This is a genomic window from Bradyrhizobium sp. Ce-3 (assembly GCF_022835695.1).
Classification (GTDB): Bacteria; Pseudomonadota; Alphaproteobacteria; order Rhizobiales; family Xanthobacteraceae; genus Bradyrhizobium.
On sequence record NZ_BQUV01000005.1, the window covers coordinates 504879 to 558731 of the forward strand.

Genomic DNA, 53853 nt, shown 5'->3' on the forward strand with positions numbered 1-53853 from the left:
GACCAGAAGCGTATTCTGCATCGGTGGTTCTCCCCTGTGAGGTGATCCGATGCGACAGGTTCTCCCAAACCTTCACGCCGGACCGTCGGTAACCATTGGGTTCTCCCAAACCCGCCAGTCACGCCGTCCTCTCAGCGAAAGCCGTGCCAACTTGAAATATTAAGTTATTTGAATGGCTTAGGTGTTTGGCCGGGGTCTGCAGGGGGCGGCAGAAAGGTCTTGTTGACCATGTTTGCCCGGCAGTTTTTTCCTAGTGGAAGGTAAATCCTAAGCTTCCGTTAACCATTATGACCCCAGTGTTGCCGGCAGTGGGGCGCGTGCGCGCCGGCGGCCTTTGTATCGCGTCTTCAAGCCAAAGCTGGGGCAAATCGCGTTCGCATCCTTCGGGTTGAAGCGAGCGGACGATGGCGGACGAGGAAAAGACGGACAGCGGCGAGGGCGCGGCCGCACCGAAGAAGGGCAAGCTCAAGCTGATCATTGCCGTCGTCGGCTTCCTCGTCGTGCTCGGGGCGGGCGCCGGCGGCTGGTTCTTCTTCATGCGCGGCCACGGCGAGGAGCAGCATGCCGAGGCGCCGCCGCCGAAGCCGCCGAGCTTCGTCGACATCCCCGACATGCTGGTCAATCTGGTCGGCGCGCCCGGCGAGCGCGTGCAATACCTCAAGCTGAAGCTGGTGCTCGAGGTCAAGGAAGAGAAGCAGGCCGAGGCCATCAAGCCGTCGCTGCCGCGCGTCACCGACCTGTTCCAGACCTATATGCGCGAGCTGCGCCCGAGCGATCTCAACGGCTCGGCCGGCCTGTTCCGCCTCAAGGAGGAGCTGACCAAGCGCGTCAATCTCGCGCTGGCGCCGAACCAGGTCAACGCGGTTCTGTTCAAGGAAGTCGTGATCCAGTGACGGGGTGGATGTAAAGCCATGGCCGGCAACGACCAGATGGACCAGGACGCCATTGCGGCCCAATGGGAAGCCTCGCTCGATTCCGAGGATCCCGCGGCGGCAGCGGAGGAAGCCGCCAAGAACGAGCTCACCGAGAACATGGCGTTGCAATGGGCCGCCATGGTCGAGGACGGCAGCCGCGATTTCGGCGGCAAGAACACTAATGGCGAGCGCGTGCTGTCGCAGGAGGAGATCGACAATCTCCTCGGCTTCACGGTCGGCGACGTCAGCCTCGACGACCATTCCGGCATCCGCGCCATCATCGATTCCGCGATGGTGTCCTACGAGCGTCTGCCGATGCTCGAAATCGTGTTCGACCGCCTGGTGCGGTTGATGACGACATCGTTGCGCAACTTCACTTCCGACAACGTCGAAGTCTCGCTCGACCGCATCACCTCGGTGCGCTTCGGCGACTACATGAACTCGATCCCGCTGCCGGCGGTGCTCTCGGTGTTCAAGGCGGAGGAGTGGGAGAATTTCGGCCTCGCCATGGTCGACTCCAACCTGATCTACTCGATGATCGACGTGCTGCTCGGCGGCCGCCGCGGCCAGACCCAGCTCAAGATCGAGGGCCGGCCCTACACCACGATCGAGACCAATCTGGTGAAGCGGCTGGTCGAGGTGGTGCTGTCGGATGCCGAGCAGGCGTTCCGTCCGCTGTCGCCGGTGACCTTCTCGATCGACCGGCTCGAGACCAATCCGCGCTTTGCCGCGATCAGCCGCCCGGCCAATGCCGCGATCCTGGTGCGCCTGCGCATCGATATGGAGGACCGCGGCGGCAACGTCGAATTGCTGCTGCCCTACGCCACCATCGAACCGATCCGCAACGTGCTGTTGCAGATGTTCATGGGCGAGAAGTTCGGCCGCGACCCGATCTGGGAAGGCCATTTCGCCACCGAAGTGGCGCAGGCCGAGATCTCGGTCGATGCCGTGCTGTACGAGGCCGATATCCCGCTCAAGGAGCTGATGAAGCTCAAGGTCGGCGACACGCTGCCGCTGGATATCCGCTCCGACGCGCTGGTCTCGGTCCGTTGCGGCAACGTCACTTTGACGGAGGGGCGCATGGGCCGCGTCGGCGACCGGGTCGCGATCCGCGTCACCAAGAATTTGCGTAAACCCCAAACCACCTTCGCGATGTTCGAGAAGGCGGATGAGCGGACCAAGATGATGGAGGCACCATGAGTCATGTGCTAGGACTGGTAATCGAGAGTCTGGTGGCCGTGCTGCTGATGCTGACCATCGGCTATTGCTGGCTGCTCAACAAGCGGCTGCAGCGGCTGAAGGCGGACGAGCATTCGCTGAAGGCGACGATCGCGGAATTGATCACCGCGACAGAGATCGCCGAACGGGCGATCGGCGGGTTGAAGCATGCGGTACGTGACGTCAACGAGAACCTCGGCAACCAGCTCGACGCGGCGACGCAGATGTCGGCGCAGTTGAAGAACCAGCTGGCGGAAGGCGACCACGTGGTCCGCCGCCTGTCCAAGATCGCGCTGGCCGCGCGGCCGCCGGAGCCCGCGCAGCTGCCGGCACAGGCGACTGCGCCCGCCGCGCCAGCGGCGCCCAGGGTTTCGGCCGCGCGCGCGGTTGCCGCGGCGGCGGAAGCCTTCACCGAGCGCAGGAGGGCCGGCGGCCTCGCTGCATGAAGTTGCTTCGTGACATCAGAGTGATGCCTGCGGTGCTGGTCGCGATCTTCGGCCTGATGGTGCTGAAGGTCGCCGGCCTCGTGCTCGATGGCGGTTACGTGTTTGCCGAGGACGCGCCGCCGGCCGGCCCGGCCGGCCCATCCTGGGCGCAGCAGAACTTCAACTTCCCCGGCGCTCCCAAAGCGGTTGCCGACAGCAAGATCAAGGTCGATCCCACCGACATCACGGGATCGGTCGAGGCCAAGGACGCGAAGAAGGACGCCAAGAAGGACGAGGCGCCGAAGCCGGCCGCACCGGCCGCCGAGCCGTCCAAGCCCGACGGCGTGGTCGTCAACCTGGATGCGCCCGCGCCGGTGTCGGCGTCGGAGCGCGCGATCCTGGAACGGTTGCAGTCGCGCCGCCAGGAGCTCGAGACGCGCGCGCGCGAGGTCGAGATCCGCGAGAGCCTGCTGAAGGCCGCCGAGAAGCGCATCGAGGCCAAGGTCGAGGAAGCCAAGGCCAATGACGCCAAGGCGAATGCCGATGCGGCGGCAAAGGTGGAGGCCGACGCCGCGCGCTTCAAGGGCATCGTCACGATGTACGAGAACATGAAGCCGAAGGACGCCGCCAAAGTGTTCGATCGGCTGGAAATGAACGTGCTCTACCAGATCGCCTCGCAGATCCAGCCGCGCAAGATGTCCGACATCCTCGGCTTGATGCAGCCCGAGGCCGCCGAACGCCTCACCGTCGAGCTCGCCCGCCGCGCCGGCGGCGACAAGTCGGCCTCAACCGACGATCTTCCCAAGATCGAAGGCAAGATGCTCGCGCCGAAGACGAATTGACGGGGTAACGCCTGCCTATGCTGCCAACGCTTTCTTCGCTGCCTGAGCGAGAAAGCCAGAGCGGGTGAAGCCTTCTTGCTCAGCGCGTCGATCGATTTCGCTGAGGATGTCGGACGGAAGAGTGATGTTCACCCGAACGCTTCTCACGTCTTCCGCCGGCGCTGGAATAAGAACGGCAACACCGCTCCGATTCTCTGGATTTGCCATGATCTCCTCGAGAGAGGAGGGTTCAGGTACGGCTTCGCCGTCCGCGACCATCCCTTCCAAATGGAGGGCCAGGGCTTCAGCGGCCATCGCACGGGCATCGTCGAGATCGGTGCCTGCAGTGATTACGCCGGGCAGATCAGGAAACGAAACTCCGTAATCGCTGTCGGGATCCTTATGGATCAAAGCGATGTAGTGCCGCATTGTGGTCTCCAACTTGCGAGCCGTTTGGGCTTCGTCTTGGTCATTTCAGCTTCAGGCCGGATTGCTTCTCGATGCTCTTGAAGGTCCCAATAGGGATGTCTCTTTTGGGATGTGGGACGGTGACGCGGCCTGGCTTTATGGGGTGCGTGAATTGAACTTGGCTGCCTTTCTGGGCAACCTGCACCCATCCATCGGCCTTCAAGGCTTTGATGATGTCCGCCGATTTAACTGTGTATTTATACACACAAACGCGTATTTTGTCAACACACAAATACACACTGCGCTGAGGGGATGGTCCAATCTCGGCGTTCGCAATCCGTTGTCGTTAACAGCTCCTTAACGCCGCCCGATCCAAGATCGGAACGCGTGGGCGAGGGCGCTTCGCGCTGGTATGTCTGAAGTCCCGAGAAGACGTTTCGAGATGGCGCGAACGGCTGCCGCTGAAACTTGGTCGCTAGGCCGCGCCTGGGCGCGGACCGCGCGTCTGTGCCTGCTTGCCACTGGCCTTGCCCTCACGACCCTCACATATCCAGCCGCGGTACGGGCCCAAGATTTGTCGCCGGTGCCCGGTGAGGCGACGTTCTCGGCCGCCAACGGCTATGCAAGGCTGGTGCTGAAGCTGAAGGAGGACGTCGAGTCGGAGGTGACTACCGCCGGCTCGATCATCGTGATCCGCTTCAAGCGTCCGGTCGATATCCCGGTCGAGCAAATCTCGGATGCAGTGCCCGATTATGTCGGCGCCGCGCGCCGCGATCCTGACGGCTCGGCGATCCGCCTGTCGCTGGCGCGCCGCGTCACCGTCAACACCATGACCGCTGGCGAGCGCATCTTCGTCGACTTCCTGCCCGACGGCTGGACCGGCCCGCCGCCGTCGCTGCCGCAGGACGTGATCCGCGAGCTGGCGGAGCGCGCCCGCGCCGCCGAGCGGTTGCTGCGCATCCAGCGCGCTGCAGATGCGGCTAAAAAGAGGCCACCGATCCGCGTCCGCGCGCTGGTGCAGCCCACTTTCGTACGCTTCGTGTTCGAGGTCCCGGACGGGGTCAGCGTCTCCTCGGTGCTGAACGAGCAGAAGCTGACGTTGTCCTTCAACTCGGTCCTGAGCTTCGATCTCGCGGATGCCAAGGTCGCAGCGCCGCCGAACGTCGCATCGATCAGTTCGCGCGCCGATACGGATACGTCGGCGGTCGACGTGACGTTGATCGGCGACGTCGACGTGCATTCGTTCCGCGACGAGAAGAACTACATCGTCGATGTCGCGTTCCAGCAGAATGAGCAACAGCAGGCGGCAAAGCCCTCGCTCAGCTCGTTGTTGCCGACGCGGGGCAAATCGAAGGGCGCCGCGGCGCTCGCGCCGGTGACCTCGGAAAGCATCGCGCGAGAGGCCAGGATCGAGATCAAGCCCGAGCAACCCAAGGCGGAGCCTGCCAAGTCCGAGTCTGCCAAGCCTGAATCTGCAAAGCCTGAGTCTGCAAAGTCCGAGCCGCCGCAAGCCGAGCCGGCCAAACCGGAGCAGGCCGCGCCCGAGCAGCCGGCAGCATCGGCTGTCAAGCCGGAGCAGCCGAGATCGGAGCTGCCCAATGCGGAGCAGCCGAAGATCGCGACGACGCCGGCGGCCGACGTCGAGACCGCGGCCGCGCCGGTCACGCCGCGCGAGGGCCGCGCCGGTGCTGCGGCCGAACAGAACACCGTGCCCGTCGGCGAAGCGCCGAAGCCGGTGCCCACTGTTGCCGCCGCGCCGGCGATGGACGCGCCGAAGTCTGCCGCTGCGCCGTCGCCATCCGCGATGGCCCGCGCCGGCGGCAATCCCGCGGTCGAAGCCCAGCGCGACAGCGACGGGCTGCGCGTGACGTTCGCATTTCCGGGCGCGACGCCGGCGGCGCTGTTCCGCCGCGCCGACACTGTGTGGATGGTGTTCGACACGGCCGATCCGATCGACGTCGATCCGATCCGCGCCAAGGGCGGCTCGCTGATATCGGATGTCAGCCGGATTGCGCTGGAGAAGGGGCAGGCGGTGCGCTTCCGCCTGAACCGGCCGCAGATGCCCTCGCTCGAGAGCGACGACCGCTCGCGCGGCGTTAGCTGGACGCTGACCTTTGCCGATCGGGTGCAGAAGCCGCCATTGCCGCTCAGCGTGGTGCGCAACATCAGCGAGCCCTCGCTCGCCAATGTCAGCGTGCCGCTCGCCAATCCCGGTCAGCTCCACAAGCTGCTTGATCCCGACGCCGGCGATACGCTCTGGGTGGTGACCGCGCCGCCGCCGACCCGCGGCATCATCAAGCGGCAGGATTTCGTCGAGCTCTCGCTGCTGGAATCGATCCACGGCGTCGTGGTCCATCCGAACGCCGACGACGTCAGGGCGGAGGTCGGCGCCGACAAGGTGATGCTGGGCCGGCCCGGCGGCCTGACGTTGTCGTCGGCCGACGTCGCTGCCGAGCGCGCGACCGCGGCGGTGAAGCCGCTGTTCGACCCGGACGAGTGGCGCAAGAACCAGTCGGATAATTTCCTCAAGCAGCTCGACGGCCTGATTGGGGCGGCGTCGACGGCCAATGCCGAGCAGCTGCCGCAGGCGCGACTCGATCTTGCCGAATTCTACATGGCGCGCGGCATGTATCAGGAGGCGCATGGCGTCACCAACCTGATGCTGTCCGAGAGCAAGCGCGGCAGCGAGACGGCGTCCGTGGTGATGGTGCATGCGGTCGCCAGCATCCTGATCGGGCATCCGGCGCGCGGGATGAAGGATCTCGCCAATCCCGTGATCGGCAACGGCTACGATTCCCAATTGTGGAAGGGGCTCGCCTTCGCCCGCGAGGGCAAATGGGCCGAGGCGCGCGAGAAGTTCAAGAATGCCGAATTCGCGGTCGCGACGCTGCCGCCCGATCTGCAGCGCATCGTCACCATGGATTCGATGAAGGCCTCGCTCGAGGTCAAGGACTATGCCGGCGCCGCGCGACGCAAGAGCGATCTCGACGTGGTCGGCGTTCCCGACGAGCTCAGGCCTGCGGTTGCGGTGCTGCGCGGCCGGCTCGCCGAGGCGCTCGGCCAGGAGAAGGATGCGCTCGACGCCTATCGCTTCGCCGCCAATTCGTCCGACCGCCAGGCCGCCGCCGAAGGCAAGCTGCTGGAGACGCTGCTCAAGCAGAAGCGCGGCGAGATCGGCCGCGACGACGTGCTGAAGGAGCTCGAGCTGCTGTCGATGCTGTGGCGCGGCGACAACATCGAGCTGAAGACGCTCTACATGCTGTCGAAGATCTACGCCGAGACCGCGCGCTATGCCGACGCCTTCGCGGTGACGCGCGCCGCGACGAGGCTGCAGCCGAACGCGCCGGAATCGCGCCAGGCGCAGGACGCCGCCTCGGCGCTGTTCGTGCAGCTCTATCTCGGCCCGAAGGGTGACGAGATGGCCCCGATCGATGCGCTCGGCACCTTCTACGAATATCGCGAACTGACGCCGATCGGCCGCCGCGGCGACGAGATGATCCGCCGGCTCGCCGATCGTCTGGTCGGCGTCGATCTGCTCGACCAGGCCGCCGATCTCCTGCAATACCAGGTCGACAAGCGGCTCGAAGGCGCGGCGCGGGCCCAGGTCGCCGCGCGGCTCGCGATGGTCTATCTGATGAACCGCAAGCCCGACCGCGCCATCGGCGCGCTGCGCTCGACCCGGATCGCGGACCTCTCCGGCGAACTGCGCCAGCAGCGGCTGCTGCTCGAGGCGCGCGCGCAGAGCGACGTTGGCCGGCACGACCTCGCGCTCGACATCATCTCGAACATCACCGGCCGCGAGGCGATCCGGCTGCGCTCGGACATCTACTGGGCGTCACGGCACTGGCGCGAGGCATCCGAGCAGATCGAGCTCTATTACGGCGACCGCTGGCGCGACTTCACTCCGCTCAATCCGAGCGAGAAGGCCGACGTCATCCGCGCCGTGGTCGGCTATGCGCTCGCCGAGGACGCCATCGGGCTGTCCCGGTTCCGGGAAAAATACGCACCGCTGATGTCCGGCGATGCCGACCGGCTGGCGTTCGACGCCGCCAGCAAGCCGGTCGCGACCTCGAGCGCGGAATTCGCCCAGATCGCGCGGATGGCCGCCAGCGTCGACACGCTCGACGGCTTCATCCGCGAGATGAAGACCCGCTTCCCCGACGCCACGGCGCGCGCGCCGCTGCCCGATCCGGTCGCGACCGGATCGCTGCCCGACGGGCCAAAGGCCGCGCCGGTCAGCACGCTCCCGGTGATCAAGGGCGAGCGCCGCGCCAGCGCGACGCCGTAGTCACCCGGGCCGTTACGGCCCCGGCGACACCCACGCGGTCGAAATGATCCCCTTGTCGTCCAGAGCGATGCGCCAGTGCGCAGCACCGTTCGCCTGCCTGACACTATAGACGTCCTCGCCTTGCTCGCCGACACCGAGAAAGCGGATCAACTGGATCGTGCCGAGGTCCGCGAGGGGCTGAAGCCAAGGCATCTGCTTGCGGGTCGCGGCCGCCAGCGCCGGGCTCATCTCGTTGTAGTTGGGATTCCCCGAGGCGATCCCATCGATCAGGCGGTGAAGCGCAGCCTCGGTTCCGGGGCTGGCCGACTGGTTCTTGACGCGTTCCGCCGTCTGGTCGGCGATCTTCCCTGCCGTCGCGGCGTCGATGCGCGCCATCGGAATATCGCTGCCGTTCTGATGCAGGACCAGCGAGGTGGCTTGTCCGTCCGGTCCGACGACGAAGCTGACTTGCGCATCGACAATCCTGGCGAAGAATTCGGTCACGCTCTCCGCAAAGAACCGCACCGAGCGCTGTCCGGTCAGTTGCATGACAAGGTGATGTTCGTCGGGCATTACCGTGAACACGGCGCGGTCGTTGAGCTGGTAGAACCCGGCATAATGATCGAGGACGACTGCATCGACCGCGATCTCCTGCCGCGCGGCGGGCGGCGGTGGTTCTGCCGTGATGGAGTCTGCCGCCTGGGGCGGCGTGCTCGGCGGTCCGGCGGCCTGGATCCGTGCCGCCAGCGTGTTCCAGTCGCGTTGACCGAACAATCTGGCGATCAGCTCCAGGCTGTCGCTGTGGGTGAGGGGGATCGATTTGGCAGCAAGCGCTTCGCGCAGCGTCTGCGCCATGGCCTTGGCATCACGAAAGTCGCGCATGGAATCAACCTTTGCATCGACGAACGGAAAGCGTCAGGGGCTTGCATTGCTGACCCGTTCGTGCGGGCAAAGGAAGCCTGAAATCTGGCTTGATACGTTCACCGTCCCCGGGCGGGGCGCAAGCGGCGGGTGGTATCGACCCGGCCTGAATGTTCGCCGGAGAGGTGCGATTTGTCAATTGCAAGAGGGCGTGATCGCATTTCATCCTCTCGACATATTGTCGCCAAACCGGCAACCATGACGCAATTGAAAGCGCCGGGAGGACGTCGTCACATGAGCAAGCCGATCAAGACCGAAGCCGAACTCATCGCGATGGCGCGGGCCGAGTTGAAGGTCCATGCCGACTGCCCCGACGGCATCGACATTTCCGTGCTGCGCGACGGCGACAGCTGGGAATTTCGCGCCAGCGCCAATGATGCGACCGTGGCGCGGCCGGGCTATCCCGAATGCGTCGCAATGCTGGTGCAGATCGGCGACCACCTCAGCAAGCAATATGACGTGAAAGAATAGACGCTGCCGCGAAGCGGGGGGACCCATGGACCGCATCGACGCCATGAAGGTCTTCGTCGCGGCGGTCGACGAGGGCAGCCTTGCCGGTGCAGGCCGGAAGCTGCGGCGCTCGCCGGCGGCGATCAGCCGGGCGATCGCGTTCCTCGAGCATCACGTCGGCGCCGAGCTGCTTCATCGCACCACGCGGTCGCTGAAGCTGAGCGATGCCGGGCAGCGCTACGCAGCGGCGTGCCGGCGCATCCTCAGCGAGCTCGAGGAGGCCGACATCTCGGCCGGCGGCGAGCGGTCGGCGCCGCGCGGCACCCTGACCATCACGGCGCCGGTCGTGGTCGGCGAGGACGTGCTGCGGCCACTGCTCGATGCCTTCATGGCGGACTATCCGGCGGTGTCGGCGCGGCTCGTGATGCTCGATCGCACCGTCAACCTGATCGACGAGGGCATCGACGTCGCGCTGCGCATCGCCCATCTCGCTGATTCCAATTTGATCGCGATCAAGCTCGGCGAGGTACGCCGCGTGGTGGCGGCGTCGCCTGGTTATCTCGCGCAGCATCCGGTGATTGGCGCACCCGCCGATCTGGCGAAACACCAGATCATCGCGATGACGCATTTCGGGCTCGACTCCTGGAGCTTTCCGCCGGCCGCGAAATCGAAGGTCGCGCGCGCGGTGCAGTTTGCGCCACGGCTGGTCGTCAACACGGTGCGGGCGGCGGTGGCCTCGGCCAGCGAAGGGCACGGCATCACCCGGCTGTTCTCGTATCACATCGCCGAGGAGATCCGTGACGGCCGGCTTCAGATCCTGCTCGCCCGCGACGAGCCGCCGCCACTGCCGGTGCATCTCTTGGCGCCGCAGGGCCGCTTCGACGTGCCGAAGGTGCGTGCCTTCGTCGACTTCGCGGCGCCGCGGCTGAAACGCTATTTCGAGCAACTGTCGCGCGAGGCCAGCAAGGCCGTCGCCATTCGTTCGCGCCGCGGAAGAGTGTCTGCCGAATAGCGGGCATTCGCGCGAAATGCGGATGTATCTAGCTTGCTCTCCATCGAAGCGGCGCTGGGTCGCTTCAGCAACGAATGGAGAGAGATCATGGGTGCAGAGCAGAAGGTTGCCATCATCACCGGTGCGTCGCAGGGGATCGGCGAGGCGCTCGTCAGGGGCTATCGCGATCGCAACTACCGTGTCGTCGCCAATTCCCGCAGCATCAAGCCGTCGACCGATGCTGATGTGCTGGCGGTCCCGGGGGATATCGGCGATCCCGAGGTCGCCGACCGCATCGTCAAGCAGGCGCTCGCGCGCTTCGGCCGCATCGACACGCTGGTCAACAATGCCGGCATCTTCGTCGCCAAGCCGTTCACCGACTACACCGATCAGGATTACGCCGCGATCCTGGCGACCAACCTCAATGGCTTCTTCTACATCAGCCGTCGCGTCGCCAAGGAGATGGTGAAGCAGGGCTCCGGACACATCGTGCAGATCACGACCAGCCTCGTCGACCATGCCAACAGCAACGTGCCCTCGGTGCTGGCCTCGCTGACCAAGGGCGGCCTGAACGCGGCGACCAAGTCGCTGGCGATCGAATATGCCGCCAAGGGCATCCGCGTGAACGCGGTGGCGCCCGGCGTCATCAAGACGCCGATGCACGCCCCCGAGACCCATGATTTCCTCGCCAGGCTGCATCCGGTCGGGCGCATGGGCGAGATGAAGGACATCATCGACGCCGTGCTGTTCCTGGAAGGCGCGGGCTTCGTCACCGGCGAGATCCTGCATGTCGACGGCGGCCAGAGCGCCGGTCACTGAAGCACGATCGGCAGCGTGTCATGCCAAATCGTCACCTCTCCCGATTGGGAGAGGTGTGCCGTGATCGCTGCGAGCGATTGCTGCGATCGCAACTAATCATTTTTCACGAACGGCCGGAGGGCCTACTGCGATGTCCATGTCAGCCAATGTCGATCATGACAGACGCCATCATGCCAAGCCGCATCGTGACGCTGGCGGGCCGCTCTGGCTGTCCGCAGCGGCGGGGTTGTGTGCCTCGCTGGTCGGGCTTGGACTCGCGCGCTTCGCCTACACGCCGTTGATCCCGGCGCTGATCGCGGCGAAGTGGTTCACGCCGGCGGAGGCGGTCTATCTCGGGGCCGCCAACCTTGCCGGCTATCTCGCTGGCGCGCTGATCGCGCGCGATCTCGGCGCGCGCATCGGGTCGGTCTGGGCGCTGCGCGGCATGATGGTGCTGGCGGCCGTCACCTGCTTTGCCTGCGCGGTGCCGATCTCGTTCGTCTGGTTCTTCGGCTTCCGCTTCCTCGCCGGCGTCGCGGGCGGCGTGATCATGGTGCTGGCGGCGACCGCGATCCTCCCGCACACCGCGCCGAGCAAGCGCGGCCTGATCGGCGGCGTGATCTTTGCCGGCGTTGGCCTCGGTGTCGCCGCGTCAGGCACACTGGTGCCGCTGCTGCTGCAACAAGGCGTCAAGCAGGCCTGGTATGGCCTCGGCGTGCTGTCGGCGGTGCTGACCGCGATCAGCTGGAAGGCGTGGCCGGCGGACGTGCCTGCCACACATGGTGCGGCCGAGCCGCACGTGGCGTCACACGGCACGCGCTCGCCGCTGCTGATTGCGCTCTGCCTGGAATACGGCCTCAATGCGCTGGCGCTGGTGCCGCACATGGTGTTCCTGGTCGATTTCGTCGCCCGCGGATTGGGGCAGGGGATCGCTGCCGGATCGTATTACTGGGTGCTGTATGGCATCGGCGCCGTGGTCGGCCCACTGCTGACGGGGCATCTCGCCGATCGCGCCGGCTTCGCCGCGGCGCTGCGTGCCGCATTTCTGATCGAGGCGGTCGCTGTCGCGACGCCCGCCGTGACGACCTCGCCGGTCGCGCTGATCGTGTCGAGCCTCATCGTCGGCGGATTCACGCCCGGCATCGTGCCGCTGGTGATCGGCCGCATCCACGAGCTGATCCCGCACTCCGCCGCGAACCAGCGCTCGGCCTGGGCGCAGGCCACCACGACCTTCGCGCTGTTCCAGGCTGCCGGCGCCTACGGCCTGTCCTGGTTGTTCGCGCACAGCGGCGGCGACTATGCACTGCTGTTTGTGATCGGCGCAGCCGGAGTGGCCATCGCACTCGCGATTGAATTGTTCAGCGTCCTGGCGCTGGGGCGCCAGCGCAGCTAACCGCGCAGCGCTCCGCGCAACACGGCGACGAGGCGGTCGACATCCGCCTCGTCGTTGAAGACGTGCGGCGAGATCCGCATCCGGCCGAGCCGCAGCGCGACGTGGATGTTCTCGGCGGCGAGCCGCGCGATCAGCTCCTTCGGGATGCCGCCGGCCATGCCGAGGCTCAGGATATGCGGCGCGCGCAGGTTCTGCGCCGGCATGTTGAGCCCGAGATCACGCACGCCGTCGGCAATCCGCTCGTTCAGCATCGCGAGCCGCGCGCTGACCGCTGCGGCGCCCCATTCGGCCATCATCTCCATGCCGATCGAGGCCATCTCCAGCGTGATGAAATGATCGCGCTCGCCCATGTCGTAACGCGTGGCGTTGTCGACATAGCCGAGGTCGCCGAAATAGACCGGGTTCTCGGAGTTGACATTGCGGCGGCCCGCCGAGGTCTGCTCCAGCGGCACGCCGGTCTGGTGGCGTTTGGCGACATAGAGGAAGGCGCGGCCGTAGGGGCCGATCAGCCATTTGTAGGTCGGGAAGATCACGGCGTCCGGATCGAGTTTTGTCACGTCCATCGCGACGACACCCGCGCTCTGCGTCGCATCGATCACGAACATCGCGCCTTGTCGCCGCAGCGCAGCCTGCACCCTGTCGACGTCGATCATGCCGCCGTCCGACCAGTGCACCGAGGAGATCGAGGCGAGGCCGACCGGCCGCGCGCCTGACCGCTCGATCGCTCCGAGAACCGCCGACGTCCAGTCGCCATCGCCAGGCTGGCGCACGGTATCGACGGTAAAGCCCTGCGCCTCGGCGCGGGCGTGCCATTCCAGCACCGGCGAGGAGTGATCGTTCTCCAAAACGATAACGCGGGTGCCGCGCGGAATGGTCAGCGCCTTCGCCACCGTCGCAACGCCGTAGCTGATCGCAGGAATCAGCGCGACGTCATCGGGCGCGGCATTGATCAGGCGGGCCGCCGCGCGGCGGGCGCGCTCATGCTGGCGGCCGGCAAAACCGGCATCGATCGTCCAGGGCTGGCCCTTGCGTCCGACCGCGGTGCGGCCGGCGTCGAGCGTCTTCAGCGGCAGCGGGCTGTAGGACGCCGAGTTCAAATAGCAGACCTCGCGTGGAATCTCGAACAGATGGCGCTGGGAGGGAAGCATGTCGTCTCGTGGCTGGGATTGCAGATGATGTTGCGATGCGGACGAGCGCGCGCTCAGCCGTCATACTGGTCCGGCCCCATCGCCCAAGGCGCCTGGTCGTAGCCGTTGGCAAAGGTGCGGTTGGTCTGCGCCGGATTGCGATTGACCAGCGGCCGCAGATACATCGGATGGGTGGCGCTGCGCACCTCGTGCTCGACGGTGAACAGGTGCCGGCCATCTTTGGGATCGACGATGTCGCAGAACCGGTACTGGTACTGATTGTCCTCGCGGGAGACCAGATTGCGTTCGCGCAGCCGTCTGTAGGGGCCGGAGAAGTCGGTGATGTAGATCTGGACGTGATGGCCGTCGAACTCGCCCTGCGCCCGGTCGGTCTCGCGGAATTGCAGATATTGGTCCTTGCCGACTTTTGCGCGCGCGATCACGCCGTCTTCGTTCACGACGCTGGCGGGGATGCCCATGATGTCGGGATAGAACCGGCTGATCGCCTCGGCGGTGCCGCGCGGCACCTCGAACTCGACATAGGGCATGCCGAGCGCGATGCGTCCGAACCGCTCGGCATCCGGCTCAAAGCAGCGCAGCCGGTTGCCCCACGGGCAAGTGGCCTCGACATGATCGTTGTGCTCGCGATAGCTGAACGCGGTGCCTTCGAGCTTGGGGGCGACCGCGGCGAGTCGCGCGAGCAGGGCCTGCCGCCCGGCGATGACGATACCCGTGTGACCGCGCAGCACCTGTGGCTTGCCGCTTGGCAGATGAAACTGGCTGCGGCCGGCATTCACCCACATGTTGCTGTCCGAGACCATCAGATAGGGATCGCGGGTCAGTCCGATGCCCGCGACATAGAACAGCGTGGCGAGGCGCTGGTCAGGCACCTGCACGTTGACGTGTTCGAGGTGGATGGCGTTGCCGAGATCTTCTGCGGCGCGGTCGAATGGCTGCTGCACGGGCACGGCTCCCTGGATGCGGTGCCGCGCATGATAGTGCAACGGCACGGCCGATCCAGCCGATGGCCCATGAATGTTTGGCGGGGCTACCCCCCGTAACTCTGCACCAGGCTGCCGGCGACCAGCGCCCAGCCGTCGACCAGCACGAAGAAGATCAGCTTGAACGGCAGCGAGACCACCACCGGCGGCAGCATCATCATGCCCATCGACATCAGCACCGAGGCGACCACGAGGTCGATGATCAGGAACGGCAGGAACAGCAGGAAGCCGATCTCGAAGGCGCGCTTCAGCTCGGAGATCATGAAGGCCGGCACCAGGATGCGCAGCGACATCTCCTCGGGCGTCGCCGGCGGCGGCTCGCCGGAGAGGTCCATGAACAGTTTCAGGTCCTTTTCGCGGACGTTCTTCTGCATGAAGCCGCGCAGCGGCACCGAGGCGCGCTGCAAGGCTTCCTCGACGCCGATCTGGTTGGCAACCAGCGGCTTGATGCCGTCGTCATAGGATTTCTGCAGCACCGGCCCCATCACGAAGGCGGTGAGGAACATCGCCAGCGCGATCATCACCGAGTTCGGCGGCGCGGTCGCGGTGCCGAGCGCGGTGCGCAGCAGCGACAGCACCACCACGATGCGCGTGAACGACGTCATCATGACGAGGATCGACGGCGCGATCGACAGCACCGTGAGCAGCGCGATCAGCTGGATCGCGCGCTCGGTCACGCCGCCATTGCCGCCGCCGAGATTGATGGAGATGTCCTGCGCCATCGCCGGATCGGCGAAGGATCCGGCGGCGATCAGGACAGCGATGAAAAAAACTCTACGCGGGACTGTCCCGGACCTCACGAAGGATTCTTCGGTCGGCCGAGCAGCGAGGCCATCTCGTCCTCGAGATTCTCGAAGCCGCTCTTCTGTCCGCCGGCGAGCGGGGCAGGCGGCTCGCTGCGCGGGGCACGCACCGGCGGCGCTTCGGGCGCAACCGGCGGCGCGACGGTCTCGCCTGGGCCGGTCGGGCGGCGCAGTGCCGCCTCCAGCCGCTGCGCCATCTCGGCGAGATTGGCATCGGCGTTCGACGCCGGCGGCACGGCCGCAGGCGCCTGCGCTGCGATCGGCGGCGGAGCGGGGGGAGGCGATGGCGGCGGTGTCACGGCGCGCTCGGGCGCACGCAGCGGCGGCGGCGCCTTCGGCGGCTCGGCAGCGCGGGGCGGACGCGGGACGACGGGTTCGGAGCGCGGCGGCAGGCGCGGCGGCATCGGATCGGGCCGCGGCTCACCGCGTTCGGGCGTGAAGCCGGCGAGCGGATCGCTGCGACGCTCGGCGAGCGGCGGCGGCGGCCGGCGAAGTTCGTCGGCGAAGGACGGGCGCGCCGGACGCGGCGGCAGCTCCGGCTCGGGCAGATCGAGATTGTCGGCGCGGGCCGCCTCGCTCTCGTTCCAGGCGGCGTCCGGAAGCGGTGCGGCGCGCGGCAGCGCAGCCTCGGGTGCGACCGCGGGGCGGGTCGACATCTGATCGCGGCCGGGCATGGCGCGCACGATGTTGGGCTCGACGACGATGTCGGTGGGGCCGCCGATCATCAAGAGATGCTCGATGTTGTCGCGGCGGACCAGCACCAGGCGGCGGCGGCCATCGACGGCGGCCGCATCGATCACCGCCAGCCGCGGCATCCGTCCGCGGTTGGCGTTGGCTCCGAGGCGGTTTCCGGCGAACCGGCGCACGAGCCATGCGGTGACGCCGATCAGCGCCAGCACGACAACGAATGCCAAGACGAATGTAATGACCTGCATATTGGAGTCCCCGGCCATGGTGGCCTTCCTCAGCTTCCGCCATCAACGAGCGCGGATTGATAGTTGCGGTTTGCGCAGCGAATCGCGCCCGAGATTCGCCTTATTTCTTAATTCCCAGCGGCTTGCAGCCGACTGTTTTATTAATAAACCAAGAATCGCTTGTCCCAAAACGACTTCTCAGCGCCCCACGCTGTCTTGGTTTGAGCTGGTTAACGCAGCATTCGTGGCGAAAATGCGCTCACCGGCCGCAGTTGCGGCGTTCTCCACGGCTCCGTCCGATATTTTAACCACCCGTTAACCATACACCGGGCAAATTCTGCCTACCTCGGAAGATCCCAGAGGTTAACGGAGCCGCGGCGATGGCCATGAACGATCTGCCGATCCTGTCGGCGTTGCGCACCAAGATGCAGTGGCACCAGGAGCGCCAGCGGGTGCTCGCCGAGAATATTTCCAATTCCGACACGCCGAACTTCCGGCCGCACGATCTGGTCGAGCCGAAGTTCGACCGCGCCGGCAGCACAGTCGGCGGCGGCATGGGGACGCTGCCGATGATGCAGACCAGCGCCACCCACATGGCGGCGTCCGGCGCGCCCGACAACTTCGACAATGATCGGGGCAAGAGCGGGTTCCAGACCCGCCCGGCCGGCAACGCGGTCAATCTCGAGGAGCAGATGCTGAAAGTGTCGGCCAACCAGATGGACTACGCGGCCGTCACCTCGCTCTACAGCAAGAGCCTGCATCTGCTGAAAACCGCGATCGGCAAAGGTTAGGCCGCCTGACCGCGGCGGGAGGATCCCATGGCAGATGGAACAAGCGATTTCACCCGCTCGATGAGCATTGCGACCTCGGGCCTGCGCGCGCAGGCGGGGCGGATGCGGGTGATCTCGGAGAATATCGCCAATGCCGATTCGACGGCACAGACCGCGGGCGGCGATCCCTATCGTCGCAAGGTGCCGACCTTCTCCTCCGCGCTCGATCGCTCGCTCGACGCCCAGGTCGTGACGCTCGGCCGGATCCGCCCCGACCAGTCGTCATTCCGCATCAAGCACGAGCCGGGCAATCCGGCGGCGGACGCCTCCGGCAACGTCAAATATCCGAACGTCAACTCGATGGTCGAAATGACCGACATGCGCGACGCCCAGCGCTCCTACGAGGCGAACCTCAACATCATCAGTGCGACGCGGCGGATGATCCAGCGCACGCTCGACATCCTCAAGTCCTGACGCAACAAGAACAGGGAACGTAAATCATGGCTACACCGACAGTCGCCGCCAACGCCTACGCCAATCTCGCAAAGATGATGGAGCGTGGTGGCGTCGAGAAGGCCGGGCAGGCCGTCGCCGGCCCGTCGTTCAGCGCGTTGCTCAAGGACTCCGTCGGCAGCGTGCTGGAAGCGGGCAAGAAATCCGACGCGCAGACCATGGCGATGGCCTCGGGCAAGGCGAACGTGATGGACGTGGTGACGGCGGTCGCCGACACCGACGTCGCGGTGTCGACACTGGTCTCGGTGCGCGACCGCGTGATCCAGGCCTACGAAGACATCATGAAGATGCCGATCTGACGAACTGCGTCATTCCGGGATGGTCCGAAGGACCAGGCCCGGAATCCATATCCACGATCGGAAGAATGGATTCTCAGATGTGCAATTGCACATCCCAGCTCTCGCTTCGCGAGCCCCGAAATGACGACAACAAACAACCAACAGTGAGAACAACAATGACCGGCCCTGAAACTCTCGACGTGGCGCGCGATGCGATCTGGACCATCGTGCTGGTGTCGTCACCCCTGATGGTGGTCGGCCTCGTGGTCGGCGTCGTGGTGTCGCTGTTCCAGGCGCTGACCCAGATCCAGGAGCAGACGCTGGTGTTCGTGCCGAAGATCCTCGCGATCTTCGTCACATTGCTGCTGGCGCTGCCGTTCATGGCGGACTCGCTGTCCAGCCACATGATGCGGATTTCGTCGCGAATCATCGGCGGTTGATGCACTAATGCCGCGGTCATGCGCATCGATGTCTCCCTGCTGCCGGCGCTGGCCGCAATCTTCGTGCTGGTCTTTGCGCGCGTGGGCGCGATGGTGATGCTGCTGCCCGGTTTCGGCGAGAGCAACATCCCGGCGCGGGTCAAGCTGTCGATCGCCCTGCTGCTGACGCTGATCATCCTGCCCCTGCATCGCAACGCCTATCACGTCGACCTCACCTCGATCTCCTCGCTCGGCGTCCTGATGGTGCATGAGCTCATCATCGGCATCGTGCTCGGCGCGACCGCGCGGGTGACGCTGTCGGCGCTCAACGTCGCGGGCTCGGTGATCGCCCAGCAGCTCGGCCTCGGCTTCGTCACCGCGGTTGATCCGACCCAGGGTCAGCAGGGCCAGATCGTCGGCAACTTCCTCACCATCCTCGGCCTGACGCTGCTGTTTGCCACCGACAGCCACTATCTCGTCATCGCGGCGCTGAGCGAGAGCTACCGGATCTTCTCGCCGGGCGAGATCATGCCGACCGGCGACGTCGCCGCGCTCGCGACCTCGGCCTTTTCCGCCGCCTTCAAGATCGGCCTGCAGCTGTCGGCGCCGTTCCTGGTGTTCGGTCTCGTCTTCAACATCGGGCTCGGCGTGCTGGCGCGGCTGATGCCGCAGATGCAGGTCTATTTCGTCGGCGTGCCGCTCTCGATCATGGTCGGCTTCCTGATCTTCGGCGTCGTGCTTGCGGCGATGATGAATACCTATCTCGACTACTTCCTCGGCGTCATGCGCCAGCTCGCTCCAATGAATTAATCGGGAGGAGAGATGGCCGACGATACCGAAGACAAAACAGAAGACCCTACGCAAAAACGTCTCGACGATGCCCTTGAGAAAGGCGACGTCGTCAAGAGCCAGGAGGTCAATACCTGGTTCGTCATCGCCGGCGCCACGCTGGTGCTGTCGACGTTCTCGGGCTCGGTCGGTGGTGGCATCTTGATGCCGCTGCGCAACCTGATTGCCAATTCATGGATGATCCGCACCGACGGCGCGGGCCTGCTGCAACTGACCCAGACGCTCGGCTATGCCGTGGTCGCCGCGATCGGTGTGCCGTTCCTGATGCTGGCGCTGGCCGCGATCGCCGGCAACATGATCCAGCATCAGCTGGTGTGGTCGGGCGAGCAGCTCAAGCCGAAATTCTCCAAGATCTCGCCGGCCGCCGGCTTCAAGCGGCTGTTCGGCAAGCAGGCGGTGGCGAACTTCCTGAAAGGCCTGTTCAAGCTGATCGCGCTCGGCGCCGTGATGGTCATGGTGCTGTGGCCCGACCGGATGCGGATGGAATCGTTCCTGCGGGTCGACCCGGCCGAGCTGCTGCCGGCCATCACCGGCATGACGGTGCACCTGCTGGCGGCGGTGGTCGCGATCCTGGCGGCGGTCGCGATCGCCGACTACTTCTTCCAGTACCGGACCTGGTACGAGCGTCACAAGATGTCGCTGCAGGAGATGAAGGAGGAATTCAAGCAGTCGGAAGGCGACCCGCACGTCAAGGGCAGGATCAAGCAGTTGCGGGTGCAGCGCGCCAAGAAGCGCATGATGGCCCAGGTTCCGAAAGCCTCTGTCATCATCACCAACCCGACCCACTATTCGGTGGCGCTGGCCTATGACCGCAGCATGTCGGCGCCGATCTGCGTCGCCAAGGGCGTCGACGTCCTCGCGTTCAAGATCAGGGAAATCGCCAAGGAGCACGACATTCCGATCGTCGAGAACGTGCCGCTGGCCCGGGCGCTCTATGCGACCGTCGAAATCGACCGGGAAATCCCGGTCGAGCACTATCATGCGGTTGCCGAAATCATCGGCTACGTGATGCGGCTGAGGCGCGGCCTGTCCGGCCTGCGCCAGTAAGAGGGCGGAAAACCGCTTGAAATGCGGGTAACTTGCGAATTAGCCGCCTGGTGGACTTGCGTTTTCGGGTCCGATTCAGGCACTCAGGGGCAAGGTGGCCGGCCGGTCGCCTTCGTGATGCAGACGAGCCATGTCTCTCCAGATGACCGCCGATAGCAACGATCCTCCCGCGACCGAGCCGTTCGTGGCCCACGGGCCAGCGCGGCGCAGCGGCAGCATCCTGCTGGTGCTGCTGATCGCGGCCGGCATCGTCGCGGTGGCGGTCTGGCTGATGACCATCGGCCGCACCCAGGCGCAGCCCTATATCCTCGGCGTGCTGGCGTTGCTCGCCACCGTCGGCCTGTTCAACCTGTTCGCACTGGCCGCCGGCATCATCCGCTTCTCCGACCGCACCGCCGACGACCCGGTGATGGCGCGGATCGCCGACCAGGCCCAGGAAGGGCTGGTCGTCACCGACTCCCGCGGCCACGTGGTCTATTCCAACGCCGCCTATCTGACGCTGACCGGCGCTGCCGGGCCGCAGGACGTCCGTCCAGTCGAGCGCGTCTTCATCGGCAACCCCGACGTCTCCGAGGCGGTATTCCGCCTCCTGAAGGCAGCGCGCGAGGGCAAGCGGCAGCAGGAGGAGGTCCGCGTTGCCGGGCACGAGGCCGGGCAAGGTGGTGGCCAAGGCCGCTGGCTGCGGCTCAGGGTTCGCCCGCTCGGCGAGGGCAAGCGCGACGCGAGATATGCGGTGTGGTCGATCGCCGACATCACCCGCGACCGCGAGCGCCAGGAGGACGTGTTCCAGGAGCTGCGGCACGCGATCGAATATCTCGATCATGCACCATGCGGCTTCTTCTCGGTCAATCCGGCCGGCGAGATCGCCTATGTCAACGCCACGCTGGCCAACTGGCTGGACTACGATCTGGCCGAGATCGGTTCAGGCGGTCTGAAGCTGACCGACATCGTCTCCGGCGACGGCGCGGCGCTCTTGACCTCGATTGCGGCGGTGCCCGGCGAGGTCAAGACCGAGGTGTTCGACATCGACCTGCGGATGCGCGGCGGCAAGACCGTGCCCGTGCGGCTCTATCACAAGCTCGCCTTCGGAGCCGATGGCGCAGCGGGCGCCTCGCGCACGCTGGTGATCAGCCGCGCCCGCGACGAGCATTCCGATCCGGAGCGCGCCGCCGAGGTGCGCTTCATGCGCTTCTTCGACCATACGCCGATGGCGATCGCGACCGTCGATCGCGGCGGCAACGTGGTCGGCGCCAATGCGCGCTATGCCAAGCTGGCGCAGGGGCTGAGCGGCGACGGCGGTGCCGCCAAGTCGATCTTCCGCGCGGTCAATCCGCGCGACCGTGGCCTGTTGATCGCCGCGATCAACCAGGCCGCCGAGGGACAGGGCGACATCGCGCCGGTCGAGGTGATGCTCGACGGCGCGAAGGAGCGCTTCGCCCAGTTCTTCGTCACGACGGTGGAGAAGGACGAGCGCGACGCCGAGACCGCGATCGTCTACATGCTCGAGACCACCGAGCGGCGCGCGCTGGAAACCCAGATCAACCAGTCGCAGAAGATGGAGATGGTCGGCCAGCTTGCCGGCGGTATCGCGCACGACTTCAACAACGTGCTGTCGGCCATCATGATGGCCAACGACTTCCTGCTGAACGCGCACAAGCCGACCGATCCGTCGTTCCAGGACATCATGCAGATCAAGCAGAACGCCACCCGCGCCGCGACGCTGGTGCGGCAGCTGCTCGCGTTCTCGCGCCGCCAGACGCTGCGACCGCAGGTGCTCGATCTCGGCGATGCGCTGTCGGACCTCACCATGCTGCTGCGCCGGCTGATCGGCGAGAAGGTCAAGCTCGACCTGGTGCATGGCCGCGATCTGTGGCCGGTGAAGGTCGACGTCTCGCAGTTCGAGCAGGTGGTGGTCAATCTCGCGGTCAACGCCCGCGACGCGATGCCCGACGGCGGCAAGCTGATCATCCGTACCGCCAACGTGTCGACCGAGGAAGCCGCGCAACTCGCCAACAAGGGCATGCCGGCGGCGGACTATGTGAAGATCGAGATTTCGGACACCGGCACCGGCATTCCACACGAGATCATCGACAAGATCTTCGAGCCGTTCTTCTCGACCAAGGAAGTCGGCAAGGGTACCGGCCTCGGCTTGTCGACGGTCTACGGCATCGTCAAGCAGACGGGCGGCTTCGTCTATGTCGATTCCGTGCCGGATGGCGGCACCACGTTCCGGATCTATTTGCCGCGGCACCACCAGGAACAGGAAGTTGCACCGGAGGCGCAGGCCGGCAACGGCACGGCAAAGGAAACTGCGACCGCGGAAGCCGCCAAGCCGAAGCCGGATCTCACCGGGCAGGGCACCATCCTGCTGGTCGAGGACGAGGACGGCCTGCGTTCGCTGAATGCGCGCGGCCTGCGGTCGCGCGGCTACAGCGTGATCGAGGCGGCCAACGGCGTCGAGGCGCTGGAGGCGTTCGAGGAGAACAACGGCAAGGTCGATCTCGTCGTCTCCGACGTCGTGATGCCGGAGATGGACGGGCCGACGCTGCTGAAGGAAATGCGCAGCCGCAATGCCGAACTGAAGATCATCTTCGTTTCCGGCTATGCCGAGGACGCGTTCGAGAAGAGCCTGCCGGAGAACCAGCAGTTCGCGTTCCTGCCGAAACCGTTCACGCTGACGCAACTGGTCGCGGCGGTGAAGGAAACCATGACGGCGAACTAGGTCCGGTCGACCGGCCTCGATGCGCCGTCGCTCCGCTTTCCTTCATGGGAGTGATGTTGCGGTGCGGTGGTGGTTGAACCCGAGCCTCATCCCGCGCTAGGACGCGCTGTCGCATCCACAAGGACCATAGTGTCACATCGCCGCGACCGAGGGCCGCAGCCGCGGTTCCCGTTTCCCGCTTCACTTTTACCGGGCCCTGCCCATGTTAAGGGCGTTTCCCCATGCCGGGGAATCCTTTGAGGAAACCAACATGAATTTCTCGCAACGCACGCGTGGAATTGTCCGGGCGATCGCCGTCGCGATGGCGCTGGCGCTGCCCGTGATGATGACCGTTTCGGCGGCCGACGCCCGCGTCGGCGGCGGCGGCTCGCGCGGCTCGCGGACATTCTCCGCGCCGCCCTCGACCAGCACCGCGCCGGGCTCGGTTGCGCCGATGAACCGGACCTTCAGCCAGCCCGGCAGCCCGAGCATGGGCTCGCCCGCGGCGGCTAACTCCGGCGGCCTGTTCGGTCGCGGCGGCATGGGACGCGGCCTGCTCGGCGGCTTGGCCGCGGGCTTCCTTGGCGCCGGCCTGTTCGGCATGCTGTTCGGCGGCGGCCTGTTCTCGGGTCTCGGCGGCCTGTCGTCGATGCTTGGCCTGCTGCTGCAGATCGGTCTGATTGTCCTCGTGGTCCGGCTCGCGATGTCGTGGTGGCAGCGCCGCAATGCGACGGCCGCGGCTTACGCGGGTGGACCCGACGTCGGCCCGGGCCCGCAGGCCAACGCCCGTTCGGGCTTCGGCTTCGGCCTCGGCGGCGGATCGAACGCGCCGGTCGAGATCGCGCCGGCCGACTACGAGACGTTCGAGCGGCTGCTCGGCGACATCCAGGCCGCGTGGTCAAACGAGGACATCGCGAAGCTGCACACGCTCGCGACGCCGGAGATGGTGTCGTACTTCTCGAAGGATCTCGAGGAGAACAAGGCGCGTAACGTCACCAACAAGACCTCCAACGTGAAGCTGCTGCAGGGCGATCTGGCGGAAGCCTGGCGCGAAGGCGACAGCGAATACGCGACGGTCGCGATGCGCTACTCGCTGGTCGACATCATGCTGGAGCGCGGCAGCGGCCGTCAGGTCGGCGGCAACGGGCAGCCGGAGGAGATCACTGAGGTCTGGACCTTCGTGCGCCAGCGCGGCGGCAATTGGGAACTCTCGGCGATCCAGCAGACCAACTGATCGATTGCCTGAGATGACAGATACGAGGCGCCGCGGCATCAACCGCGGCGCTTTTGCTTTGTCGGCTTCATTCGCTTGTCGCGGCACTGGAATATCCGCAAAGGCCGCGGGTTCATGTCAGCGGACCAAAACAAACCATCGGGAGGATTGAGATGAAGATCGTTACGCATATCGTGGTTCCCGCCTGTCTTGCGTTCGTCGTGATGGCCGCACCGCCGGCCGCGGCGCAGACCGCCGACACCAGCTTCTTCCTGACCAGCAACGGCATCGGCAATGGCGGCAATCTCGGCGGCCTCGCCGGCGCCGACAATCATTGCCAGACCCTGGCGCAGGCCGCGGGCTTCGGCGCGCCGAAGACCTGGCGCGCCTATCTCTCGACCCAGGCCGCCGATGGCAAGCCCGCGGTGAATGCGCGCGATCGCATCGGCAAGGGACCGTGGAAGAATGTGAAGGGCGTCGTGATCGCCAAGGACGTCGCCGACCTGCACAGCGCCGGCAACAATCTCACCAAGCAGACCGCTTTGTCCGAGAAGGCCGACGTCGTCAACGGTGCCGGCGACACGCCGAACCGCCACGACGTGCTGACGGGATCGCAGGCCGACGGGACGGCGTTTGCGGCCGGTGAGGACCGTACCTGCAAGAACTGGACGAGCAGCACGCAGGGCGCCGCCATGGTCGGGCATTTCGACCGCAAGGGCCTGCGCGATGACGAGCCGTCAAAATCCTGGAACATGTCGCATCCGTCGCGCGGTCCCGACGGCGGCTGTTCGCAAGCCGACCTGAAGAGCACCGGCGGCGACGGCCTGCTGTACTGCTTCGCGGCGAACTGAGGGGGCGGCGGTCCTTCGTCATTGCGAGCGCAGCGAAGCAATCCATCCTGCCGTACGCGCGGAGCGATGGATTGCTTCGTCGCTTCGCTCCTCGCGATGACGGGATGGTGCGACCGGGCTCAGCTCTTCTTGCGCTTGCTCGCCTTCTTGACGGTCTTCTTCGCAGTCTTCTTTTTCTTCACGGTTTTCTTCTTTGCCGCGAAATAGGCCTCGACCTTCTTCGATGAATGTCCGACTGCGGCGACCGCAGTCTTGAGCCGGGCAGGGGTCACCTTGAACTTCTTCGACCAGTAACGGACCTCGTAGGGCTCGCTGATCGCGATCCGCGCGCGGTCGGCGGCCATGTGCCGCTGCTCCTTGAAATAGGCTTCCACCTTCTTGGCGGAATGCCCGACCTTCTTGACGGCGGCCTTGAGCTTCGCCGGCGTGACCTTGAACTTCTTGGACCAGTACGCAACTTCGTAGGACTCGCTCAGCGCGATCAGAGCGCGATCCTGTGCGCCCCGCTTCTTCTTGTCGTCCGCCATAAGATGATCCTTCATCGAAGATTCGAACGCTGGAACCTTAGCAGTCCCGGTGAGGTTCGGACAGGCGGCCTGTGCGCGATGGACGATCCGGCCGCGGCGCGGCTACGATCGACGCGAACAGAAGCTGCGCGATGAAGTTTGTGGAGGTAAGTGCATGCACTATCAGCTTTACTACTGGCCGATGATCCAGGGCCGCGGCGAATATGTCCGCCTCGCGCTCGAGGATGCCGGCGCAGGCTACACCGATGTCGCGCGCGGCAAGGCCGGCATGGGCGCCATGATGAAGATGATGGATGCGCACAAGGGCACGCCGCCCTTTGCGCCGCCGTTCCTCAAGACGGGCCAGCTCGTGATCGGACAGACCGCCAACATCCTGCTCTATCTCGGTGCGCGCCATGGCCTGGCGCCGAAGGCGGAGGCCGGAAAGCTCTGGGTGCACCAGCTGCAGCTGACGATCGCGGACTTCGTGCTGGAGATCCACGACACCCATCACCCGCTCGGGCCGTCGCTGTATTACGAGGATCAGAAGGCGCCGGCGAAAAAGCGCACCGAAGAGTTCTGGAAATCGCGGGTGCCGAAATATCTCGATTATTTCGAGGATCTGGTTGCGGCGAACGGCGGCGCTTTCGTCACCGGGCGCCGGCTGACCTACGCCGACCTGTCGCTGTTCCAGATCGTGGAAGGCCTGCGCTACGCGTTTCCGAAGCGGATGGCGGCGTTCGAGAGGAAGGTGCCGCGCCTGGTCGCGCTACGCGATCGCGTCGCCGAGCGTCCGAACATCAAGGCGTATCTGGCAAGCGCGCGGCGGATTCCGTTCAACGAGGAGGGGATCTTCCGGCGCTACAAGGCGCTGGATTTGTAACGACTGTCATTCCGGCGCGCAGGCCATAGATGTGTAGTTGCGCATCGGGGAATCGTACTCACGGTCGTGGTTATGGATTCCGGGCTCGCGCTTTGCGCGCCCCTGAATGACGCCGAAGGACTATCTATTCCGGCCGTCCACCGGCGTCATCTTGATCGTCGACAGATCGACGCCGTCGATGCAGCTGACATTGAGCGCCACGATGTCGGCGCCATCGGGCTTCTTGCCGCGCGCGAACACGTCGACGCCGCAATCGACGCAGAGCTGGTGGTGAATCGCGTGGCGGTTGAACAGATATTCCTTGAGGTTCTCGGCGCCGGCGCGCAGCTGAAAGCTCGACGGCGGTATGAACACGAAGTGCAGGCCCTTCTTGGTGCAGATCGAGCAGTTGCAGGCGGTGACCATGGCCATGTCGGTGGTGCACTCGAAGCGCACCTGGCCGCAATGGCAGCCGCCGGTGTAGGTCTTGCTCTCTGCCATGATGGTTCCTCACCACAATCCGGGCACGAGGCGATAGCGCACCCGCGCCGCATAGTCGGCATAGCCTGACAACCCCGCCACCAGCGTGCGCTCCTCGATGCGGGTGCGGAACGCGAACATCGCGAAGAACACCGGCACGAAGGCCAGGCCCCACCAGGAGCCGAGCGTCAGCGGCACGCCGATGAAGAACAGCATCACGCTCGTATACATGGGATGGCGGACCAGCGCGTAGGGTCCGGTCGAGATCACGTGATGGTCGCGCTCGGTCTGCACCTTCACGACCGGCGCGGCGAATGAATTGGTGCGGAACACCCACAGGATCAGCACGGTCGAGAGCAGATACAGCGCAAGGCCGAGCACGATCAGCGGCATGCCGGCATCGGCGCCGCCGAAGCGGCGATCGAGGCCCATCGCGACGAACCACAGCACCGCAATGACCAGGAACACCAGCATGAAGCGCTTGTCCTCGGCGGGCTGACCCTCGCGCGCGGTGAGGCGCATGCGCTCGGCCAGCAGGCCGGGGTCGACCCTGGCCAGCCACAGCCCGCAGGCCGGGCCGATCACGGCCGAGGCGATCAAGTAGGCCCACGCACCGGGCCAGTGCAGCGTGCCGGCGAAGGCAAACAGCAGCGCGGCCATGGCGATGACGAAGAAGGTGTTCTGCAAGAGGAGCTTTGCGATCATGGGCGGCTCCGTGATTCCAGCCGGGATTATCGCACCCTTTTTCCGGCAAGCATGCGGCCGCAATCATCAACTTTCGGAGCGGGCGCCATGTTCCTGCGCCGCGGACCGCCTTGTCTCAGCATTGACAATCGTATAAGCAATTGCTTATATATCAACGTGACCGCCGCCATGCAGCTGACCAATGTGCTCAAGACCCTCGCGGACCCGACGCGACGGGCGGTGTTCGAGCGGATCATCCGGGAAGGCGAGATCGCCGCAACCGGGCTGGTGCAGGGCTCCAAGGTGTCGCAGCCGGCGGTGTCGCAGCATCTGCGGGCGCTGCGTGATGCCGGGCTCGTCGTCGAGCGGCGCGAGGGCCGGCATATCCATTACCGCGTCGCGCCGAAGGGGCTCAGCCCGCTGATCGACTGGCTCGGCCATTACGAGACGTTCTGGGCCGAGCGCTTCGCAAATCTGGAACGGTTGTTGAAGGAGAGTGAGTGATGAGCGAGACGCACGCGATCACGGTCGAGAAGGTGCTGCCCTACGCCGCCGACAGGATCTGGCGGACGCTCACCACCAGCGAACTGCTGATGAAATGGCTGATGCCGAACGATTTTCAGCCGAGCGTCGGACACAAGTTCAATTTCCGCACCAGGCCGATCGGCGACTGGGACGGCGTCGTGCATTGCGAGGTGCTGGATTGCGATCCGCCGCGCCTGCTGCGCTATTCCTGGAAGGGTGGCGCTGACACCAATCCGGAATTCGGCTCGAAGCTCGACTCGGTCGTCACCTGGACGCTGACGCCGGTCGAGGGCGGCACGCAACTCCGCATGGTGCATGACGGCTTCGTCTTCCCCGGCAACCGGTTCGCGTACGACATGATGAGCCCGGGCTGGGGCAAGATCGTCGATGCGATCGGGCGGGTCACCGCGGAAGCCTGACGGATCACTCGTTCTTGCCGCGGCGAACCGTGATCGAGGCGTCGGTCCTGGTGCGGTTGCATTCGAGGTTGAGGCGGCGATAGCGCATCGTGATGGTGTTGCCGCGGAGGATGCCCATCCGTTTGAGGCAGCGCGAGGTGCCGGTGGTGGCGTCGTCCTTCGGCACGGTGAAGACCAGTGCCGTGGCCGAGCCGACCAGGTTGAAGAATTCCGGCTTCATCTTGCGATCGGTCTTGGCGTAGAGCTCGATCGCATAGTCCTTGCCGCGGCAGCCGAGCGACAATTCCTTTGCTGCCGGGTGTGTGAGGTATGTGATGTTGGCGGCGCTGAAATTGACCTTCAGCCCGTCGATCTGGCCGGCGAGCTGCTTGGCGATATCCTCGCAGGGATCGGCATGCGCCGGCGCGGCGGCGAAGGCGCTCGCCAGCGCCAGCAGCGCGGCCGGCAGGGTGGAGCGGATGCCCAAAGGCAAGCGTCGGCGCAACGGTGCTGTCACGAAATACCCCCGCGGTATGAAAATACGCGAAGCTACATGCAGGCTCCCGCGCAGCGCGTCAATACGGGCGCTGTCAGGATGCGCATTTGCCGTCCTGCGCCTTGGACACACCGGCGGCGCGGCGCTCGCAATCATTGCCGTAGGTCTTGCCGTCGCAGCCGCACACCGGCTTGAAGATCTTGTTGCAGATCGTCGGGCGGAACGCGCAGCTGCCGGTCTGGTCGAAGCGGCCGCATTGGGTGGGCTTGAACTGGCAGAATTGGCCGCGGCTGCTGCATTGCAGGCCGGCAAGGCCGCCGCACGCCTTGCCGAGGCGGGCGGCATCGGCGCCGTTCGGGACCGCGATCAACAAGGCCAGCGCCGCGAACCGGATCAAAAGCGCTGTCTTCATGAAGGCCTCCTGATGGCTTCCCTGGCCGAATGGTGGTGTGTTGTGGCAACCCGAGATTACCGTGGCATGAAACCTAGCACGTGGATTGCCTGTCCGGCGCATGGCTGGAAGGCCGCCGGCTTCCCTTTCCTTTGTCCGAAAAAGGCTTAGAACGGCTCTACATTTGTCGGCGGCCCCGTGGCCGGACCGGCCTTTCTAAACCGACGAGCAGCTCATGAACGCCCCCTCAGCCTTCCCCGACCAGCAGAAGCCCGTTCCGCCCTACAAGCACACCCCGCTGTTCCCGCTGGGTGCCGACACCACGCCGTACAAGAAAGTCACGAGCGAGGGCGTCCGGGTCGAGAAGGTGCTGGGCAAGGACATGCTGGTGGTGTCGCGGGAGGCGCTGCGGGCACTCTCGGAAGCCGCGTTCGGCGACATCAACCACTATCTGCGGCCAGGCCATCTGAAGCAGCTGCGCTCCATCCTCGAGGACAAGGAAGCCAGCGACAACGACAAGTTCGTCGCCTTCGACTTCCTGAAGAACGCCAACATCGCCGCCGGCGGCGTGCTGCCGATGTGCCAGGACACCGGCACCGCGATCATCATGGGCAAGAAGGGCTGCAACGTCATCACCGATGGCGAAGACGAGGCCGCGCTGTCGGAAGGCGCGCGCGATGCCTATCTGCGCCGCAATCTGCGCTACTCGCAGGTCGCTCCCTTGTCGATGTACGAGGAGAAGAACACCGCCAACAACATGCCGGCGCAGTGCGAGATCTACGCCGAGGGCGATGACGCCTACAAGTTCATGTTCATGGCCAAGGGCGGCGGCAGCGCCAACAAGAGTTTTCTGTTCCAGGCGACGCCCTCGGTGCTGACCAAGGACCGCCTGCTCGCGTTCCTGAAGGAGAAGGTGCTGACGCTCGGCACCGCGGCGTGTCCGCCATATCATCTTGCGATCGTGATCGGCGGCACCTCGGCCGAGCTCTGCATGAAGACCGTGAAGCTTGCCTCGGCGCGCTATCTCGATGCGCTGCCGACCCACGGCTCGCCTGACGGCAACGCGTTCCGCGATCTCGAGATGGAGCAGGAAATCCTCAAGATGACGCAAAGCCTGGGGGTGGGCGCGCAGTTCGGCGGCAAGTATTTCTGCCACGACGTGCGCGTGATCCGGATGCCGCGCCACGGCGCCTCGCTGCCGATCGGGCTCGGCGTGTCCTGCTCGGCGGACCGCCAGGTGCTCGGCAAGATCACCAGGGATGGCGTCTATCTCGAGGAGCTCGAGCACAACCCGGCGCAATATCTGCCCGCGGTGGAGCAGTCGCTCGGTGGCGAGGTCGTCAAGATCGACCTCAACAAGCCGATGAAGGAGATCTTGGCGACGTTGTCGCAATATCCGACCAAGACCCGGGTCTCGATGACCGGCACCATGATCGTGGCGCGCGATTCCGCGCACGCCAAGCTGCGCGAGCGCTTGGAGAAGGGCGAGCCGCTGCCGGATTATTTCAAGAACCATCCGGTGTATTACGCGGGTCCAGCCAAGACGCCCGACGGCTACGCCTCCGGCGCATTCGGCCCGACCACGGCGGGACGTATGGATTCGTTCGTCGACCAGTTCCAGGCCGCCGGCGGCTCGATGGTGATGGTCGCCAAGGGCAACCGCGCGGTCGCGGTGCGCGAGGCCTGCAAGAAGCACGGCGGCTTCTATCTCGGCTCGATCGGCGGTGCGGCGGCGAACCTCGCAGAGCACTGCATCAAGAAGGTCGAGGTGGTCGAGTATCCCGAGCTCGGCATGGAAGCGATCTGGCGCATCGAAGTGGTCGATTTCCCGGCCTTCATCATCATCGATGACAAGGGCAACGACTTCTTCAAGGAATTGAATCTGGGTTGAGGGCGACAGGCCTCGACGGATTCTCCAACGGCTGGGTCGCCGTCACCATCGACGGCGACCAGCGCTCGATTTCCTTTCACTCCGATGTTGCGGGCGCACTTTCGCATCCGTTCGACCGCGCCGGGATCGACATTCCGATCGGCATGACCGATGACGGTGAGCGCGATTGCGACCTGCTTGCCCGCGCACGGCTGCGCCCGCACAGCTCGCGCGTCTTCACCGGCGCGCGGCGCTGGCTGTGGCAGGAGTTCTCCGATCCCGATGCGGCAAACCGTGAAGCGCTGCGCCGCGGCCAGACCCGCGTCTCGCGCCAGCTCTGGCACATCGGCGCAAAGATCATGGAGGTCGACGGGTTCGTTCGTGCGAACGCCGCGCGCGACATCCGCGAGGTGCATCCCGAACTGGTGTTCCTGCGCTTGAACGGTGGCGCGCCGCTGCCGCGCAAGAAGTCGGAGGAGGGCGATGCGCTCCGCCGCCGGCTGCTGAAGCGTTCGGGCTTTCGCGAGATCGATCGCTGGCTCACCGTGACGCGGGTCGGCACCGGTGCAAAGCGCGACGACGTGCTGGATGCCTGCGCGGTGGCACTCGCTGCACTAAAGCCGAACGGCTGCGTTCCCGAGGGACCGCAGCCGCTGGATGGACATGATCTGCCGATGCAGATCTGGTTCTAGACGGGGACGCTTACGCCCGCGTGCCGGTGAAGGGGAAGCTGCCCATCGGGCCGATGCCCATCTCGCCGGAGATGCCGTCGCCCGCGACCTTGCCGGTGAATTCCAGCGTCAGCGGCATCGGGTTGGTGATGGAAACCTTCCAGGCGACGTCGTCGCCGTTCACGGTGCCGTCGAAGATCTCGGTGGAATTGCCCTCGGCACCCTGCGTGCCGGTGAGCGTGCCGCCGGAGCTTGCCAGCGACAGCGTCGCCTTGCGCTCGCCCATCGGCGTCGTCATCGTGAGATTCCAGTTTCCGTCCACCGCCATTGATGTCTCCCCTCCGAGGTGAAAGCGTTTTCGAGCGTGTCGGTTCGCGCGAGAAACGCGTGCGCGGGTATAGCCCATCTTGCCGCGCGCGCCTAGTTCGCCGCTCGCGGCGATCAGGCGCGGGCGGCGCGCAGCCGGTTGCCGACCAGGAAGCGGAAGGCGACGTACTGGATCGCGAAGGCGGCGATCTTGGCACCGACCAGCACCACCGACACGTAGAACGCCCACAGCTTCATGTCGCCGGTCGCCGCGACCGCGATGGTGCCGCCGGCGAGGATGAACATCAGCCCGGCCCAGGCATAGCCGGCGAGGGTGGCGTATTCCGGAATGGTCTCGGTCACGATCGGCGGCAGATAGCGCAGCATCCAGCCGCGCTTGAGCATGATCGCGCCGATCGCGATGTGGCCGATCGCAGGCTTCGCGAGCACGAAACGCGGATCGTTGGTCAGCAGCGTCGCACCGCCCAGCACGATGACGAGCCCGAGGCTCGCCCAGGTCATGTGGCCGAGCGGCTGTCCCTTGACGCGCGCATAGACCACTTGCGCAATCGCGCCGGCGATCGCAACAGTGGTGGCGATCAGCACATTGTCGGTGGCGAGATAGACCACCAGGAACACGATGGTGGAGAGGAAATCGCTCGCAAGTCTGGCAAATACGCTCTTCATCGTCGTGATGTCCGTTTCCTCGTGATGATCGTTGTGATGTCGCGACAGCAGCGTTTAGCGTGAGGGCAGCGCGCCGGCCGGCGGCGCGCCGTACTTGGCTGCGCGATGATGCGGATACCAGCGGGTGAAGCACACCGCGGCATTACGTGCGGCGAAGGCGATCAAGAGGCCGGTCCACAGCGGCAGGGCCGGGACGTACAGCACTGCGACGTTGCCGACCAGCATCAGCAGCGTCGCGGCGGTCCAGGCTCCGGTGATCAGGTAATTGGCGTGGATGAAGCCAGGCAGCTTCGCGATCTCGGCATCGACCTGCTCCACCGCGTATTGCCGGGTGAAGGGATGGCCGATCATGATCGAGCCGAGCGACACCAGCAGGATGCCGGCATCGACGGCGATCTTCACTGCGATGCTGCTCGCCGTGGCATCGACGAAGGTGAGATAGAAGCCGACGGCGGTGAACACGATCACCGAACCGACGCCGAGGATCTTGATGCTGCGGCCGCGCGCGATATCGAACGCGATGACGGCAAGGCAGATCAGTGCAGCAGTGAGCAGGCTCACCGTGGCCGAGGTCACCAGCATCAGCGTGGCGAAGGCGCCGTAGGGGGCGAGGATCAGGAAGATCGTCATCGGGAGCCTCATCGGCTGATCTTTACATTGTAAAGATACCGTAGAGGCGAGGACGGGCAGGGTCAAGCGAAATCTTTACAGTGTCAAAATCGTGATGCGGCGGAGAAAATGTGCGTGATTTCAATCAGAAGCAGAGCTGTTATGCCCGGGACAAGCCCAGGCATGACGCGTGGCGGAATGGAGCGATCGGAGGCCGCGCCCGTCGGCTACTCAGCTGCGACCCAATTGCCGTGGAAGCCATCCGGCACGCGGTGGCCGAGATGGACCAGCGCGGCCGGGCCTGCCTCGACATCCTGCGCGTTGAAGACGGCGAGGTCGCTGCGGTTCTCGCGGGCGCGCCAGACCACTGCGAGCAGCCAGCCGTCGCCCTCCGCGGCATCAGCGCTGCGCTCGACGAACACAGGCTCGGAGATGGTATCGCCGGCGGGCAGGAGATAGTGGCCGAGCCGTTTGCCACGGCCGTCGACATGCACGATGCCCGACAACGCGCCGAACATCGGCAGATCGGGATTCGCGCAGGCGTACCAGCCGTGATTGCTGGCAAGCCCCGCGCGGCGATCGTCGACGCGGGGGAATTCGCCGGTGAGGTCGTCGAGATAGGTTTGCGTGAAGCGGTCGGTGTTGCCCGCGAGATCGAAGGTCCAGCGGCAGTAGCGCGCGCGGTTCTTCTTCGGATCGGTCTGCGAGCCGTCGGGATGGTTGAACAGCGGCGCTTCCTCGAACTGCATCACATCGGCGATGATGCGGTTGCCTTCTTCCCACGCGTTCATGACATGGAAGACGTAGCAGGTCTCGGCGCGGAACCAGACGATGTCCTTCGATGCGCCGCTGCGCTTCATCACGCCGACATAGGCGCCTTTGTCCGGCTCCCAGGCATAGGGCGCCTGGCCGCGCATCGCGCGCTGCATGCTGCCGGTGATCGGCAAGATCGGAAACAGCACATGGTTCTCGGTGACGATGAAATCGTGCACCATGCTGGCATAGGGCGCTTCGAAGCGCTCGAACCGGGTCACCACGCCCGACGAACTCACCGCACCGAACGACAGCGCCGGCGTCAGCGGACCCGCGGCGTTGTAGCCGAAGAACACCATCTCGCCGGTGACCGGATCGATCTTGGGATGCGCGGTGAACGGGCCTGTGATCGCGCCCTTGTAGTCGCAATAGCCGAGGCGGTTCAGCGTGCCGGGCTCGATCTCGGTCGGCAGATGGCTCTCGACCAGCGCGAGCAGCTTGCCGCCGTGGAAGATGATGTTGGTGTTGGCGACGCAGCCGTCGGTCGTGATGTCGGCAGGCGCGTCCGGCAGCTTGCGGCCGAAGCCGCCGAACAGCGCGCGGCCGGCGTCGTGCTCGGCCTGCCATTTCGCGGTGCGGACCCAGCGGTTGCGGTAGCTGGCGCGGCCGTTCTCGAGATGGAAGGCGTGCAGCATGCCGTCGCCGACGAACCAGTGCGCGCCCGGCACGTCGAACTGCGGGTTGGGGCCGTTGCGGTACAGCGTGCCGTTCAGCTCGCGCGGCAGTTCGCCGGATATTTTCAGGAACGGTGCATCGGCTTCGAACGGGATCGGCGCCAGATTGCTGCGCGCGGCGTTGGACGTGACCTGGTCGAGCATTCCGGATCTCCCTGCATTATGATCTTTACATCGTAAAGATATTAGTAGGGATGACGCTATCGATCGTCAAGCAAAATCTTTACAGTGTAAAAATTGCGACCTATAAGAACCGGATGGCAAGATTATCCAAGGAAAACAGGGCGGCCCGCTCCACACGCGCTCCGGCGCGCCGGGGCGCGCGTGCCGCTTCCGATCGTCCGACACCGCGGCGCCGGACCAACGACACGCCGTATCATCATGGCGATCTGCACGAGGCGCTGCTGAGAGCCGCCGAGCGCGTGCTCGAGCGTGATGGGCTGGCGGGGCTGACATTGCGTGCGGTGGCGCGCGAGGCCGGCGTGTCGCACGCGGCACCCACGCATCATTTCGGCGATCTCACCGGTTTGCTCAGTGAACTCGCGGCGATCGGTTTCCGGCAATTCGGCCAGGCGATGGCGGCGGCGGACGCTTCCGCGGCGACGCCGCCCGAAAAGGGCGTGGCGAGCGCCAAGGCTTATGTCGCCTATGCGCAGGCGCATCCCGGCATGTATGGGCTGATGTTCCGCAGCGAGCGGCTCGATCATTCGCGGCCGTCGCTGCACGAGGCGTCGGAGGCGTCGTTCGCCGGGCTGACCCGCGGCGTCGGCGCCAGCCGGCATGAACAGATTTCCAAGGAGCAGCTTACGCTGGACCAGGCGGCCGCGATCGCGTCGGCCTGGTCGCTGGTGCATGGCTTCACCATGCTGATGCTTGACGGTCGCCTCAAGACGATTCTGGATCGGGCGCCCGCGGGCACATCCGTGGAAGCGTTGTTGACCGCGATGCTGCGTTTGAGCGCAGGGCGCTCGGCACGGCCGTAGCCGACATTGCGCTTGCGGCGGCGTTCTAGCGCGTCACCAGCGACGTGGCGCGGCCGCTCTGTCCAACCGCCTTCACCTTGTCCGCTCCGCATTTGAAATCGCGGGCAAAATCGTCGGCGGCCTGCCGCGCCAGCGCGTTGGCGTCGGGATTGGCCGCGACGTCGACATAGGCGACGTGGCAAACATCGCCCGGCAGCGGCCGCGTCACGGCGAGCATCGCCCGGGAGACCGGGCCGCCGCGCTTGTCCTGCTCGCTGTTGTCGGCGATCAGCCAGCGCTGGATGATCGCGAAGGGCTTGCTGCCGGCGGCACGCCATTCAATCGTATCGCCGGTCGAGCTGAACGGGCCGAACCAGGCGTTTGCGGCCGGTTCCCTGGCTGCGGCTTCGCGGTTTCGGCCGACCGAGACCACTTCGCGCAGATCGCCCTCGTTGATCAGCACCACGAGGCCAAATTTCCCCGGGCAGACCCGCGTGGTGCTGCCGTCCTCCTCGTTCGGCTTGCCGATCATCCGGCAGGCCTTCGGCGCGGTGGAGGTGAAGCTGCTGCTGATCGTCTCGGCGCCAGCTTGACCAGGATTTGTGCTGGTCGCCGCCATAATGGCTGTTGCAAAAGCAAGGTATTTCATTGGGAAAACCTGCGATCCGGACGTTACTTTGTGTCTGACATATGCAATCTGGGGAAGGTTCAACAGACACGCGGGAAACACCTGACAGGCGCGCGGAATCGTCCTAGAAGGGCGGCTTCGCAACTTCTGTCGCGTGCACCCCAGCGTGCCGTAGCCTCGATCGACATGACCGCATCATTATCGCACAAGCCCTATCGCGTCGGCCGTTCCCGTACCGGCCTCGGCCTTTTCGCCACCAAGGCGATCAAAAAAGGCACCAAGATCATCCGCTATTTCGGGCCGTTGCTCGACTCGAAGAAGAAGGATGAGGACGCAATCGAGAACAAATATCTGTTCGAGCTCACCAACCGGTGGACCATCGACGGCTCGGTCCGCGAGAACGTCGCGCGCTATATCAACCACGCTTGCAGGCCGAACGCGGAATCCGACGTCAAGCCGCGCAAGCGCAAGGTGTTCATCCGCGCCATCAAGGACATCGAGCCGGGCGACGAGATCAACTACGATTACGGAACCGACTATTTCAAAGCCTACCTGAAGCCGATCGGCTGCAAGTGCGACGCCTGCGAGAAGAAGCGCAAGAAGAAGCGCGCGGAGGCGAGGGCGGAGCGGCTGCGGCTGAAGGAGAGGGCCGAACGGAAGGCAAAGCGCGAGGCCGAAAAACTCGCCGAGGCGCGGGCCAAGCAGCGGAAGGCCAAGGCGAAGAAGGCTGCCAAGGCCAATGGCAAGGTCGGCAACGGCAAAGCACTGAACGGCAAGAAGTTGAACGGCAAGACCTTGAATGGCAAGGCCCTGAACGGCGAGCATCTCAACGGCCATAGCCTGACCGCCTCGACCGTCAAGCGGGCAACGCCCTCAAAGCGCGCTGCCGCGCGCGTGCTCCAGGCCTGAGTTACAAGGCCGATCCAGTTCGATCGTCATCACGCGCGTGCCGGATGGCGTGCGGGACGCGGCAGATAGGCGCATTCGGCGAGCGTGGTTCCATCGAGCTCGCGCATGAAAGCCTCGCGGGCCGCCGCGAGCCTCGCCTTCAGTCGGCAGCGCGGCAGCAGCACGCAATCGCCGCCATCATCCCTGAAACATTCGACCAGCGCGCTATTGCCTTCGAGTGCGCGCACCACCTCGCCGAGCGTGATCGCCTGCGGGGCGCGCGCCAGCGAGAACCCGCCGCCGGCGCCGCGCTGGGTCGCGATGAAGCCGGCCTCGGCGAGGTCGCGCACCACCTTGGCGAGATGGTTGCGTGAGATGCCGAACTCGGCCGCGATCTCGCTGGTGGCGAACGACCGGTCCGGCTCGCCGGCCAGCCGCATCAGGGCGCGGAGCGCAAAATCCGTGAACGATGTCAGGCGCATGGAAGCCCTTCAAAATCAGCACTTGGCGGCTCAGCTATAGCAGTTTAAATAGGTATTTGAAATGCATATTTAGGACGTGACCGATGACCGGAGCAGAGCGCCGCGAACAGATCACCGCCGAGATCGTCGCGCGGACCGGGATCACCGAGGCCATGATCGTGCAGCTGGTGCATGGCTTCTACGCCAAGGTCCGCAACGATCCGATGATCGGGCCGGTGTTCGAGAGCAGGATCAGCGATTGGGAGCCGCATCTGGCGCAGATGTGCGCGTTCTGGTCGTCGGTCGCGCTGATGACCGGGCGCTATCACGGCACGCCGATGGTCAAGCATATGCCGCTGCCGATCGATGCCGCGCATTTCGACCGCTGGCTCGAACTGTTCGAGGCGACCGCGCATGAACTGTGCCCGCCGGTGGCTGCGGTTCATTTCATCGAGCGCGCGCGGCGTATCGCCGCGAGCCTGGAAATGGGCGTCGCCGGCGGGCGGGGCGTGATGCTGGCGGTGGGCGAAAGGTTTCGCAGAAGTCCTCCGTCATTCCGGGGCTCGCGAAGCGAGAACCCGGAATCCATCGGGCCATGACTCCGGGCCATGACTCCGCGGCATGATGGATTCCGGGCTCGCGCCTAACGGCGCGCCCCGGAATGACGATGTGGGCAATCCATCGCTCTGCTTGCAGAGAGATGGATTGCTTCGCTCCCAATGACGGCAGGGGACAGCGACGCTTACGCCGTCACCATACCTTCGCTCTTGCGCAGGCCGACATATTGCAGCTCGGCGAACACGCCGGTGGCGATCGCCTGGGCGAGGATGACGATGGTCCCGAGCAGGTTCGGCGACACGGCGCCCGAGAGCAGCAGCGCGATGCTGGCCAGCGTCCAGGCGGCGTTGCCGGCAACCACGAGGATCACGGGTCCTTTCGGCAGCGAGCTTCGCGCGCCGAGAAAGCCGACAAGTGCGGTGTAGGCGATCAGGAACAGCCCGGTCTCGCGCAGCAGCGCTTCCGGCAGGCCAAGCAGCGAGGCCAGGGCGCCGGCGTCGAGCACCATCGCGATGGCGGATACACCGCTGAAGGCGGCATCAGCAAGCAAAGCGCGGCGCAGCAGCTGGGACGAATGGATCATGGCAGGGTCTCCTCTGGTTGGGATGGGTGGTCAGCGGAACAGGGACTGCAACTGACGCCACAGGCGGAACGGGCACAGCGCCTGGCCGACCCGCATCTCGACCGCATAGACCTGCGCGAACACGAACACGCCGGTCGCGTGGACGAGCGGCTGGGGCATGTTGAGCGAGCGCGCGAGCAGCCAGGTGGCCAGATGGACCAGCCACGGGAGCAGGACGGCGAAGGCGCGGACAAGGGACAGCATCAGCATGGTCATCTCCTGTGCCGTGGAAGATGAGCCGGCCCGCGCGCCATTTCGATTACCTCGGGCGTAATGGAACGGGCGAATTCCGCGTGGTAGGTTTTGCACCATGAACGCACATGCATCCATGGCGCGGGCCGAGCCCGCAAAACCCGTCCTGATCGGCGAGCACCTGCGCGAGTGGCGGCAGCGCCGCCATCTCAGCCAGCTCGACCTCGCCGTCGATGCCGAGATATCGGCGCGGCATTTGAGCTTCGTCGAGACCGGCCGCTCGGCGCCGTCGCGCGACATGGTCCTCAAACTGGCGGAGCGCCTCGACGTGCCCCTACGCGAACGCAACGTGCTGCTGGTCGCCGCGGGCTTCGCGCCCGCATTCCCGCAACGCGCGCTGGATGATCCCGCGCTGAAATCGGCCCGCGAGGCGATCAACCTGGTGTTGAAGGCGCACGAGCCCAATCCGGCGCTGGCCTATGACCGGCACTGGAATCTGGTCTCTGCCAACCGCATGGTGGCGCCGCTGCTCGAGGGCGTGCCGCAGCGGCTGCTTGGTCAGCCCTTCAACATCCTGCGGCTGGCCTTCCACCCGGAGGGCCTGGCGCCGCGCACCGTGAATCTCGCGGAATGGGCCGCGCATCTTCTGGAGCGGCTGCATCGGCAATGCGAGGCAACGGCCGATCCGGAGCTGATCAAGCTCTATCAGGACCTGAAGTCCTATCCGATCCCGGCGCGGTCGGCCCCGATCACGACCGACAACAACGTCGCGCTTCCGTTCAAACTCCGCCTCAATGGCGAGGTCCTGAGCTTCATCTCGACCACCATGGTGTTCGGCACGCCGGTCGACATCACGCTGCAGGAACTGGCGCTGGAAACCTTCTTTCCGGCTGACGAACTGACCGCCGAGCGGATGCGGCAGATGGCAGCCAGTATGAAATAGCGGCTTGTCTCGGGGCGCTTTCCGCCTACCTTTGGGGTTCCAATTCCGCCGGGAGCCCCCGCCATGAGCGATCTGAAGCCGCTTCGCCTCGATATCGTCTCCGACGTCGTTTGCCCGTGGTGCTACATCGGCAAGCATCGCATCGAGGATGCGCTCAAGCTGGTGCCCGATGTGCCGGTCGAGGTGCACTGGCGGCCGTTCTTCCTCAACAATTGGGTGCCGCGCGAGGGCATCGGCCGCGACGAATACCTCACCGCAAAATTCGGCTCGGTCGAGGCCTATAAGGGCATTGCCGGCCGAGTGGTCGCGGCAGCGAACGAGGAGGGGCTGACCTACCATCCCGAACTCGTCAAGCGGCAGCCCAATACGATCGACTGCCATCGCCTGATCCATTGGGCCGAGGCCCAGGGCAAGGCGGCCGAGATGAAGCAGCGGCTGATGGAGCTGTATTTCCGCGACGGCGGCGATCTCACCGACAGCAACGTGCTGGTGCAGGCGGCGGCCGATGTCGGGCTCGATGCCGACGATGTGCGCAAGCGCCTGGCCACCGACGAGGACGTTGCCCTGGTTTCGGCGCAGGCCCAGGAGGCCGCCGAGAAAGGCATCTCCGGCGTTCCGACCTTCGTGTTCGCGCAGAAATACGCGGTGTCCGGCGCCCAGCCGGCCGAGCAGCTCGCCCGCGCTATCCGCCAGGTCTCGGCCGAGATCAACGCGCAGGCGGCGGAGTAGTCCGCAATCCCCATCGAAAGCCCGGCTCACGCCGGGCTTTTTCATTTGTCCACGCGATCGATCCAAACAATCAGGGAGACAACCATGATCTATGAGCTGCGCACCTACACGGTACGTCCAGGCACCGTCGGCGAGATGGTGAAGGCGGCGAGCACGATCTCGCGCGACATCCGCGCCGACAATTTCGGCAAGCTGGAAGGCTACTGGATCACCGAGATCGGGCCGCTCAATCAGGTCCTGCACATGTGGAGCTACGCCGATCTCAATGAGCGGACCCGGCTGCGCGCCGAGCTCGGGAAAAATCCGCGCTGGACCGGCGAGTACATTCCGGCGATCCGTCCGCTGTTGCTGCGCCAGGAGGTCCGGCTGCTGAATGCGATCATTCCGCCGGTGGCCCCGGCCACCAAGGGCAACATCTACGAATTCCGCAACTATCGCGCCAAGCCGCTCGGCGGCGCCAAGCAATGGCTCGACCTGATCACCGGCGTGCTGCCGGAGCGCGAGAAATACTCCAAGATCGTCGGCCTCTGGGCCACCGACGCCGGGCAGCCCAACGAGGTCTGCCACATCTGGGCCTATCCCGATCTCAACGCCCGCGCCGCGGCGCGGGGCGCCGCGATGAAGGACCCGGCCTGGCAGGAATTCCTCGGCAAGGGCACCCAGCTGCTGGAGGAGATGCACTCGACCATCATGCTGCCGGCTCCGCACTCGCCGCTGCAGTAAGGCGAGCCTTGCCGAGAACGGCGGCAGAAAGCCTCACTCGATGCTTGCATCGGATGAGGCTTTCCAGGCAAGGGCATGCGCCGCCTGAGAAACAGCGCGCCGCAACGCTAGAAGGGCGAGCTGACACCAACCTGACGGCGGGAACTGATTGTTTCCTGATGTGTCTGCGTGGCTACGAAATGGTAAACCACGGGCCGCGGTGAAAGGCGCCCCCTCAGGGGCGCCGTTCTGCCGGTCCGTCCGGCGCATCACGAAAGCCAGGGCGGCATCAAGTTGCGGGATGCCGCCTCATCCAGCGCGGCGAACTGGTTCAAGCCAGCCTCGAATGCCGTGACAAGGTCAGCCAGCCGGTCGAGCTCGGCAAGGGCGTCGACCTTCAACACCTTGCCGGCCGGAGCTGCGTCGCGCCAGCTGTCCCAATCAGACATTTGCCGGTTCGTGAGCGACAGCAGGTCACGATAGACGTTGACGTGAAGAAACCACAGGCCCGTGGCCGCGCCGTGCCCGAAGGCTCCGGTAGCAACCGCGTTGCTTCTTGCCAGCCGCCACGCCTGCGACGCCGTCAGAAACGCATCGCGTGGCAGGTTCGCGCAATCGAACGTGATCTGCAGCTGGTCGATGTGAAACGCATCGAGCTGCGCGTCGGCCTGCAGCCAGCGCTGGTCGCCGGCGGACCAATATTCGCAGATCCAATGGTCATGATAGATGTGGTCGGCGATGTAGGTCGCGAAGCCGCAGCGGACCCGTGCCGGGATCGATCGGCTTCGGAGCATGCTGCACAGCAGGAGCGCGTAGTCGCGACAGGTGCCGAAGGTGCGGCTGCGCGGCGGGCGCGCCGCGGTGAGCGGACCGGCGAACGACGCCTGGATCAACTTCAACCGATCTGCGACCGGTTGGGTTTGCCGGACCATCGCGACATCGGGCGGGATGCCGTAGCGCTCCGCCCAGGCGACGTGAATGATGAGTCCCGAGACGACCTCGCGCAGTCCGGAGACCGTCTCGGGCAAATCGTTGTACGCACCGGCCGACTCGCCGGGGTCGGTCAACGCGTCCTGCCGGACGTAGCTTTGCTGGATCGTCACGTTCCTGCCCGATCACGACGTCATCGGCCCGAGGCCGTCATGCGCAGCGTAACAATCCGCGCGGTCTGGCGTAAGGGGGACCGCGCTATCCGGGCTTGCCGCGCCGGCTGCGGATGAAGTGGACGGCGCTGCGCGCGGCCTCATAGGCGCGATTGTTCAGGGTCAGCGCGGCACGAACGGCAGCGACCAGCGGATCGCGGCGCCGCAGCGGCAGCAGCACATCGCCGATCGAAAAGCGGCCGCGCCAGATCGGGTCGATCATGGGGTGGCCGGGCGCTGCGGTGGAATCGGCCGAATTGATTGCGGGATCGGCGCAGAGATGGCGCGTCAGCTCCAGCGTCAATTGTGCTCCCGGCGAATGCTTCGCAAAGCGCTCGTCGATGCCGATCTTGAAGAAGAACGCGCGGTCCTGGTGGCGCACCACGATGCCGCCGGCGACCGGCGTGCCGCCGGCATGCAGCGTAAGGATTTCGCAGCGGCCGGCTTCCGCCATCGCTGACGTCGCGCGGCGGATGAAGGTCGCGTCGCCGGCATGCTGGCTGAGCGCCGTGCCGCGCTGGCCCTTCCAGCCGCCGGCTTCGAGGGCCAGGAAGGTCTCCAGCGCCGCAGCAACGTCGCGCGGCGTGCGAGCGACATCGAAACGCACCGCGCCGTGATCGGACAGGCGATTGCGCTGCCGGCGCAGCTCCTTCAGCCTCTTGGGCCCGAGCGCGTCGCGCAGCAACTCGTCGGCATCGCGCGTCGCATCGAGCTGGGCGCGCTGATAGGCGCTCAACACGCGCGGCTGCAACCCATCTTGCGCGAGCACCGCGCGGATCGCCGCCATGGCCGGGCCCTCGAGCGACATGGTGCGCAGGATCAGCGCATGCGCGCCCGCATCGCGCGCCTGCTGCAGCATCGTGCCGGCGGCTCGCTCGGCGGCGTCGCGATCGAGTAGCGGTGTGCACAGCGTGCCGTAGGGCTCGGCGCCGACCAGCGCCGGCAGGGGCAGGCGGTAGATCCGCCGCATCGGGATGACCGGCAGCAGCCCGATCAATTGCCCGGCATCGCCGGTGGCGCTGAGCAGCGACGTGCCGGTGCGGCCGCGTGCTGAGGCGTCGACCGCCAATTCCCAGTCGGGCTGATAGTAGCCATTGGGCTCGATCGCGCGCTCGGCAAGCGCACGCCATGCGCCGACCGGCGCGGCCGACAGCGGCGGCAGTGCGCGATCGTCCGCGGCATCCTTGCGCGATGCACGGCGGATCATTGCCTGGTCAGCAATATCGGCCACGTCCCATGTTTCCCCGGTCGGCAAGGCTGATCGGCCTTGCGTTCGTCACCGGCGACGCTAGCGGAAAGAGATGGAAAATGCCGCTGAGGTCCTCAGGCAATTTGACCGGTAATGTTAACGGGCCGTTCAGCATATGACTGACGCCGATCCCACCGTGGCGGTGACCGACCAACCGTCAGCCGCGAATAGCGCAGCTGCCGGAACGCCTGTCGTCCGGATCATTTTTGCACCACCGGTGTGCGCACGTGCGCACTGCGCGGCCGATGGGGCGCGCCTAGCTGCAAGGTCTCCGGACGATCCGGTTGCGTCAATCAAAGGAACTGACATGTCGAGATTGGAAGGCAAGGTCGCCGTGATCAGCGGCGGCAACAGCGGCATCGGGCTTGCCATCGCGCAGCGCTTCGTAAGGGAGGGCGCGGATGTGTTCATCTTCGGCCGGCGCAAGGACGCACTCGACCGGGCAGTGAGCCTCATCGGCGGTGGCGTCACCGCTGTCCAGGCGGATGCGTCCAGGCTCGATGATCTCGACGGCGTCGCCGGGACGGTTCGCAAGGCGAAGGGCAGGGTGGACGTCGTCGTGTCCAACGCCGGCTTCACCGAACAGGTGCCGCTGCGCGAGATCACGGAGGAGCACTACGACCGCACGTTCAACCTGATGGCCAAGGGGCCGCTGTTCCTGGTGCAGAAGATGCTGCCGATGATGGCCGGCGGCGGATCGATCATCCTGGTGTCCTCGGCCATGCACTATATGGGCCTCGCCAACCATTCGACTTATGCCGCCACCAAGGCGGCGGTGCGCTCGTATGTCCGGACCTGGGCGGCCGAGTTCAAGGACAGCGGCATCCGCGCCAACCTGCTCAGCCCTGGGCCCGTCGACACGCCGATCATGGACGCCCAGGCGTCGACGCCCGAGCAAGCCGCCGCGATCCGCAAGATGTATTCCAACTACACGCCGATGCTGCGGATCGGCCGTCCCGAGGAATTGGCGGCGGCAGCGGTCTTCCTGGCCTCGGACGAGAGCTCGCTCATGACCGGCTCGGATATGGTCGTCGACGGCGGCGTCAGCAACGTCTGAGGTCCCGAACGGAATTTCCGGAAATGCGCTACGGCTTGGTGCTCCGTTGCGCTTCCACCGTGACGGAGCTCTCGACCGGTTCGTAAGTCTCGGTCAGGCAGTTGTCGTCGGCATCCACCTGCCGGCGATCGAAGATCGCGCCGTCATTGATGAAGACGCGATAGGTCTGCGTCCCGAGCGGCTTGCCGATCACCGATGTCAATTCGGCGCGCACGCAGGCGGTCCAGCCGGTGCCGCGCGGGTCGTGCAGCGGGGCGGAGACCCGGACATGGGCCGGCTGCGAGCCGGCGGTGAACACCGAATCCAATTTGCCCGCCACCAGCCGCTTGACGTCCGGAGGGGTCTCGAGCGGCGTCGGCTCGGTGGCCTTGACCTTCAACATCTCCGGCCACACCGCATGGCTGTCCGCCAGCCCGCAGCCACTCAACATGAAAGCGGCGCCGGCCAGCAGCGCCGCCAGATGTACCTGTCCCTGTCCCATTCAGCGAATTTAATGTACCGCTGCCAAGATTGCGCCCCCCTGGTGGCGCTGAATTTGCGTCGCGCTGCGCTTTGTCGATCAACAAATGTCGAGCGACAAGTTATCCTTGAGCTAGATCCTCGAATTAGATCCTTGGGGTAGAGGTATTGCCGGATGTTTCCACGGCTGCGGGGGAAAGAGATGGACATCAAGAGCTTCACGATTGCGGCCGTCATCCTGGCGCTGGTCGCGACACCGACCCTGGCCCAGGGCCGGCGAGGCGGCGGCGGGGGCGATACCAAGGCGGAGCAGAAGCCAAAGGTCGACGAGAAGGCCTACAAGGCCGCGCTCGATCGTATCCCCGAGCCCAAGGAGAAATACGATCCCTGGGGCGTCACCAAGCCGGCCGCCGATCCGGCCAAGAAGCCGAAATAGCAGCCGAATTGGCCGGACGTCCCGGGCCCCTGCGACAATTCGACAGCAGAGCCGGGGGCGGCGGCACATTGCCTGATCGCATGAACCTTCGCCTCATGGCCTTCGACCCATCTCCGACGTCATTTCGGAGGCCGCCATGGTTCGCCGTTTGCTGCTCAGCCTGAGCGTTCCGGCTGCGATCCTGTTCGGCGCCGTGCCGGCATTGGCGGAAAACCGGCTGGCGCTGGTGATTGGGCAGTCCGCCTACAAGTCGGTGCCCGCGCTGCCCAATCCGGCCAATGACGCCAAGGCGATGTCGCAAATGCTGACCGATGCCGGATTTGCAGTGACGTCGGCGTCGGATCTGTCGCAGGACGAGATGCGGGTGAAGATCAGCGATTTCGCCGGCCAGGTGGCGGCGAAGGGCGCCGATACGGTGGCGCTGGTGTTCTATGCCGGGCACGGCCTGCAGATCGACGGCGAGAACTATCTGGTGCCGGTCGATGTCGACCCGAAGCGCGAGGCCGACATTCCGATCCAGGCGGTGCGCCTCAACGACATCCTGAACACGCTGACCTCGGTGCCGAGCCGGATGCGCATCGTGCTGCTCGACGCCTGCCGCAACAATCCGTTCCCCGAACTGAGCAAGACCGCGGGGCACGGGCTTGCGATCGTCGATGCCAAGGTCGGTGCGCCCGGCACCTTCGTCTCGTTCTCGACCTCGCCGGGCGCGGAAGCCGAGGACGGCACCGGCGCCAACAGCCCCTATACGACGGCTTTGCTGGCCTCGGCGAAGGAGCCGGGCGTCCCGATCGAGGACACCTTCAAGCGCGTCCGCGTCGCCGTGAACAAGGTCACCGACGGCCGCCAGACCCCGTGGGACTCGTCATCCCTCACCGAAGATTTTCGCTTTACCCAGGGCGCGACGCCTGCACCTGCGGCGCTGCCGATCCCGGCTGCGGCCAAGCGCACCGTCGATGACTGGAAGCGCGAATTGCAGGGCAAGCCGATCGAGGCCGCCAACGAGCTGATGGTGGCTGACGGTACCGACGAATCCTATGAAGCCTTCGCCGCGTTGTTCGCCGGCACGCCGCGTGGCCTGCAGGCGCGCGACTGGCTTGACCGGCATCGCCGCATGGTGGCGTGGAACAATGCCATTCTCGTCAACACGGCGGCGGCGTATCGCGGCTTCCTTGCGCAATATGCTGACACCGACCTGACACCTACCGCACGCAAGCTGATCGAACGGCTGCGCTACCGTCCCGATCCGACACCGGCCGTCGCGCTCAGCGTGCCCGCCACCAGCGTCGCGTTGGCGGCGCCGACCTGTCCCTGCAACGCGGCACCGCCGCAGCAGCAGCAGAAGGCCGCCGTGGCGCCGGCCAAGAAGGGGGGCGGTAAGCGCGCCGATCCCGATCCGCCGCGGCGCGCAGGCAAGCGTCCGCCGCGCGTCGTGGTCGAGGACGATGTCGTGGTGGTGCGCCGTCCGCCGCCGGCCGTGGTCTACGAGCCCGTCGGACCGCCGACCGGAATCGGGATTGGCATCGGCGGCGGCGGTTATCGCGGCAACTACGGCGGCGGTTACCGCAGGGGTGGATACTGACGCACCAATCGCGTAAAGGGTTTCCCCGCATGAGATGCGATGCCGGAAGAATCGCGTCTCACGGGAGGACGCTATGCGATCCCTGTTTCGCCTGCTTGCCGCGCTGCTGCTGTGCGTTCAGCCGGCGCTCGCCTGGGAGTATTGGGGCGGCGATCGCGGGGGACAGCGCTTCTCGCCGTTGACGCAGATCACGTCGGACAATGTCGGCACGCTGGTGCGCGGCTGGGAATTCCGCACCGGCGATCTCGACACCCGCCCGCCCGATGTGATGAAGCGCACCAAGTTCGAGGTGACGCCGCTGTTCGTCGAGGACAGCCTGATCTTCTGCACGCCGTTCAACGAGGTGATCGCGCTCGATCCCGGCACCGGCGCGCAGAAATGGCGGTTCGATCCGCGGATCAGCATGCGGCACCGGCCGGCCAATCGTTTTGTCTGCCGCGGTGTCGCGCACTGGACCGACGATCGCGCCGCCGATGGCGCGGCCTGCAAGTCACGGATCTTCGCCGGCACCAATGACACCCGCCTGATCGCGCTCGACGCCCGGACCGGCAAGCCCTGCGCCGATTTTGGCGACCATGGCGAGATCAAGATCGACGCCGGCATGAAGCTGGAATGGCCGGGCGAGTTTCAGATCACGTCGGCGCCGGTGACCGGACGCGGTGTGGTCGTGGTCGGCTCCGCGATCGGCGACAACCGGCGGGTCGATGCGCCGCTCGGCGCGGTGCGCGCCTTCGACGCGCGGACCGGCCAGCCGCGCTGGACTTTCGATCCGCTGATACACAGCGGCGTCGAAGCTGGCCACAGCAATGTCTGGGCGCCGATGTCGGTGGACGAGGAGCGGGGCCTGGTGTTCCTGCCGACGACATCGCCCAGTCCGGACTTCTGGGGCGGCAAGCGACCCGGTAATGACGAGCACGCCAATTCCGTCGTCGCGCTGCGCATCGAGACCGGCGAGCTGGTGTGGGCATTCCAGACCACACATCACGACGTCTGGGACTACGACCTGCCGGCGCAGCCGACGCTGACGCGGATCGACACCGGTTCGGGCATGCGCGACGTCGTGATCCAGCCGACCAAGCAGGGCTTCGTGTTCGTGCTCGACCGCGACACCGGTAAGCCGGTGTGGCCGGTCGAGGAGCGCGCGGTGCCGCAGAACGGCGCCGAAGGCGAGAAGCTGTCGCCGACGCAGCCGTTCCCCACCCATGTGCCGCCGCTGCTGACGCAACGGATCGGCGCCGACGATGCGTTCGGCCTGGTGCCGGGCTTCGAGCGCGCGGCCTGTGAGAAGCTATTCGGGCAATCGCGCAACGAGGGCCTGTTCACGCCGCCATCGCCCCAGGGCACCGTGATCTATCCGATGACCGGCGGCGGCGTGAACTGGGGCAGCGCGGCGTTCGATCCGGTCAACCAGATCCTCTATGCCAATGTCAGCCACGCCGTGCAGATCGTCACGCTGATCCCGCGCGACCAGGCCAAGGGCTTCAATCCGCCGCCCGGCCATGATTTCGGCCAGCAGGAGGGCGCGCCGTTTGCGATGTCGCGGGCGGTCGCGCGGTCGCCGCTCGGCACGCTCTGCAACAAGCCGCCCTGGGGCGAGACGGTGGCGGTCGATCTCAAGGCCGGAAAGATCCTCTGGCATGCGCCGGTCGGCACCAGCGAGGATCTCGCGCCGCTCGGCATCGCACTCAACACCGGCACGCCACTGCTCAGCGGCGTCGCGATCACCGCGGGCGGCCTCGTGTTCACCGGCGCGATGGACGCCTATCTGCGCGCATTCGATGCCAGGTCGGGCAAGCAGCTATGGCTCGGCCGGCTTCCGGTGCCGGGCGTCGCCAATCCGATGACCTATCTCTGGAAGGGCGAGCAGTATGTCGTGATCGGCGCCGGCGGCCATTCCGAGGGCGGCACCTCGATCGGCGACAGCGTGGTGGCATTTCGCCTGCCTCGCCAGGGCGAGGGGGTGTCGTTGTGGGCGCGCATTATTGACCGTCCGGGCGGGCGGTTCGAGGCCAAAGCGGTCGCGGCCGCACTCGTTCTCATCGCACTCGTCGCGCTGCTGTGGCGCTGGCGGCGGGGACGTCGCGCCAGCGCTGCCTAGGGGCGCGTTCCGTTGCTAGCCTAGTTGTCCCCTATGCGCGCTCTGTCTCTTCGATGGTGGTTTTTGGACCACTTCGCGGCGCTTCCGCTGTTCAAGGACCGGTGCCGGATCAGAGTGCCACGCTGGCTTGTCCGATACTTCTGACCACTAGTCTCCGAGTGGTCCCATCCACTATTCTCCTGAAATGATCTCGAATCAGGATGAGCAGATCACCTGCATTCGCTTGCTCCTGATTTACCGAAGGTATCCACTGGATGAACGTCCAACTCCACAATGAGCTCAAATCCGAAATCTGGGAAATCGCAAACCGCCTACGTGGTCCGTATCGCCCGCCTCAATACCGGCTCGTTATGTTACCCATGGTCGTCCTGCGAAGGCTTGATTGCGTCCTTGAGCGGACCAAGGACGCCGTGCTGAAGCAACATAAGAAGCTGACGGCGCAAAAGATGCCCAAGAACGCGATGGAGAGACTGCTCGGGAAGGCAGCGGACCCAACGCGCCAACATCCTCTTTACAACACCAGCCCCTTTACCTTTGCAAAGCTGCTTGGCGATGCCGAAAACATAGCACCTAATCTCGTGTCCTACATTAACGGCTTCTCGCCGACCGCCAGGGCGATCTTTGACAAGTTCAAATTCAACGACCAGATCGAAAAGCTGGATTCCAGCAATCGGTTATTCACGATCGTCAAGGCGATGGCGGACGTAGACCTACACCCGGACCGCATCGTTAACCTGCAAATGGGGTATCTGTTCGAGCATCTGGTGATGCGCTTCAACGAACAGGCGAACGAGGAGGCCGGCGACCACTTCACCCCGCGCGAAGTCATCCGCTTAATGGCCAATCTCGTCTACACGGGCGAGAAGGACGTCTACCGGCCAGGCATCTTCCGTACGATCTATGATCCGGCTTGCGGTACAGGTGGAATGCTGTCGGAATCCGAAAAGTTCATTCTCGACCAGAACGATGGGGCAAACCTCGCTCTCTTCGGGCAGGAATATAACGACGAGTCCTGGGCCATCTGTTGCTCCGATATGCTCATTAAGGACGAGGACACAAGCAGCATCGTGCTTGCGGATACGTTGGGCGACGGCAAGACATTCGATGGATTTCAGGGCAAGCAGTTTCACTATCTTTTGGCCAATCCTCCATTTGGAGTGGAGTGGAAGGACCAGCAAAAGGTCGTTGAAAAGGAGCACAATGAACTAGGCTTTTCCGGCCGCTTCGGCGCCGGACTACCAGCAATCAACGATGGCTCGCTGCTGTTCTTGCAGCACATGATTTCCAAGATGCACCCTTTCAAGAAAGGGGATGAAGACGCGGTCGGTTCCAAGATCGCCATCGTTTTCAACGGCTCGCCGCTCTTCTCCGGCGATGCCGGGTCGGGTCCGTCGAACATCAGGCGCTGGATCATCGAGAACGATTGGCTGGATGCCATCGTCGCCATGCCGGATCAGCTTTTCTACAACACCGGCATCTTCACCTATGTCTGGCTTGTTACAAATCGCAAGGCGCCCGAGCGACGCGGCAAGGTGCAGTTGATTGACGGGACCCGCTTCTTCGAGCGCATGACGAAGAGCCTCAACAACAAGCGCAACCAAGTCACCGAAGCCCAGATTCGGCAGTTGACCCGCATCTACGGCAACTGTCTCGATGGCGAGACGGCCGAAGTATCCATCGATGGCAACCGTGAAACGCGCGTCGTCTCTCGCATCTTTGAGAACCGAGAGTTCGGCTTCCTCAAGGTGACTGTCGAGCGCCCCCTGCGCATGAATTTCGAGGCCACAGCGGAACGCATCGCTCGACTGGATGACCAAACTGCCTTCATTAATCTCGCCATCTCAAAGAAGCGTAAGGACGAAGCCACTGCGGCCGCGGAAATCGAAGAGGGGCGCAAGCTTCAAGGTGCCGTCCGCGCCATCTTGGCCAAGTTGAAAGGCAAGGGCCGATATATGGATCGCGAGATGTTCGAGGTTGATCTCGATAGCGCGGCAAAAAGAGCCGGATTCGCGCTTGCCGCGGCGCTCAAGAAGGCGATTTTTGCTGCATTGGGGGAGCGCGACCCGAACGCCGAGATCTGCCGCGACGGTAAGGGCAGGCCTGAGCCGGACAGCGAGTTGCGTGATACGGAGAACATCCCTCTCCCTGAGACCTTCGAGATGCCAAGGGCATTTCTAGACGTGGTGAACAAGAAGGAGAACGTCGCGCACAGGGGGGCGGCATTACCGATGTTCTTCGGCCCGGATAAGCCAAACGAATACCTTGTAGAGGCGATGACCCCTTTTATCGAGGACTACATGGCGCGCGAAGTGCTGCCCCACGTGCCGGATGCGTGGGTGGACTATGACAAGACCAAGGTGGGTTACGAAGTCCCGATCAATCGGCACTTCTATGTCTACAAGTCGCCACGCGAGCTGGGCGAGATAGAGGCAGAAATCGCTGCACTGGAAGGTGAGATTGCCGAGTTGTTAAAGGGGCTGACGGCGTGACCACTTTCAGCGAGATTCGGTTGAAGTTCACCTCGGGCGAGCCGCTAAAGTACGGCGCCAATGCGGCTGCCGAGTTTGACAATCCCGACTGGCCCAGATTCGTGAGGATCACAGATATTGACGACACCGGAGGGCTCCGCGAGGAGACCTTTCGTTCACTGCCTCCAGAAGCGGCGAAATCATATCTGTTACGCGAAGGTGATGTCCTGCTCGCCCGTAGCGGCGCCACTGTAGGAAAATCATTCATCTACGAGAAACAATGGGGCGAGGCTTGCTATGCTGGCTATCTGATCCGGCTCCGTGTGTCTGACGAGTATGACGCACGCTACATCTATTGGTGTCTTCAGGGTTCCGGGTATTGGTCTGATATCGAATCAAATCTAATTCAGGCAACTATCCAGAACGTTAGCGCTGAAAGGTATTCGAACTTTAGGGTGCCTTCACCACTGCTCGAAACTCAGCGACGAATTGCGCGGTTTTTGGATGAGAAGATAGCGCGGATCGATGGCCTGATCGAAAAGAAACGTGCCCTTCTGGATCGGTTGGCTGAACGGCGCCAAACCCTCATCACCAGCGCCGTCACCAAGGGACTCAATCCCGCCGTCCTGATGAAACCTTCCGGCATCGACTGGCTGGGCGAAATCCCCGCGCACTGGAATCTCGTTCCCTTCAAGTGGCGCTGCCGAATAGAGAGCGGACAGGTTGACCCCCGCGAGCCGGAGTTTGCTAATATGCCGCTAATTGCCCCGGACCATATCGAAAGTGGGACAGGCCGCCTTTACGAGGTTGCGAGTGCGGCAGAGCAAGGGGCAATTAGCGGGAAATACCTCTGTCCCCCTGGAAGTATTCTCTACTCGAAAATTCGACCCGCATTGCGCAAAGTGGCTCTCTACGAGGGAGCATGCCTTTGCAGCGCAGACATGTATGCAATCGACGCGAACTCACATTTTTTTCGAGAGTACCTTTTCTATTTCCTGCTTACGGACGCTTTCACCTCCTATGCAGAACTTGAATCCCTTCGAGTCGCGATGCCGAAGGTCAACAGGGAGGCGCTTGGCGCCTTTCCCTTGCCCCTTCCCGATAAAGGGGAGCAGCGCGAAATCGCGATCTTCTGTAAGGAGGCCGACCATAACCACCGGAACGTCACCGATCGCGTCGACGATAGCATCGTGAAACTGGAAGATTACCGTATGACCCTCATTACCGCCGCCGTTACAGGACGTATCTCGGAGCTAGCATGACTCTCGATGTGTCCAGTTACTTCGATCACATCAAGGCGTATATCAGCGAGAAATACATCGTCCATCGCGGTGAGGGTGGTGAGATTGTTCTTACGGAGGCATATTTCCGCGAGGGCGAAACCAAAAAGTCCACCCGGATTGTTCGACTGCCGTACCGGGGCAAGGCGTTCGCCATAAAGCTCGATGGCCGAAACGACCCACTCTTCCACTTCCTCGATAACAACGGGAAGGAGTGGTCAAAACGGTGTGACTTCATTGTGTTTCAATGCATCAACCGCAAGATCATGGCCCACCTCTTTGAGTTTAAGACAAAGAGTTTGGATGCAGGGTCAATTGTCGATCAACTTAAAT

60 protein-coding genes (2 of these 60 running past the window's edge) are annotated in these 53853 nt (G+C 64.9%); 36 read left to right on the forward strand and 24 right to left on the reverse strand.

Going from position 1 to position 53853, the window contains the following annotated elements; all coding sequences use genetic code 11:
• Positions 1–21, reverse strand: the 5' portion of a protein-coding gene (gene flgF / locus BRSPCE3_RS20235; RefSeq protein ID WP_244067836.1) for a flagellar basal-body rod protein FlgF. It extends 744 nt beyond the left edge of the window; only the first 21 of its 765 coding nucleotides appear in the window; its start codon is at positions 19–21; the stop codon falls past the left edge of the window.
• Between the two features lie 383 nt (positions 22–404).
• On the opposite strand from flgF, the gene fliL reads away from it, so the two are divergent.
• Genes fliL through BRSPCE3_RS20255 form a run of 4 tightly spaced genes read left to right on the forward strand, consistent with a single transcriptional unit; the run spans position 405 to position 3399 of the window.
• Entirely contained in the window at positions 405–893 is a 489-nt protein-coding gene (gene fliL / locus BRSPCE3_RS20240) for a flagellar basal body-associated protein FliL (protein ID WP_244067837.1), read from the forward strand.
• A gap of 18 nt (positions 894–911) precedes the next feature.
• Entirely contained in the window at positions 912–2114 is a 1203-nt protein-coding gene (fliM, locus tag BRSPCE3_RS20245; RefSeq protein ID WP_244067838.1) for a flagellar motor switch protein FliM, read from the forward strand.
• Positions 2111–2578, forward strand: coding sequence for a DUF6468 domain-containing protein (locus BRSPCE3_RS20250; protein WP_244067839.1), 468 nt, complete (start codon positions 2111–2113; stop codon positions 2576–2578). The genes fliM and BRSPCE3_RS20250 overlap by 4 nt, the downstream gene beginning before the upstream one ends.
• The gene (locus tag BRSPCE3_RS20255) at positions 2575–3399 is read left to right on the forward strand and encodes a MotE family protein (protein WP_244067840.1); all 825 of its coding nucleotides are present in this window, start codon (positions 2575–2577) and stop codon (positions 3397–3399) included. Before BRSPCE3_RS20250 ends, BRSPCE3_RS20255 begins: the two co-directional genes overlap by 4 nt.
• Positions 3400–3414: 15 nt before the next feature.
• Here the strand turns inward: BRSPCE3_RS20255 and BRSPCE3_RS20260 are convergent, their stop codons facing one another.
• Together BRSPCE3_RS20260 and BRSPCE3_RS20265 are read right to left on the reverse strand one after the other, a co-directional pair.
• A complete protein-coding gene (locus BRSPCE3_RS20260) occupies positions 3415–3807 on the reverse strand; it encodes a type II toxin-antitoxin system HicB family antitoxin (protein WP_244067841.1) in 393 nt (130 codons plus the stop codon).
• A 40-nt stretch (positions 3808–3847) separates the two neighbouring features.
• Positions 3848–4051: a type II toxin-antitoxin system HicA family toxin gene (locus BRSPCE3_RS20265; RefSeq protein ID WP_244067842.1), complete on the reverse strand. Its 204-nt coding sequence runs from the start codon at positions 4049–4051 to the stop codon at positions 3848–3850.
• Between the two features lie 177 nt (positions 4052–4228).
• Here BRSPCE3_RS20265 and BRSPCE3_RS20270 point away from each other — a divergent pair, with 177 nt between their 5' ends.
• Positions 4229–8074: a tetratricopeptide repeat protein gene (locus tag BRSPCE3_RS20270; protein WP_244067843.1), complete on the forward strand. Its 3846-nt coding sequence runs from the start codon at positions 4229–4231 to the stop codon at positions 8072–8074.
• 12 nt (positions 8075–8086) lie between these two features.
• Here BRSPCE3_RS20270 and BRSPCE3_RS20275 read toward each other — a convergent pair whose 3' ends face one another.
• Entirely contained in the window at positions 8087–8935 is an 849-nt protein-coding gene (locus BRSPCE3_RS20275; protein ID WP_244067844.1) for a glyoxalase superfamily protein, read from the reverse strand.
• 273 nt (positions 8936–9208) lie between these two features.
• Here BRSPCE3_RS20275 and BRSPCE3_RS20280 point away from each other — a divergent pair, with 273 nt between their 5' ends.
• From BRSPCE3_RS20280 to BRSPCE3_RS20295, 4 genes are all read left to right on the forward strand, one after another.
• Positions 9209–9445: a hypothetical protein gene (locus tag BRSPCE3_RS20280; protein ID WP_244067845.1), complete on the forward strand. Its 237-nt coding sequence runs from the start codon at positions 9209–9211 to the stop codon at positions 9443–9445.
• A gap of 25 nt (positions 9446–9470) precedes the next feature.
• Positions 9471–10436, forward strand: a complete 966-nt coding sequence (locus tag BRSPCE3_RS20285) for a LysR family transcriptional regulator (RefSeq protein ID WP_244067846.1) — start codon at positions 9471–9473, stop codon at positions 10434–10436.
• Positions 10437–10523: 87 nt separating this feature from the next.
• Positions 10524–11234, forward strand: coding sequence for an SDR family NAD(P)-dependent oxidoreductase (locus BRSPCE3_RS20290; RefSeq protein WP_244067847.1), 711 nt, complete (start codon positions 10524–10526; stop codon positions 11232–11234).
• Positions 11235–11364: 130 nt separating this feature from the next.
• Complete coding sequence (locus BRSPCE3_RS20295) at positions 11365–12606, forward strand: YbfB/YjiJ family MFS transporter (protein ID WP_244067848.1); 1242 nt, start codon at positions 11365–11367, stop codon at positions 12604–12606.
• Here BRSPCE3_RS20295 and BRSPCE3_RS20300 read toward each other — a convergent pair.
• From BRSPCE3_RS20300 to BRSPCE3_RS20315, 4 genes are all read right to left on the reverse strand, one after another.
• Positions 12603–13754 (reverse strand): aminotransferase class V-fold PLP-dependent enzyme, encoded by a 1152-nt coding sequence (locus BRSPCE3_RS20300; protein ID WP_244067849.1) that lies wholly within the window; start codon positions 13752–13754, stop codon positions 12603–12605. The genes BRSPCE3_RS20295 and BRSPCE3_RS20300 overlap by 4 nt on opposite strands.
• Before the next feature lie 53 nt (positions 13755–13807).
• Positions 13808–14695: a hypothetical protein gene (locus tag BRSPCE3_RS20305; protein WP_244067850.1), complete on the reverse strand. Its 888-nt coding sequence runs from the start codon at positions 14693–14695 to the stop codon at positions 13808–13810.
• Between the two features lie 86 nt (positions 14696–14781).
• A complete protein-coding gene (gene fliP / locus BRSPCE3_RS20310) occupies positions 14782–15534 on the reverse strand; it encodes a flagellar type III secretion system pore protein FliP (RefSeq protein ID WP_092115397.1) in 753 nt (250 codons plus the stop codon).
• Positions 15531–16472: a flagellar biosynthetic protein FliO gene (locus BRSPCE3_RS20315; RefSeq protein WP_244067851.1), complete on the reverse strand. Its 942-nt coding sequence runs from the start codon at positions 16470–16472 to the stop codon at positions 15531–15533. The genes fliP and BRSPCE3_RS20315 overlap by 4 nt, the downstream gene beginning before the upstream one ends.
• Positions 16473–16831: 359 nt before the next feature.
• Between BRSPCE3_RS20315 and flgB the strand changes: the two genes are divergently transcribed.
• From flgB to BRSPCE3_RS20360, 9 genes are all read left to right on the forward strand, one after another.
• Positions 16832–17242, forward strand: a complete 411-nt coding sequence (gene flgB / locus BRSPCE3_RS20320) for a flagellar basal body rod protein FlgB (protein ID WP_244067852.1) — start codon at positions 16832–16834, stop codon at positions 17240–17242.
• Positions 17243–17269: 27 nt separating this feature from the next.
• On the forward strand, positions 17270–17695 hold the full coding sequence (gene flgC / locus BRSPCE3_RS20325; protein WP_097675999.1) for a flagellar basal body rod protein FlgC: 426 nt from the start codon (positions 17270–17272) through the stop codon (positions 17693–17695).
• Between the two features lie 26 nt (positions 17696–17721).
• The gene (gene fliE / locus BRSPCE3_RS20330; protein WP_244067853.1) at positions 17722–18033 is read left to right on the forward strand and encodes a flagellar hook-basal body complex protein FliE; all 312 of its coding nucleotides are present in this window, start codon (positions 17722–17724) and stop codon (positions 18031–18033) included.
• Positions 18034–18188: 155 nt separating this feature from the next.
• A complete protein-coding gene (gene fliQ, locus BRSPCE3_RS20335; protein WP_194460393.1) occupies positions 18189–18452 on the forward strand; it encodes a flagellar biosynthesis protein FliQ in 264 nt (87 codons plus the stop codon).
• Positions 18453–18470: 18 nt separating this feature from the next.
• Positions 18471–19241 carry a flagellar biosynthetic protein FliR gene (fliR, locus tag BRSPCE3_RS20340; RefSeq protein ID WP_244067854.1) on the forward strand — a complete coding sequence of 257 codons (771 nt, stop codon included), beginning with the start codon at positions 18471–18473 and terminating at the stop codon, positions 19239–19241.
• Positions 19242–19253: 12 nt separating this feature from the next.
• Positions 19254–20327, forward strand: coding sequence for a flagellar biosynthesis protein FlhB (flhB, locus tag BRSPCE3_RS20345; RefSeq protein ID WP_244067855.1), 1074 nt, complete (start codon positions 19254–19256; stop codon positions 20325–20327).
• Positions 20328–20469: 142 nt separating this feature from the next.
• Complete coding sequence (gene cckA, locus BRSPCE3_RS20350) at positions 20470–23049, forward strand: cell cycle histidine kinase CckA (RefSeq protein WP_244067948.1); 2580 nt, start codon at positions 20470–20472, stop codon at positions 23047–23049.
• 250 nt (positions 23050–23299) lie between these two features.
• Positions 23300–24262, forward strand: coding sequence for a Tim44-like domain-containing protein (locus BRSPCE3_RS20355; protein ID WP_244067856.1), 963 nt, complete (start codon positions 23300–23302; stop codon positions 24260–24262).
• Between the two features lie 203 nt (positions 24263–24465).
• A complete protein-coding gene (locus BRSPCE3_RS20360; protein ID WP_375709937.1) occupies positions 24466–25092 on the forward strand; it encodes a lectin in 627 nt (208 codons plus the stop codon).
• Between the two features lie 119 nt (positions 25093–25211).
• Here the strand turns inward: BRSPCE3_RS20360 and BRSPCE3_RS20365 are convergent, their stop codons facing one another.
• Positions 25212–25619: a DUF3606 domain-containing protein gene (locus BRSPCE3_RS20365; protein ID WP_244067949.1), complete on the reverse strand. Its 408-nt coding sequence runs from the start codon at positions 25617–25619 to the stop codon at positions 25212–25214.
• 154 nt (positions 25620–25773) lie between these two features.
• On the opposite strand from BRSPCE3_RS20365, the gene BRSPCE3_RS20370 reads away from it, so the two are divergent.
• Positions 25774–26481 carry a glutathione S-transferase gene (locus tag BRSPCE3_RS20370; protein WP_244067858.1) on the forward strand — a complete coding sequence of 236 codons (708 nt, stop codon included), beginning with the start codon at positions 25774–25776 and terminating at the stop codon, positions 26479–26481.
• Positions 26482–26601: 120 nt separating this feature from the next.
• On the opposite strand, the gene BRSPCE3_RS20375 is transcribed toward BRSPCE3_RS20370, so the two are convergent.
• Together BRSPCE3_RS20375 and BRSPCE3_RS20380 are read right to left on the reverse strand one after the other, a co-directional pair.
• Positions 26602–26961: a GFA family protein gene (locus BRSPCE3_RS20375; RefSeq protein WP_244067859.1), complete on the reverse strand. Its 360-nt coding sequence runs from the start codon at positions 26959–26961 to the stop codon at positions 26602–26604.
• A gap of 9 nt (positions 26962–26970) precedes the next feature.
• Positions 26971–27645, reverse strand: coding sequence for an isoprenylcysteine carboxylmethyltransferase family protein (locus BRSPCE3_RS20380; RefSeq protein WP_244067860.1), 675 nt, complete (start codon positions 27643–27645; stop codon positions 26971–26973).
• 156 nt (positions 27646–27801) lie between these two features.
• On the opposite strand from BRSPCE3_RS20380, the gene BRSPCE3_RS20385 reads away from it, so the two are divergent.
• Both BRSPCE3_RS20385 and BRSPCE3_RS20390 read left to right on the forward strand, forming a co-directional pair.
• Positions 27802–28128 (forward strand): ArsR/SmtB family transcription factor, encoded by a 327-nt coding sequence (locus BRSPCE3_RS20385; protein ID WP_375709938.1) that lies wholly within the window; start codon positions 27802–27804, stop codon positions 28126–28128.
• The gene (locus BRSPCE3_RS20390) at positions 28128–28568 is read left to right on the forward strand and encodes an SRPBCC domain-containing protein (RefSeq protein WP_244067862.1); all 441 of its coding nucleotides are present in this window, start codon (positions 28128–28130) and stop codon (positions 28566–28568) included. The genes BRSPCE3_RS20385 and BRSPCE3_RS20390 overlap by 1 nt, the downstream gene beginning before the upstream one ends.
• A 4-nt stretch (positions 28569–28572) precedes the next feature.
• Here BRSPCE3_RS20390 and BRSPCE3_RS20395 read toward each other — a convergent pair whose 3' ends face one another.
• Positions 28573–29034, reverse strand: coding sequence for a hypothetical protein (locus tag BRSPCE3_RS20395; RefSeq protein ID WP_244067950.1), 462 nt, complete (start codon positions 29032–29034; stop codon positions 28573–28575).
• 103 nt (positions 29035–29137) lie between these two features.
• Entirely contained in the window at positions 29138–29455 is a 318-nt protein-coding gene (locus tag BRSPCE3_RS20400) for a Kazal-type serine protease inhibitor family protein (RefSeq protein WP_244067863.1), read from the reverse strand.
• Between the two features lie 214 nt (positions 29456–29669).
• On the opposite strand from BRSPCE3_RS20400, the gene BRSPCE3_RS20405 reads away from it, so the two are divergent.
• Positions 29670–31325 (forward strand): fumarate hydratase, encoded by a 1656-nt coding sequence (locus BRSPCE3_RS20405; protein ID WP_244067864.1) that lies wholly within the window; start codon positions 29670–29672, stop codon positions 31323–31325.
• A complete protein-coding gene (locus BRSPCE3_RS20410) occupies positions 31322–31996 on the forward strand; it encodes a DUF429 domain-containing protein (RefSeq protein WP_244067865.1) in 675 nt (224 codons plus the stop codon). The genes BRSPCE3_RS20405 and BRSPCE3_RS20410 overlap by 4 nt, the downstream gene beginning before the upstream one ends.
• A gap of 10 nt (positions 31997–32006) precedes the next feature.
• Here BRSPCE3_RS20410 and BRSPCE3_RS20415 read toward each other — a convergent pair whose 3' ends face one another.
• The 4 genes from BRSPCE3_RS20415 to BRSPCE3_RS20430 all read right to left on the reverse strand — a co-directional run bounded on the left by BRSPCE3_RS20415 (position 32007) and on the right by BRSPCE3_RS20430 (position 35208).
• Complete coding sequence (locus BRSPCE3_RS20415) at positions 32007–32303, reverse strand: hypothetical protein (RefSeq protein ID WP_021077922.1); 297 nt, start codon at positions 32301–32303, stop codon at positions 32007–32009.
• A gap of 113 nt (positions 32304–32416) precedes the next feature.
• A complete protein-coding gene (locus tag BRSPCE3_RS20420; RefSeq protein WP_244067866.1) occupies positions 32417–32968 on the reverse strand; it encodes an inner membrane-spanning protein YciB in 552 nt (183 codons plus the stop codon).
• A gap of 54 nt (positions 32969–33022) precedes the next feature.
• The gene (locus tag BRSPCE3_RS20425) at positions 33023–33598 is read right to left on the reverse strand and encodes a hypothetical protein (protein ID WP_244067867.1); all 576 of its coding nucleotides are present in this window, start codon (positions 33596–33598) and stop codon (positions 33023–33025) included.
• A gap of 206 nt (positions 33599–33804) precedes the next feature.
• Positions 33805–35208, reverse strand: a complete 1404-nt coding sequence (locus BRSPCE3_RS20430; protein WP_244067868.1) for a carotenoid oxygenase family protein — start codon at positions 35206–35208, stop codon at positions 33805–33807.
• A gap of 113 nt (positions 35209–35321) precedes the next feature.
• On the opposite strand from BRSPCE3_RS20430, the gene BRSPCE3_RS20435 reads away from it, so the two are divergent.
• Positions 35322–36047 carry a TetR/AcrR family transcriptional regulator gene (locus BRSPCE3_RS20435; protein WP_244067869.1) on the forward strand — a complete coding sequence of 242 codons (726 nt, stop codon included), beginning with the start codon at positions 35322–35324 and terminating at the stop codon, positions 36045–36047.
• 25 nt (positions 36048–36072) lie between these two features.
• On the opposite strand, the gene BRSPCE3_RS20440 is transcribed toward BRSPCE3_RS20435, so the two are convergent.
• Entirely contained in the window at positions 36073–36675 is a 603-nt protein-coding gene (locus tag BRSPCE3_RS20440) for a hypothetical protein (protein ID WP_244067870.1), read from the reverse strand.
• A gap of 165 nt (positions 36676–36840) precedes the next feature.
• On the opposite strand from BRSPCE3_RS20440, the gene BRSPCE3_RS20445 reads away from it, so the two are divergent.
• Complete coding sequence (locus BRSPCE3_RS20445) at positions 36841–37563, forward strand: SET domain-containing protein (protein WP_244067871.1); 723 nt, start codon at positions 36841–36843, stop codon at positions 37561–37563.
• 29 nt (positions 37564–37592) lie between these two features.
• Here the strand turns inward: BRSPCE3_RS20445 and BRSPCE3_RS20450 are convergent, their stop codons facing one another.
• Positions 37593–38024: an Rrf2 family transcriptional regulator gene (locus BRSPCE3_RS20450; RefSeq protein ID WP_244067872.1), complete on the reverse strand. Its 432-nt coding sequence runs from the start codon at positions 38022–38024 to the stop codon at positions 37593–37595.
• A gap of 83 nt (positions 38025–38107) precedes the next feature.
• On the opposite strand from BRSPCE3_RS20450, the gene BRSPCE3_RS20455 reads away from it, so the two are divergent.
• Positions 38108–38602 carry a group III truncated hemoglobin gene (locus BRSPCE3_RS20455; protein WP_244067873.1) on the forward strand — a complete coding sequence of 165 codons (495 nt, stop codon included), beginning with the start codon at positions 38108–38110 and terminating at the stop codon, positions 38600–38602.
• 143 nt (positions 38603–38745) lie between these two features.
• Here the strand turns inward: BRSPCE3_RS20455 and BRSPCE3_RS20460 are convergent, their stop codons facing one another.
• Positions 38746–39144 (reverse strand): hypothetical protein, encoded by a 399-nt coding sequence (locus BRSPCE3_RS20460; protein ID WP_244067874.1) that lies wholly within the window; start codon positions 39142–39144, stop codon positions 38746–38748.
• 30 nt (positions 39145–39174) lie between these two features.
• A complete protein-coding gene (locus BRSPCE3_RS20465) occupies positions 39175–39399 on the reverse strand; it encodes a hypothetical protein (RefSeq protein ID WP_244067875.1) in 225 nt (74 codons plus the stop codon).
• Positions 39400–39493: 94 nt separating this feature from the next.
• Here BRSPCE3_RS20465 and BRSPCE3_RS20470 point away from each other — a divergent pair, with 94 nt between their 5' ends.
• From BRSPCE3_RS20470 to BRSPCE3_RS20480, 3 genes are all read left to right on the forward strand, one after another.
• Complete coding sequence (locus tag BRSPCE3_RS20470; RefSeq protein ID WP_244067876.1) at positions 39494–40318, forward strand: helix-turn-helix domain-containing protein; 825 nt, start codon at positions 39494–39496, stop codon at positions 40316–40318.
• A gap of 63 nt (positions 40319–40381) precedes the next feature.
• Complete coding sequence (locus BRSPCE3_RS20475) at positions 40382–41047, forward strand: DsbA family protein (RefSeq protein WP_244067877.1); 666 nt, start codon at positions 40382–40384, stop codon at positions 41045–41047.
• Positions 41048–41131: 84 nt separating this feature from the next.
• Entirely contained in the window at positions 41132–41770 is a 639-nt protein-coding gene (locus BRSPCE3_RS20480) for an NIPSNAP family protein (protein WP_244067878.1), read from the forward strand.
• A gap of 248 nt (positions 41771–42018) precedes the next feature.
• On the opposite strand, the gene BRSPCE3_RS20485 is transcribed toward BRSPCE3_RS20480, so the two are convergent.
• Positions 42019–42852 carry a transglutaminase-like domain-containing protein gene (locus BRSPCE3_RS20485; protein ID WP_244067879.1) on the reverse strand — a complete coding sequence of 278 codons (834 nt, stop codon included), beginning with the start codon at positions 42850–42852 and terminating at the stop codon, positions 42019–42021.
• Between the two features lie 85 nt (positions 42853–42937).
• Positions 42938–44122: a GNAT family N-acetyltransferase gene (locus tag BRSPCE3_RS20490; protein ID WP_244067880.1), complete on the reverse strand. Its 1185-nt coding sequence runs from the start codon at positions 44120–44122 to the stop codon at positions 42938–42940.
• A gap of 325 nt (positions 44123–44447) precedes the next feature.
• Between BRSPCE3_RS20490 and BRSPCE3_RS20495 the strand changes: the two genes are divergently transcribed.
• Positions 44448–45197 (forward strand): SDR family NAD(P)-dependent oxidoreductase, encoded by a 750-nt coding sequence (locus BRSPCE3_RS20495; protein WP_244067881.1) that lies wholly within the window; start codon positions 44448–44450, stop codon positions 45195–45197.
• 28 nt (positions 45198–45225) lie between these two features.
• On the opposite strand, the gene BRSPCE3_RS20500 is transcribed toward BRSPCE3_RS20495, so the two are convergent.
• Positions 45226–45678, reverse strand: a complete 453-nt coding sequence (locus BRSPCE3_RS20500) for a hypothetical protein (RefSeq protein ID WP_244067882.1) — start codon at positions 45676–45678, stop codon at positions 45226–45228.
• A gap of 186 nt (positions 45679–45864) precedes the next feature.
• On the opposite strand from BRSPCE3_RS20500, the gene BRSPCE3_RS20505 reads away from it, so the two are divergent.
• The 6 genes from BRSPCE3_RS20505 to BRSPCE3_RS20530 all read left to right on the forward strand — a co-directional run.
• Complete coding sequence (locus BRSPCE3_RS20505) at positions 45865–46092, forward strand: hypothetical protein (RefSeq protein ID WP_244067951.1); 228 nt, start codon at positions 45865–45867, stop codon at positions 46090–46092.
• A gap of 136 nt (positions 46093–46228) precedes the next feature.
• Entirely contained in the window at positions 46229–47674 is a 1446-nt protein-coding gene (locus BRSPCE3_RS20510; RefSeq protein ID WP_244067883.1) for a caspase family protein, read from the forward strand.
• A 73-nt stretch (positions 47675–47747) separates the two neighbouring features.
• Positions 47748–49772: a pyrroloquinoline quinone-dependent dehydrogenase gene (locus BRSPCE3_RS20515; RefSeq protein WP_244067884.1), complete on the forward strand. Its 2025-nt coding sequence runs from the start codon at positions 47748–47750 to the stop codon at positions 49770–49772.
• A gap of 254 nt (positions 49773–50026) precedes the next feature.
• Positions 50027–52261 carry an N-6 DNA methylase gene (locus BRSPCE3_RS20520; protein ID WP_244067885.1) on the forward strand — a complete coding sequence of 745 codons (2235 nt, stop codon included), beginning with the start codon at positions 50027–50029 and terminating at the stop codon, positions 52259–52261.
• Positions 52258–53502 (forward strand): restriction endonuclease subunit S, encoded by a 1245-nt coding sequence (locus BRSPCE3_RS20525; protein ID WP_244067886.1) that lies wholly within the window; start codon positions 52258–52260, stop codon positions 53500–53502. Before BRSPCE3_RS20520 ends, BRSPCE3_RS20525 begins: the two co-directional genes overlap by 4 nt.
• Positions 53499–53853: the 5' portion of a hypothetical protein gene (locus tag BRSPCE3_RS20530; protein WP_244067887.1), read on the forward strand. 233 nt of this gene lie beyond the right edge of the window; 355 of the gene's 588 nt are visible here — the first part of the coding sequence; its start codon is at positions 53499–53501; the stop codon falls past the right edge of the window. The genes BRSPCE3_RS20525 and BRSPCE3_RS20530 overlap by 4 nt, the downstream gene beginning before the upstream one ends.

What these genes read in the sequence shown, in the direction of transcription:
- flgC (WP_097675999.1), top strand. Translation starts at nt 17,270, where the DNA reads ATGGCAGATGGAACAAGCGATTTCACCCGCTCGATGAGCATTGCGACC.
- fliR (WP_244067854.1), top strand. Translation starts at nt 18,471, where the DNA reads ATGCGCATCGATGTCTCCCTGCTGCCGGCGCTGGCCGCAATCTTCGTG.
- BRSPCE3_RS20270 (WP_244067843.1), top strand. Translation starts at nt 4,229, where the DNA reads ATGGCGCGAACGGCTGCCGCTGAAACTTGGTCGCTAGGCCGCGCCTGG.
- BRSPCE3_RS20365 (WP_244067949.1), bottom strand. Translation starts at nt 25,619, where the DNA reads ATGGCGGACGACAAGAAGAAGCGGGGCGCACAGGATCGCGCTCTGATC.
- fliE (WP_244067853.1), top strand. Translation starts at nt 17,722, where the DNA reads ATGGCTACACCGACAGTCGCCGCCAACGCCTACGCCAATCTCGCAAAG.
- cckA (WP_244067948.1), top strand. Translation starts at nt 20,470, where the DNA reads ATGACCGCCGATAGCAACGATCCTCCCGCGACCGAGCCGTTCGTGGCC.
- BRSPCE3_RS20315 (WP_244067851.1), bottom strand. Translation starts at nt 16,472, where the DNA reads ATGCAGGTCATTACATTCGTCTTGGCATTCGTTGTCGTGCTGGCGCTG.
- BRSPCE3_RS20460 (WP_244067874.1), bottom strand. Translation starts at nt 39,144, where the DNA reads ATGATCCATTCGTCCCAGCTGCTGCGCCGCGCTTTGCTTGCTGATGCC.
- BRSPCE3_RS20480 (WP_244067878.1), top strand. Translation starts at nt 41,132, where the DNA reads ATGATCTATGAGCTGCGCACCTACACGGTACGTCCAGGCACCGTCGGC.
- BRSPCE3_RS20445 (WP_244067871.1), top strand. Translation starts at nt 36,841, where the DNA reads ATGACCGCATCATTATCGCACAAGCCCTATCGCGTCGGCCGTTCCCGT.
- BRSPCE3_RS20495 (WP_244067881.1), top strand. Translation starts at nt 44,448, where the DNA reads ATGTCGAGATTGGAAGGCAAGGTCGCCGTGATCAGCGGCGGCAACAGC.
- fliL (WP_244067837.1), top strand. Translation starts at nt 405, where the DNA reads ATGGCGGACGAGGAAAAGACGGACAGCGGCGAGGGCGCGGCCGCACCG.
- BRSPCE3_RS20370 (WP_244067858.1), top strand. Translation starts at nt 25,774, where the DNA reads ATGCACTATCAGCTTTACTACTGGCCGATGATCCAGGGCCGCGGCGAA.
- BRSPCE3_RS20360 (WP_375709937.1), top strand. Translation starts at nt 24,466, where the DNA reads ATGGCCGCACCGCCGGCCGCGGCGCAGACCGCCGACACCAGCTTCTTC.
- BRSPCE3_RS20500 (WP_244067882.1), bottom strand. Translation starts at nt 45,678, where the DNA reads ATGGGACAGGGACAGGTACATCTGGCGGCGCTGCTGGCCGGCGCCGCT.
- BRSPCE3_RS20510 (WP_244067883.1), top strand. Translation starts at nt 46,229, where the DNA reads ATGGTTCGCCGTTTGCTGCTCAGCCTGAGCGTTCCGGCTGCGATCCTG.
- BRSPCE3_RS20440 (WP_244067870.1), bottom strand. Translation starts at nt 36,675, where the DNA reads ATGAAATACCTTGCTTTTGCAACAGCCATTATGGCGGCGACCAGCACA.
- fliQ (WP_194460393.1), top strand. Translation starts at nt 18,189, where the DNA reads ATGACCGGCCCTGAAACTCTCGACGTGGCGCGCGATGCGATCTGGACC.
- BRSPCE3_RS20260 (WP_244067841.1), bottom strand. Translation starts at nt 3,807, where the DNA reads ATGCGGCACTACATCGCTTTGATCCATAAGGATCCCGACAGCGATTAC.
- BRSPCE3_RS20455 (WP_244067873.1), top strand. Translation starts at nt 38,108, where the DNA reads ATGACCGGAGCAGAGCGCCGCGAACAGATCACCGCCGAGATCGTCGCG.
- BRSPCE3_RS20250 (WP_244067839.1), top strand. Translation starts at nt 2,111, where the DNA reads ATGAGTCATGTGCTAGGACTGGTAATCGAGAGTCTGGTGGCCGTGCTG.
- BRSPCE3_RS20405 (WP_244067864.1), top strand. Translation starts at nt 29,670, where the DNA reads ATGAACGCCCCCTCAGCCTTCCCCGACCAGCAGAAGCCCGTTCCGCCC.
- BRSPCE3_RS20450 (WP_244067872.1), bottom strand. Translation starts at nt 38,024, where the DNA reads ATGCGCCTGACATCGTTCACGGATTTTGCGCTCCGCGCCCTGATGCGG.
- BRSPCE3_RS20425 (WP_244067867.1), bottom strand. Translation starts at nt 33,598, where the DNA reads ATGACGATCTTCCTGATCCTCGCCCCCTACGGCGCCTTCGCCACGCTG.
- BRSPCE3_RS20520 (WP_244067885.1), top strand. Translation starts at nt 50,027, where the DNA reads ATGAACGTCCAACTCCACAATGAGCTCAAATCCGAAATCTGGGAAATC.
- BRSPCE3_RS20280 (WP_244067845.1), top strand. Translation starts at nt 9,209, where the DNA reads ATGAGCAAGCCGATCAAGACCGAAGCCGAACTCATCGCGATGGCGCGG.
- BRSPCE3_RS20515 (WP_244067884.1), top strand. Translation starts at nt 47,748, where the DNA reads ATGCGATCCCTGTTTCGCCTGCTTGCCGCGCTGCTGCTGTGCGTTCAG.
- BRSPCE3_RS20255 (WP_244067840.1), top strand. Translation starts at nt 2,575, where the DNA reads ATGAAGTTGCTTCGTGACATCAGAGTGATGCCTGCGGTGCTGGTCGCG.
- flhB (WP_244067855.1), top strand. Translation starts at nt 19,254, where the DNA reads ATGGCCGACGATACCGAAGACAAAACAGAAGACCCTACGCAAAAACGT.
- BRSPCE3_RS20420 (WP_244067866.1), bottom strand. Translation starts at nt 32,968, where the DNA reads ATGAAGAGCGTATTTGCCAGACTTGCGAGCGATTTCCTCTCCACCATC.
- BRSPCE3_RS20470 (WP_244067876.1), top strand. Translation starts at nt 39,494, where the DNA reads ATGAACGCACATGCATCCATGGCGCGGGCCGAGCCCGCAAAACCCGTC.
- BRSPCE3_RS20290 (WP_244067847.1), top strand. Translation starts at nt 10,524, where the DNA reads ATGGGTGCAGAGCAGAAGGTTGCCATCATCACCGGTGCGTCGCAGGGG.
- BRSPCE3_RS20475 (WP_244067877.1), top strand. Translation starts at nt 40,382, where the DNA reads ATGAGCGATCTGAAGCCGCTTCGCCTCGATATCGTCTCCGACGTCGTT.
- BRSPCE3_RS20285 (WP_244067846.1), top strand. Translation starts at nt 9,471, where the DNA reads ATGGACCGCATCGACGCCATGAAGGTCTTCGTCGCGGCGGTCGACGAG.
- BRSPCE3_RS20435 (WP_244067869.1), top strand. Translation starts at nt 35,322, where the DNA reads ATGGCAAGATTATCCAAGGAAAACAGGGCGGCCCGCTCCACACGCGCT.
- BRSPCE3_RS20295 (WP_244067848.1), top strand. Translation starts at nt 11,365, where the DNA reads ATGTCCATGTCAGCCAATGTCGATCATGACAGACGCCATCATGCCAAG.
- BRSPCE3_RS20465 (WP_244067875.1), bottom strand. Translation starts at nt 39,399, where the DNA reads ATGACCATGCTGATGCTGTCCCTTGTCCGCGCCTTCGCCGTCCTGCTC.
- BRSPCE3_RS20415 (WP_021077922.1), bottom strand. Translation starts at nt 32,303, where the DNA reads ATGGCGGTGGACGGAAACTGGAATCTCACGATGACGACGCCGATGGGC.
- fliM (WP_244067838.1), top strand. Translation starts at nt 912, where the DNA reads ATGGCCGGCAACGACCAGATGGACCAGGACGCCATTGCGGCCCAATGG.
- BRSPCE3_RS20390 (WP_244067862.1), top strand. Translation starts at nt 28,128, where the DNA reads ATGAGCGAGACGCACGCGATCACGGTCGAGAAGGTGCTGCCCTACGCC.
- BRSPCE3_RS20275 (WP_244067844.1), bottom strand. Translation starts at nt 8,935, where the DNA reads ATGCGCGACTTTCGTGATGCCAAGGCCATGGCGCAGACGCTGCGCGAA.
- BRSPCE3_RS20300 (WP_244067849.1), bottom strand. Translation starts at nt 13,754, where the DNA reads ATGCTTCCCTCCCAGCGCCATCTGTTCGAGATTCCACGCGAGGTCTGC.
- BRSPCE3_RS20430 (WP_244067868.1), bottom strand. Translation starts at nt 35,208, where the DNA reads ATGCTCGACCAGGTCACGTCCAACGCCGCGCGCAGCAATCTGGCGCCG.
- BRSPCE3_RS20400 (WP_244067863.1), bottom strand. Translation starts at nt 29,455, where the DNA reads ATGAAGACAGCGCTTTTGATCCGGTTCGCGGCGCTGGCCTTGTTGATC.
- BRSPCE3_RS20380 (WP_244067860.1), bottom strand. Translation starts at nt 27,645, where the DNA reads ATGATCGCAAAGCTCCTCTTGCAGAACACCTTCTTCGTCATCGCCATG.
- BRSPCE3_RS20375 (WP_244067859.1), bottom strand. Translation starts at nt 26,961, where the DNA reads ATGGCAGAGAGCAAGACCTACACCGGCGGCTGCCATTGCGGCCAGGTG.
- flgB (WP_244067852.1), top strand. Translation starts at nt 16,832, where the DNA reads ATGGCCATGAACGATCTGCCGATCCTGTCGGCGTTGCGCACCAAGATG.
- BRSPCE3_RS20355 (WP_244067856.1), top strand. Translation starts at nt 23,300, where the DNA reads ATGAATTTCTCGCAACGCACGCGTGGAATTGTCCGGGCGATCGCCGTC.